The organism is Streptomyces sp. NPDC012835 (genome assembly GCF_042900885.1).
Classification (GTDB): domain Bacteria; phylum Actinomycetota; class Actinomycetes; order Streptomycetales; family Streptomycetaceae; genus Streptomyces.
This window is the reverse complement of record NZ_JBIBBW010000001.1, coordinates 1,754,023-1,811,693: the sequence shown is the minus strand read 5'-3', so window position 1 is coordinate 1,811,693 and position 57,671 is coordinate 1,754,023. Positions and strand designations below refer to the sequence as shown.

The 57,671-nt window shown below is 71.2% G+C and carries 50 protein-coding genes (1 of these 50 running past the window's edge); 34 read left to right on the top strand and 16 right to left on the bottom strand.

From position 1 onward, the window contains the following. The 8 genes from ACFY6S_RS07425 to ACFY6S_RS07390 form a co-directional block, all read left to right on the top strand. Positions 1–1,273: the 3' end of a DNA translocase FtsK gene (locus ACFY6S_RS07425; protein ID WP_388823831.1), read on the top strand. Its footprint begins 1,610 nt before the window's first position; the window shows 1,273 of its 2,883 coding nt (coding positions 1,611–2,883); its start codon lies off the left edge, out of view; its stop codon occupies positions 1,271–1,273. Between the two features lie 449 nt (positions 1,274–1,722). Beyond that, positions 1,723–2,484, top strand: a complete 762-nt coding sequence (locus ACFY6S_RS07420) for a helix-turn-helix domain-containing protein (RefSeq protein WP_388823906.1) — start codon at positions 1,723–1,725, stop codon at positions 2,482–2,484. A 48-nt stretch (positions 2,485–2,532) separates the two neighbouring features. Further along, positions 2,533–4,050: a 30S ribosomal protein S12 methylthiotransferase RimO gene (gene rimO, locus ACFY6S_RS07415; RefSeq protein WP_388823829.1), complete on the top strand. Its 1,518-nt coding sequence runs from the start codon at positions 2,533–2,535 to the stop codon at positions 4,048–4,050. After that, positions 4,047–4,763, top strand: a complete 717-nt coding sequence (gene pgsA / locus ACFY6S_RS07410) for a CDP-diacylglycerol--glycerol-3-phosphate 3-phosphatidyltransferase (protein ID WP_388823827.1) — start codon at positions 4,047–4,049, stop codon at positions 4,761–4,763. The genes rimO and pgsA overlap by 4 nt, the downstream gene beginning before the upstream one ends. Then, on the top strand, positions 4,760–5,293 hold the full coding sequence (locus ACFY6S_RS07405) for a CinA family protein (RefSeq protein ID WP_388823825.1): 534 nt from the start codon (positions 4,760–4,762) through the stop codon (positions 5,291–5,293). The genes pgsA and ACFY6S_RS07405 overlap by 4 nt, the downstream gene beginning before the upstream one ends. 109 nt (positions 5,294–5,402) lie before the next feature. Then, entirely contained in the window at positions 5,403–5,786 is a 384-nt protein-coding gene (locus ACFY6S_RS07400; RefSeq protein ID WP_114662598.1) for a helix-turn-helix domain-containing protein, read from the top strand. Positions 5,787–5,968: 182 nt separating this feature from the next. Next, positions 5,969–6,439, top strand: a complete 471-nt coding sequence (locus ACFY6S_RS07395) for a Dps family protein (RefSeq protein ID WP_388823823.1) — start codon at positions 5,969–5,971, stop codon at positions 6,437–6,439. 347 nt (positions 6,440–6,786) lie between these two features. Beyond that, positions 6,787–7,014 (top strand): hypothetical protein, encoded by a 228-nt coding sequence (locus tag ACFY6S_RS07390; protein WP_388823821.1) that lies wholly within the window; start codon positions 6,787–6,789, stop codon positions 7,012–7,014. On the opposite strand, the gene ACFY6S_RS07385 is transcribed toward ACFY6S_RS07390, so the two are convergent. The 3 genes from ACFY6S_RS07385 to ACFY6S_RS07375 form a co-directional block, all read right to left on the bottom strand. Continuing rightward, complete coding sequence (locus ACFY6S_RS07385; RefSeq protein ID WP_388823817.1) at positions 6,997–7,755, bottom strand: Fpg/Nei family DNA glycosylase; 759 nt, start codon at positions 7,753–7,755, stop codon at positions 6,997–6,999. The genes ACFY6S_RS07390 and ACFY6S_RS07385 overlap by 18 nt on opposite strands. Before the next feature lie 179 nt (positions 7,756–7,934). Continuing rightward, complete coding sequence (locus tag ACFY6S_RS07380; RefSeq protein ID WP_388823815.1) at positions 7,935–12,551, bottom strand: ATP-dependent helicase; 4,617 nt, start codon at positions 12,549–12,551, stop codon at positions 7,935–7,937. Between the two features lie 153 nt (positions 12,552–12,704). After that, positions 12,705–13,643: a hypothetical protein gene (locus tag ACFY6S_RS07375; RefSeq protein ID WP_388823813.1), complete on the bottom strand. Its 939-nt coding sequence runs from the start codon at positions 13,641–13,643 to the stop codon at positions 12,705–12,707. Positions 13,644–13,722: 79 nt separating this feature from the next. Between ACFY6S_RS07375 and ACFY6S_RS07370 the strand changes: the two genes are divergently transcribed. The 4 genes from ACFY6S_RS07370 to recX all read left to right on the top strand — a co-directional run bounded on the left by ACFY6S_RS07370 (position 13,723) and on the right by recX (position 17,175). Continuing rightward, complete coding sequence (locus tag ACFY6S_RS07370; protein WP_388823811.1) at positions 13,723–13,917, top strand: DUF3046 domain-containing protein; 195 nt, start codon at positions 13,723–13,725, stop codon at positions 13,915–13,917. A 224-nt stretch (positions 13,918–14,141) separates the two neighbouring features. Then, positions 14,142–15,257, top strand: coding sequence for an AI-2E family transporter (locus tag ACFY6S_RS07365; protein WP_388823809.1), 1,116 nt, complete (start codon positions 14,142–14,144; stop codon positions 15,255–15,257). A gap of 202 nt (positions 15,258–15,459) precedes the next feature. Next, on the top strand, positions 15,460–16,584 hold the full coding sequence (gene recA, locus ACFY6S_RS07360; protein WP_388823807.1) for a recombinase RecA: 1,125 nt from the start codon (positions 15,460–15,462) through the stop codon (positions 16,582–16,584). 81 nt (positions 16,585–16,665) lie between these two features. Beyond that, the gene (gene recX, locus ACFY6S_RS07355) at positions 16,666–17,175 is read left to right on the top strand and encodes a recombination regulator RecX (RefSeq protein WP_388823904.1); all 510 of its coding nucleotides are present in this window, start codon (positions 16,666–16,668) and stop codon (positions 17,173–17,175) included. 97 nt (positions 17,176–17,272) lie between these two features. On the opposite strand, the gene ACFY6S_RS07350 is transcribed toward recX, so the two are convergent. The 8 genes from ACFY6S_RS07350 to ACFY6S_RS07315 form a co-directional block, all read right to left on the bottom strand. Then, positions 17,273–17,662: a rhodanese-like domain-containing protein gene (locus tag ACFY6S_RS07350; RefSeq protein WP_388823805.1), complete on the bottom strand. Its 390-nt coding sequence runs from the start codon at positions 17,660–17,662 to the stop codon at positions 17,273–17,275. An 83-nt stretch (positions 17,663–17,745) separates the two neighbouring features. Then, positions 17,746–18,318: a cysteine dioxygenase gene (locus tag ACFY6S_RS07345; RefSeq protein ID WP_388823803.1), complete on the bottom strand. Its 573-nt coding sequence runs from the start codon at positions 18,316–18,318 to the stop codon at positions 17,746–17,748. Between the two features lie 78 nt (positions 18,319–18,396). Beyond that, positions 18,397–18,483, bottom strand: a complete 87-nt coding sequence (locus ACFY6S_RS07340; RefSeq protein ID WP_311307652.1) for a putative leader peptide — start codon at positions 18,481–18,483, stop codon at positions 18,397–18,399. 32 nt (positions 18,484–18,515) lie between these two features. Continuing rightward, positions 18,516–20,165 (bottom strand): FAD-dependent monooxygenase, encoded by a 1,650-nt coding sequence (locus ACFY6S_RS07335; RefSeq protein ID WP_388823801.1) that lies wholly within the window; start codon positions 20,163–20,165, stop codon positions 18,516–18,518. Positions 20,166–20,308: 143 nt separating this feature from the next. Further along, positions 20,309–21,214, bottom strand: coding sequence for an amino acid ABC transporter permease (locus tag ACFY6S_RS07330; RefSeq protein ID WP_388823800.1), 906 nt, complete (start codon positions 21,212–21,214; stop codon positions 20,309–20,311). Next, the gene (locus ACFY6S_RS07325) at positions 21,211–21,885 is read right to left on the bottom strand and encodes an amino acid ABC transporter permease (RefSeq protein WP_388823798.1); all 675 of its coding nucleotides are present in this window, start codon (positions 21,883–21,885) and stop codon (positions 21,211–21,213) included. Before ACFY6S_RS07325 ends, ACFY6S_RS07330 begins: the two co-directional genes overlap by 4 nt. A 75-nt stretch (positions 21,886–21,960) precedes the next feature. Continuing rightward, entirely contained in the window at positions 21,961–22,791 is an 831-nt protein-coding gene (locus ACFY6S_RS07320) for a glutamate ABC transporter substrate-binding protein (protein ID WP_388823796.1), read from the bottom strand. Between the two features lie 214 nt (positions 22,792–23,005). Beyond that, complete coding sequence (locus ACFY6S_RS07315; RefSeq protein WP_388823794.1) at positions 23,006–23,791, bottom strand: amino acid ABC transporter ATP-binding protein; 786 nt, start codon at positions 23,789–23,791, stop codon at positions 23,006–23,008. Positions 23,792–24,098: 307 nt separating this feature from the next. Between ACFY6S_RS07315 and ACFY6S_RS07310 the strand changes: the two genes are divergently transcribed. Then, positions 24,099–24,812 carry a response regulator transcription factor gene (locus tag ACFY6S_RS07310; protein ID WP_388823792.1) on the top strand — a complete coding sequence of 238 codons (714 nt, stop codon included), beginning with the start codon at positions 24,099–24,101 and terminating at the stop codon, positions 24,810–24,812. A gap of 6 nt (positions 24,813–24,818) precedes the next feature. Further along, on the top strand, positions 24,819–26,210 hold the full coding sequence (locus ACFY6S_RS07305) for an ATP-binding protein (protein ID WP_388823790.1): 1,392 nt from the start codon (positions 24,819–24,821) through the stop codon (positions 26,208–26,210). A 70-nt stretch (positions 26,211–26,280) separates the two neighbouring features. Here ACFY6S_RS07305 and ACFY6S_RS07300 read toward each other — a convergent pair whose 3' ends face one another. Continuing rightward, positions 26,281–27,282: a TAXI family TRAP transporter solute-binding subunit gene (locus tag ACFY6S_RS07300; protein WP_388823788.1), complete on the bottom strand. Its 1,002-nt coding sequence runs from the start codon at positions 27,280–27,282 to the stop codon at positions 26,281–26,283. A 117-nt stretch (positions 27,283–27,399) separates the two neighbouring features. Here ACFY6S_RS07300 and miaB point away from each other — a divergent pair, with 117 nt between their 5' ends. The 3 genes from miaB to ACFY6S_RS07285 are packed head-to-tail and all read left to right on the top strand — an operon-like array spanning position 27,400 to position 30,113. Next, the gene (gene miaB, locus ACFY6S_RS07295; protein ID WP_388823786.1) at positions 27,400–28,887 is read left to right on the top strand and encodes a tRNA (N6-isopentenyl adenosine(37)-C2)-methylthiotransferase MiaB; all 1,488 of its coding nucleotides are present in this window, start codon (positions 27,400–27,402) and stop codon (positions 28,885–28,887) included. After that, complete coding sequence (locus ACFY6S_RS07290; protein WP_388823784.1) at positions 28,884–29,333, top strand: hypothetical protein; 450 nt, start codon at positions 28,884–28,886, stop codon at positions 29,331–29,333. The genes miaB and ACFY6S_RS07290 overlap by 4 nt, the downstream gene beginning before the upstream one ends. Positions 29,334–29,384: 51 nt before the next feature. Then, positions 29,385–30,113: a class III extradiol dioxygenase subunit B-like domain-containing protein gene (locus ACFY6S_RS07285; RefSeq protein ID WP_388823782.1), complete on the top strand. Its 729-nt coding sequence runs from the start codon at positions 29,385–29,387 to the stop codon at positions 30,111–30,113. A 105-nt stretch (positions 30,114–30,218) separates the two neighbouring features. Here the strand turns inward: ACFY6S_RS07285 and ACFY6S_RS07280 are convergent, their stop codons facing one another. After that, a complete protein-coding gene (locus ACFY6S_RS07280; protein WP_388823780.1) occupies positions 30,219–30,461 on the bottom strand; it encodes an antitoxin in 243 nt (80 codons plus the stop codon). A 190-nt stretch (positions 30,462–30,651) separates the two neighbouring features. Here ACFY6S_RS07280 and miaA point away from each other — a divergent pair, with 190 nt between their 5' ends. The 5 genes from miaA to hflX all read left to right on the top strand — a co-directional run bounded on the left by miaA (position 30,652) and on the right by hflX (position 37,819). Beyond that, the gene (gene miaA, locus ACFY6S_RS07275; RefSeq protein ID WP_388823778.1) at positions 30,652–31,590 is read left to right on the top strand and encodes a tRNA (adenosine(37)-N6)-dimethylallyltransferase MiaA; all 939 of its coding nucleotides are present in this window, start codon (positions 30,652–30,654) and stop codon (positions 31,588–31,590) included. A gap of 125 nt (positions 31,591–31,715) precedes the next feature. Beyond that, positions 31,716–32,153 carry a hypothetical protein gene (locus tag ACFY6S_RS07270; RefSeq protein ID WP_388823902.1) on the top strand — a complete coding sequence of 146 codons (438 nt, stop codon included), beginning with the start codon at positions 31,716–31,718 and terminating at the stop codon, positions 32,151–32,153. A gap of 282 nt (positions 32,154–32,435) precedes the next feature. Beyond that, complete coding sequence (locus ACFY6S_RS07265) at positions 32,436–34,547, top strand: RelA/SpoT family protein (protein ID WP_388823776.1); 2,112 nt, start codon at positions 32,436–32,438, stop codon at positions 34,545–34,547. 162 nt (positions 34,548–34,709) lie between these two features. Continuing rightward, a complete protein-coding gene (locus ACFY6S_RS07260) occupies positions 34,710–36,212 on the top strand; it encodes a M1 family metallopeptidase (protein WP_388823774.1) in 1,503 nt (500 codons plus the stop codon). Positions 36,213–36,328: 116 nt separating this feature from the next. Then, complete coding sequence (gene hflX / locus ACFY6S_RS07255) at positions 36,329–37,819, top strand: GTPase HflX (protein WP_388823772.1); 1,491 nt, start codon at positions 36,329–36,331, stop codon at positions 37,817–37,819. A gap of 129 nt (positions 37,820–37,948) precedes the next feature. Here the strand turns inward: hflX and ACFY6S_RS07250 are convergent, their stop codons facing one another. After that, positions 37,949–39,163 (bottom strand): trypsin-like serine peptidase, encoded by a 1,215-nt coding sequence (locus ACFY6S_RS07250; RefSeq protein ID WP_388823770.1) that lies wholly within the window; start codon positions 39,161–39,163, stop codon positions 37,949–37,951. 337 nt (positions 39,164–39,500) lie between these two features. On the opposite strand from ACFY6S_RS07250, the gene ACFY6S_RS07245 reads away from it, so the two are divergent. From ACFY6S_RS07245 to ACFY6S_RS07225, 5 genes are all read left to right on the top strand, one after another. After that, positions 39,501–40,862 (top strand): diaminobutyrate--2-oxoglutarate transaminase family protein, encoded by a 1,362-nt coding sequence (locus ACFY6S_RS07245; protein WP_388823768.1) that lies wholly within the window; start codon positions 39,501–39,503, stop codon positions 40,860–40,862. Positions 40,863–40,892: 30 nt separating this feature from the next. Beyond that, positions 40,893–42,752: an IucA/IucC family protein gene (locus ACFY6S_RS07240; RefSeq protein WP_388823766.1), complete on the top strand. Its 1,860-nt coding sequence runs from the start codon at positions 40,893–40,895 to the stop codon at positions 42,750–42,752. A 122-nt stretch (positions 42,753–42,874) separates the two neighbouring features. After that, complete coding sequence (locus ACFY6S_RS07235; protein WP_388823764.1) at positions 42,875–43,642, top strand: GNAT family N-acetyltransferase; 768 nt, start codon at positions 42,875–42,877, stop codon at positions 43,640–43,642. 78 nt (positions 43,643–43,720) lie between these two features. Beyond that, entirely contained in the window at positions 43,721–45,586 is a 1,866-nt protein-coding gene (locus tag ACFY6S_RS07230; protein ID WP_388823762.1) for an IucA/IucC family protein, read from the top strand. Between the two features lie 38 nt (positions 45,587–45,624). Continuing rightward, on the top strand, positions 45,625–47,595 hold the full coding sequence (locus ACFY6S_RS07225) for an ATP-dependent DNA helicase (RefSeq protein ID WP_388823760.1): 1,971 nt from the start codon (positions 45,625–45,627) through the stop codon (positions 47,593–47,595). 119 nt (positions 47,596–47,714) lie between these two features. On the opposite strand, the gene lexA is transcribed toward ACFY6S_RS07225, so the two are convergent. Continuing rightward, on the bottom strand, positions 47,715–48,500 hold the full coding sequence (gene lexA / locus ACFY6S_RS07220; RefSeq protein ID WP_388823758.1) for a transcriptional repressor LexA: 786 nt from the start codon (positions 48,498–48,500) through the stop codon (positions 47,715–47,717). A 506-nt stretch (positions 48,501–49,006) separates the two neighbouring features. Here lexA and nrdR point away from each other — a divergent pair. Both nrdR and ACFY6S_RS07210 read left to right on the top strand, forming a co-directional pair. Beyond that, positions 49,007–49,516: a transcriptional regulator NrdR gene (gene nrdR / locus ACFY6S_RS07215; protein WP_388823756.1), complete on the top strand. Its 510-nt coding sequence runs from the start codon at positions 49,007–49,009 to the stop codon at positions 49,514–49,516. A 151-nt stretch (positions 49,517–49,667) separates the two neighbouring features. Continuing rightward, a complete protein-coding gene (locus ACFY6S_RS07210) occupies positions 49,668–52,547 on the top strand; it encodes a vitamin B12-dependent ribonucleotide reductase (RefSeq protein WP_388823754.1) in 2,880 nt (959 codons plus the stop codon). A gap of 228 nt (positions 52,548–52,775) precedes the next feature. On the opposite strand, the gene ACFY6S_RS07205 is transcribed toward ACFY6S_RS07210, so the two are convergent. After that, positions 52,776–53,294: a TerD family protein gene (locus ACFY6S_RS07205; RefSeq protein ID WP_388823752.1), complete on the bottom strand. Its 519-nt coding sequence runs from the start codon at positions 53,292–53,294 to the stop codon at positions 52,776–52,778. Positions 53,295–53,565: 271 nt separating this feature from the next. On the opposite strand from ACFY6S_RS07205, the gene ACFY6S_RS07200 reads away from it, so the two are divergent. From ACFY6S_RS07200 to ACFY6S_RS07180, 5 genes are all read left to right on the top strand, one after another. Continuing rightward, positions 53,566–54,171 (top strand): YdbC family protein, encoded by a 606-nt coding sequence (locus ACFY6S_RS07200; protein WP_388823750.1) that lies wholly within the window; start codon positions 53,566–53,568, stop codon positions 54,169–54,171. A 166-nt stretch (positions 54,172–54,337) separates the two neighbouring features. Beyond that, entirely contained in the window at positions 54,338–54,997 is a 660-nt protein-coding gene (locus ACFY6S_RS07195) for a histidine phosphatase family protein (RefSeq protein WP_388823748.1), read from the top strand. A 12-nt stretch (positions 54,998–55,009) separates the two neighbouring features. Continuing rightward, positions 55,010–55,975, top strand: a complete 966-nt coding sequence (locus ACFY6S_RS07190) for an ADP-ribosylglycohydrolase family protein (RefSeq protein ID WP_388823746.1) — start codon at positions 55,010–55,012, stop codon at positions 55,973–55,975. Between the two features lie 168 nt (positions 55,976–56,143). Beyond that, positions 56,144–56,854: a ribonuclease HII gene (locus ACFY6S_RS07185; protein WP_388823744.1), complete on the top strand. Its 711-nt coding sequence runs from the start codon at positions 56,144–56,146 to the stop codon at positions 56,852–56,854. 139 nt (positions 56,855–56,993) lie between these two features. Beyond that, positions 56,994–57,641, top strand: coding sequence for a hypothetical protein (locus ACFY6S_RS07180; RefSeq protein WP_388823742.1), 648 nt, complete (start codon positions 56,994–56,996; stop codon positions 57,639–57,641). Positions 57,642–57,671 lie beyond the last annotated feature (30 nt).

Here is a 57,671-nt window from a genome sequence, read left to right as displayed (position 1 = left end):
GCGGATCACCGCGCTCACCAAGAACATCGCCTACGCCGTCGCCAGCCCCGACGTACGGATCATCTCCCCGATCCCCGGCAAGTCCGCGGTCGGCATCGAGATCCCCAACACCGACCGGGAGATGGTCAACCTCGGCGATGTGCTGCGCCTCGCGGACGCCGCCGAGGACGACCACCCGATGCTGGTGGCGCTCGGCAAGGACGTCGAGGGCGGCTACGAGATGGCCAATCTCGCGAAGATGCCCCATCTGCTGGTGGCGGGAGCGACCGGCTCGGGAAAGTCGTCGTGCATCAACTGCCTGATCACCTCGGTGATGGTCCGGGCGACCCCGGAGGACGTCCGGATGGTCCTCGTGGACCCCAAGCGGGTCGAGCTGACCGCGTACGAGGGCATCCCGCACCTGATCACACCGATCATCACCAACCCCAAGCGGGCCGCCGAGGCGCTCCAGTGGGTCGTGCGCGAGATGGATCTGCGCTACGACGACCTGGCGGCCTACGGCTTCCGGCACATCGACGACTTCAACAAGGCCGTGCGCGACGGCAAGGTCAAGGTGCCGGAGGGCAGCGAGCGCGAGCTGTCCCCGTACCCGTATCTGCTGGTCATCGTGGACGAGCTGGCGGACCTGATGATGGTCGCACCGCGTGACGTCGAGGACGCCATCGTCCGTATCACCCAGCTGGCCCGAGCCGCCGGCATCCATCTGGTGCTCGCCACGCAGCGCCCCTCGGTCGACGTGGTCACCGGGCTGATCAAGGCGAACGTGCCCTCGCGGCTCGCCTTCGCGACGTCCTCGCTGGCGGACAGCCGGGTCATCCTCGACCAGCCGGGCGCGGAGAAGCTGATCGGCAAGGGCGACGGCCTGTTCCTCCCGATGGGAGCGAACAAACCGACCCGTATGCAGGGCGCCTTCGTCACCGAGGAGGAGATCCAGGCCGTCGTCCAGCACTGCAAGGACCAGATGGCGCCGGTCTTCCGGGACGACGTGGTGGTCGGTACGGCGAAGAAGAAGGAGATCGACGAGGACATCGGTGACGATCTCGATCTGCTCTGCCAGGCCGTCGAGCTGGTGGTCTCCACCCAGTTCGGCTCCACCTCGATGCTCCAGCGCAAGCTGCGGGTCGGATTCGCCAAGGCGGGCCGGCTGATGGATCTCATGGAATCGAGGAACATCGTGGGGCCGAGCGAGGGGTCCAAGGCCCGTGACGTTCTGGTCAAGGCGGATGAGCTGGACGGGGTGCTCGGCGTGATCCGGGGGGAGAACCCGGCCTGATCCGGACGGAAGACGCGGAACCCGGGGCCGTTCCACCCGGTCGGTCCCCGGACGGCGGCGGCCCCACCGGCGACTCGCCGGAAGGGGTGACGCCGTACGGGGGGAATCTTCCCGCCGTACGGGGGGAATCCTCGCGGATTTAACGGGAAGCCGGAGCGCAACCGTTTCCCTTGGACAGGCGTCAAGTTGGAGAGGGGAAAAGTATCGTCCTCCCCCTTCGCGCCGTCCGGCCCTTCTGATGGCGTACAAAGTGCATCCGCCCGGTTGCCCCACCCTTTCGTACCACCCATAGACTGAACGTCCAGCAGGTGGCTACACGCTCGAAAGGCGCCCCCGTGTCCATCGGCAATTCTTCCGACGGCAAATCCCCCGACGGCAACGCCCCCGACGACCAGGTTTCCGGGGGTCAGCAGCCCGACGGCAACCCTCCCGAAGACGATCGGCCCTCGATCGGCCGGGCGCTTCAGCAGGCGCGTATCGCAGCGAACCTGACGGTCGACGAGATCAGCGGCTCCACCCGGGTGCGCATTCCCATCGTGCACGCGATCGAACAGGACGACTTCTCGCGCTGCGGGGGCGACGTCTACGCCCGTGGGCACATCCGGATGCTCGCCCGTGAGGTGGGACTCGACCCCGAGCCCCTCATCGAGCAGTTCGACTCCGAGCGCGGAGGGCGTCCCGCGCCGACCCCGGCCGCGCCGATGTTCGAAGCGGAGCGGATCAGGCCCGAGCGGCGCCGCCCCAACTGGACCGCCGCCATGGTGGCCGCGATCGTCGCCGTGGTCGGGTTCGTCGGCTTCACCCTGTTCAACGGCGGCGGCGACACGGCGAAGAACAAAGAGGTCGCCGAGGGCCCCGAGCCCGGAAAGAGCGAGGTCGAGCCCAGCGCCAGCAAGAAGACCGAGCCCAAGCCCGACCCGTCCGACAGCGCGATCGCCGCGGCGCCGCGCGACAAGGTCACGGTGAAGCTGTCGGCCATGGACGACAAGAGCTGGATCTCCGCCAAGGCGCACAACGGCCGACTGCTGTTCGACGGAATCCTGCTCAAGGGTGATTCCAAGACGTTCCAGGACGACGAGCAGATCGATCTGATCCTCGGCAACGCCGGCGCGATCGAGCTGTACGTGAACGGCAAGAAGGTCCAGGACGAGTTCCAGTCCGGCCAGGTCGAGCGTCTTTCGTACACGCAGGGTGACCCCGAGGCGGGCTGAGCACCCTGCACGGCAGGGGCAGGGCCAGGACAAAGTAGTCTTGCGCCCATGCCCGAACGCCGTACCGTCGCCCTTGTCACTCTTGGCTGCGCCCGTAACGAGGTGGACTCGGAGGAGCTTGCAGGCCGCTTGGCAGCGGACGGCTGGGAGCTCGTCCAGGACGCCTCAGGGGCGGATGTCGCCGTCGTCAACACCTGCGGATTCGTCGAGGCCGCGAAGAAGGACTCCGTCGACGCCCTGCTGGAAGCCAACGATCTCAAGGATCAAGGCAGAACCCAGGCCGTGGTGGCCGTCGGCTGCATGGCCGAGCGTTACGGCAAGGAGCTGGCCGACGCGCTGCCCGAGGCGGACGGCGTGCTCGGCTTCGACGACTACGCCGATATCTCCGACCGCCTCCAGACCATCCTGAACGGCGGCATCCACGCCTCCCACACCCCCCGCGACCGGCGCAAGCTGCTGCCGCTCAGCCCGGTCGAGCGGCAGGGCGCCGATGTGGCGCTGCCCGGCCACGCCCAGACCCTCGACGAGGTGGCGCCGGCCCCCGCGGACCTGCCGGACGGGATCGCCCCGGCCTCCGGGCCCCGCGCGCCCCTGCGGCGGCGCCTCGACACCAGCCCCGTCGCCTCCGTGAAGCTCGCCTCCGGCTGCGACCGGCGCTGCTCCTTCTGCGCCATTCCCTCCTTCCGCGGCTCCTTCATCTCCCGGCGCCCCTCCGACGTGCTCGGCGAAACGCGCTGGCTGGCCGAGCAGGGCGTCAAGGAGGTCATGCTCGTCTCCGAGAACAACACGTCGTACGGCAAGGACCTCGGCGACATCCGGCTGCTGGAGACCCTGCTGCCCGAGCTGGCGGCCGTCGACGGGATCGAGCGGGTGCGCGTCAGCTACCTCCAGCCCGCCGAGATGCGGCCGGGACTCATCGACGTCCTGACCTCGACCCCGAAGGTCGCGCCCTACTTCGACCTGTCCTTCCAGCACTCCGCGCCGAACGTGCTGCGCGCGATGCGGCGCTTCGGCGACACCGACCGCTTCCTGGAACTGCTGGAGACCATCCGGGGCAAGGCCCCGCAGGCCGGTGTGCGCTCCAACTTCATCGTCGGGTTCCCCGGCGAGACCGAGGCGGACTTCGCCGAGCTGGAACGCTTCCTCACGGGCGCGCGGCTCGACGCCGTCGGAGTCTTCGGCTATTCGGACGAGGACGGTACCGAGGCCGCCACCTACGACGGCAAGCTGGACGAGGACGTCGTCTCCGAGCGGCTGGCGCATCTGTCGCGACTGGCCGAGGAACTGACCGCACAGCGGGCCGAGGAACGGCTCGGTGAGAGCCTTGAGGTGCTCGTCGAGTCCATCGACCCGGAGGGCGCCGACGGCGCGGCGGCGGTGGGCCGGGCCGCCCATCAGGCGCCCGAGACGGACGGCCAGGTGATCTTCACATCGCGCGAGGGGCTGCGTCCCGGCCGTATGGTCGGTGCGAAGGTGATCGGCACCGAGGGCGTGGACCTGGTGGCCGAGTGCTACGAGATTCCGGGGGACGAGCCGCGGACCCCGGGCGAGGAGGCGGCCAGATGACCGGAGTGCCGGCGTCCGCGGCGGGCGGCACCGGTGCGACGCCGGTGACCGGCGGCCCCGACGGCAACCCGGGGCCCGGCCGCAAACCGGCAGGCGGCAAGCTGGGGGCGGCGGCGGTCAATCAGGCCAGTCTGTGGAACATCGCCAACATCCTCACCATGCTGCGGCTGGTGCTCGTGCCGTGCTTCGTCCTGCTGCTGCTCCAGGACGGCGGTTTCGACCCCGTCTGGCGGGCCTGGGCCTGGGCGGCGTTCGCGGTCGCCATGATCACGGACATCTTCGACGGGCACCTGGCCCGTGCGTACAACCTGGTCACCGACTTCGGGAAGATCGCCGATCCGATCGCGGACAAGGCGATCATGGGGGCGGCGCTGGTCTGTCTGTCCGCGCTCGGTGATCTGCCGTGGTGGGTGACCGGGGTCATTCTCTTCCGTGAACTCGGCATCACCCTGTTGCGGTTCTGGGTGATCAGGCACGGAGTGATTCCCGCCAGCCGCGGCGGCAAGATGAAGACGCTGGCCCAGGGCACGGCCGTGGGCATGTACGTGCTCGCGCTGACCGGGCCGCTGGCGACGCTGCGCTTCTGGGTGATGGCCGTCGCCGTCCTCCTGACGGTCCTCACCGGGCTCGACTACGTGCGCCAGGCGATCGTGCTGCGGCGCCAGGGGCTCGCCGCCGAGCGGGCCGAGGCCGAGGCGGAGTCCGCGCGGTGAGCGGCGCGGAAGGTCCGGCCGCGCCGGTCGCGGCCGCCGTGCTGGCCGCACTGGACGAGCGCGGCGGGACACTGGCGGTCGCGGAATCCCTCACCGGCGGTCTGGTGGCCGCGGAGCTGACGGCCGTCCCCGGTGCCTCCCGGACGTTCCGCGGCTCCGTCACGGCGTACGCGACCGACCTCAAGCGGGACGTGCTCGGCGTCGACGGGGCCCTGCTCGCGGAGCGCGGTGCGGTGGACGCCGAGGTCGCGCGCCAGATGGCGGCCGGCGTGCGGCGGCTGCTCGACACCACCTGGGGCGTGGCGACCACCGGCGTGGCGGGCCCCGATCCGCAGGACGGACAGCCGGTCGGCACCGTGTACGTGGCGGTCGCCGGGCCGCTGGACACGGGGAAAGTGGTCGCGCTGCGGTTGAACGGCGAGCGGGCGGACATCCGTAAAGAGAGTGTGCGGAGCGTGCTCGGGCTGCTCCTCAGCGAACTGTCCGGTAACGGGCGGGCACAGGATACGGAAGAGAACGGGGGGATTTGATGTTTACAGCCCTGAGTGAACACGACATCACTCCCCGCACGGCCGCCGCGCGAGGCGGTACGGTGGGGCGTGAAGGATGCGGCTACGCGGTCCGAGGAGGGAGCCACCGATGATTCTGCTCCGTCGCCTGCTGGGTGACGTGCTGCGTCGGCAGCGCCAGCGTCAGGGCCGTACTCTGCGCGAAGTCTCCTCGTCCGCCCGGGTCTCGCTCGGCTATCTCTCCGAGGTGGAGCGGGGGCAGAAGGAGGCATCCTCCGAACTGCTCTCCGCGATCTGCGACGCGCTTGACGTACGGATGTCCGAGCTCATGCGTGAAGTGAGCGACGAACTGTCGTTGGCGGAGCTGGCCGCGTCGGCGGCGGCGAACGAGCCGCTGTCTGCGCCGGTACGCCCCATGCTCAATTCCGTCTCTGTGACGTCGGTGGCCGGAGTGCCGACGGAACGGGTGACCATCAAGGCGCCTGCGGAGGCGGTGGATGTCGTCGCCGCCTGACAGCGCTCCGTTCAAGAGGTTTGCCGAGAACCCCGGTTGGTGTCCTTACCGACCGGGGTTCTCGCTGTTCCACCACCGGGCTCCCGCCGCTTCTCCAGAAGACCACTTTGTCGCATTTATGCAATGGTGGGAACTGAGAGAAGTGAATCGAGACGGAAGAGACTGGAACAGGAGGATCTTGCATGTCTGTCGTGAAGAGTTCCCTGTCCGAGGAGAATCTGAAGCTGGTCGGTGAGGCGCTCCAAGGCGCGCTGGTCGACCTGGTCGATCTCTCGCTGGTGGCCAAGCAGGTCCACTGGAACATCGTCGGGCCGCGTTTCCGGTCCGTGCACCTCCAGCTCGACGACGTCGTGACCACGGCGCGCCAGCACTCGGACACGGTCGCGGAGCGGGCCTCCGCGATGGGCGTGACGCCGGACGGGCGGGCCGCCACCGTGGCGGCGACAAGCGCGATCGGCCCCGTGCCCAATGGCTGGATCAAGGACGTGGACGCCGTACGCATCCTGGTGGAGGCGCTCGGCGCGGTGATCACCCGGATGCGTGAGCGGGTCCAGGTGACGGACGCGCCGGATCCGGTGACGCAGGATGTGCTGATCCAGGTGGCCGCGGACCTGGAGAAGCATGCCTGGATGTTCCAGGCGGAGAGCGCGTAGTCCCGGTCCGCGCCGGTGGCGCCGACCGGTTCCGGAGCCGGGTCGGCCCTGGCGGTGGACCGGGCCGGTCCCGGCTTCGTACGGGCGGTCCCGGACCTCGGTGCGTACGGGGCCCGGGCCCGGTGTGAGGGCCCCGGAGCGGACGCCTCGCAACCGGGCGCTCAGCGGGGCGTGGGGCCCGTAGGGGGCGCCTGTCCCTGCGCGCACGCCGGGGCGTGCAACCGATGCGCCCTCCGGGTGTGCGATCGTGCGGGACCGGATGAGGAAGTCTGAAGTAGCGTCGGCCGGCCCCTCCCACAGGCGGGACCTCGGACTCACTCATCCGGCGTCGGCCGGAGGAGGCAGCCATGACACGGTGGTCGGGTCTTCTGCCCGCGCTCGCGCTGGGGGGCGTGTGGTGGTGGGCGGTGCTGCGGCTCACGCTGGCGCCCGAACACAGCGGGCTGGTCGAGGGAGCGGTGGCCGCCGGCGGCTGGGGGCTGAGCCTGCTGCCCGTCCACGCGGCGGCCTCGCGGCGACCGGCTCGGGCCCGTCGGCGGGGAGGCCCTGATGGGCCGTCAGGGGCTGGGCCCTGACTGGCAGACCGGGCACCAGTAGGTGGGTCGGCCGTTTTGCTCGGCGGTACGGATGGGGGTGCGGCACCGGGGGCAGGGGCGGTCGGCGCGGTCGTACACGTACAGGCGTCGGGCCCCGCCGGGCCGGGTCCGGTTGGCCTCCAGCGCGGTCTTCGCCGCGGCCACCAGACGCTCGGGCACGGGCAGCTCGCCGATGGGGAGCCACGGGGTCGCGCGGACCAGGTAGCAGATCTCGGACTTGAAGATGTTGCCGACTCCGGCGAGGTTGCGCTGATCGAGCAGTGCCTCCCCGAGCGGGCGGGACGGCTCCGCCAGCAGGTTGCGCAGGGCGATGGCCGGGTCCCAGTCGGGTCCGAGCAGATCGGGGCCGAGGTGGCCGACGATCCGGTCCTCCTCCCTGGTCGGCAGCAGCTCCAGGACGGGGAGGCGGTAGCCCACCGCGGTGCGTTCGGCCGTACCGAGAATGGCCCGGATCTGATGGGCCGCGCCGCCGCGCCAGCGCTCGCCGGGCCCGTACACCTTCCAGGACCCCTCCATGCGCAGGTGCGAGTGGAGCGTGAGACCGCCCTCGACGCGGGTGAGCAGGTGTTTTCCGCGCGGGGTGACGTCCAGAACGGTGCGGCCCGTGAGGTCGGCGGTGGCGAACCGGGGCACGCGAAGATCCGATCGGGTCAGACGCTGCCCGGCGAGGGCGGTGTGCAGGCGCCGGGCGGCCTGCCAGACGGTGTCTCCTTCGGGCATGTCTTCCATGATGCGTGACGGGCCCGGCCGGGGCGGTGTGCTCGTGCGGAGGGGCGGTGTGCTCGTGCGGCGGGCGCGAGACGCTCGGGGCTCGTGGGCGCGCGTGGTGGACGGCGGAGCCTCCGCGGCCGCTGCGCCGCCGGCGCTTGCGGGTGGTGCCGGGACTCCGCGCCGGGGGCTCAGGGGCGCAGACGCAGCCCCCTGGGGGTGGCGTGGAAGCCGGCCGTTTCGAGGGCGCGTCCCAGGGGGGCGGTCAGGGCGGGCACACCGTTGGCCCGCTCCACGGTGACGGTGCCGAGGGCGCCCGCGCGGGCCGCGCCCGCCAGGGCCTCGGCCGCGGCGCGCAGCGCGGGGTCCTCCGGGTCCGTGGGCCAGGCCAGCAGCGTCTTGCCGCCACGCTCCATGTAGAGCGTCAGTTCGCCGTCGACCAGGACGACCAGCGATCCGGCCTTGCGGCCCGGCTTGTGCCCGGCGCCGGTCGGAGCCTCCGGCCAGGGGAGCGCCGCCCCGTACGCGTTGGCGGGGTCGGCGGCGGCCAGGACCACGGCGCGCGGCGAGGGGGACGACGCCGCGCGGTCCCGGGCGGTGGCCGCGGCGCGCAGCCGGTCGACCGCTCCGTCCATCGCGAACTGGGCTGCGCCAAGGCCCTCCACGACGTAGCCGCGGCGGGCCTGTCCGCTGTCCTCGAACGCGGACAGCACCCGGTAGACCGCCGAGAAGCCGCCGGCCACTCCCTCGGCCGCGACGGCGCCCCGGGTCACCACGCCGTGCCGGTCGAGGAGCGTGCGGGCCAGCGCGTGGGCGCGGTGTGTGGGATCGGGCTCCGGGGCGGGGATCAGCGACCAGCGGCCGCTGACCGTGGGCGGGCCCGTGCGGGAGGCGGGTCTCGCCGCGGCCGTCAGGGTGCCGTAGCGCCCACGCGGCACCGTCCGCCGGGCGCGGTGGGCGGTGGAGCCCGCGGTGCGGCCCGAGCCGAGCAGGGAGCGCAGCGGAGCCAGCGTGTCATTGGTGAGCCGGCCCGACCAGGCGAGGTCCCAGAGGGCGTCGGCCAGCAGCGGGTCCGTCGCCTCGGGATGGGTGGTGGCGCGGACCTGATCGGCGATCTGCCGGAAGAACAGGCCGTAGCCGCCGGAGAGCGTGTCCAGAACGGACGCGTGGAGGGCGGTCTGCTCCAGGGGGTGCGCGGGCGGGAGCAGCAGGGGCGCCGCGTCCGCGAGATACAGCGACACCCAGCCGTCCTTGCCGGGCAGGGCGCCCGCGCCCGCCCACAGGACTTCGCCGGTGGTGGTCAGTTCGTCCAGCAGCGCGGGGGTGTATCCGGAGACGCGGGAAGCGAGGACCAGCTTCTCCAGCGCGGAGGCCGGGACGGGGGCGCCCTGCAACTGCTCGATCGCGCGGGCGAGTCCGTCGATGCCCCGCAGACTGTTGCCGCCCAGATGCTGCCACTGCGGGAGGAAGGCGGCGAGCGCGGCGGGCGGCACCGGCTCCAGCTCCTGACGGAGGGCCGCCAGGGAGCGCCTGCGCAGCCTGCGCAGCACCGTGGCGTCACACCACTCCTGGCCGATGCCGGAGGGATGGAATTCCCCCTGGACGACCCGGCCGCTCGCGGCGAGCCGCTGGAGGGTGCCGTCCGTGACGGCGGAGCCGAGCCCGAAGCGCTCAGCCGCGGCCGAGGAGGTGAAGGGGCCGTGCGTACGGGCGTAGCGGGCGAGGAGGTCGCCCAGGGGGTCCTTGACCGGCTCGGTGAAGGCTTCGGGCACTCCGACCGGCAGTGCTGTGCCCAGGGCGTCCCGCAGCCGTCCCGCGTCCTCGACGGCCGCCCAGTGATCCGCTCCGCCGATCCGCACTCTGATGGCGCGGCGGGCCGTGGCCAGGTCCTGAGCCCAGGAAGCCGACGCGCCGCGCTCGGCCAGTTCGGCGTCGGTGAGCGGGCCCAGCATCCGTAGCAGGTCAGCGACTCCTTCGAGGTCCTTGACCCGCCGGTCCTCGGTGCGCCACTGGAGCTCGCTCTCCAGCTCGGTGAGGACCTCCGGATCGAGCAGCTCCCGCAGCTCGGCCTGGCCGAGCAGCTCGGCCAGCAGCCGGGAGTCCAGCGACAGCGCTGCGGCCCGGCGCTCGGCGAGCGGGGAATCGCCCTCGTAGAGGAACTGGGCGACATAGCCGAAGAGCAGCGACCGGGCGAAGGGGGAAGGCTCCGCCGTCGTGACCTCGACCAGCCGGACCCGGCGGGACTCGATGTCCCCCATCAGCTCGGTGAGACCCGGTACGTCGAAGACGTCCTGGAGGCACTCGCGCACCGCCTCCAGCACGATGGGGAACGAGCCGAACTCGCTGGCCACCTGGAGGAGCTGGGCCGCGCGCTGACGCTGCTGCCACAGGGGCGTGCGCTTGCCCGGGCTGCGGCGCGGCAGCAGCAGCGCCCGCGCCGCGCACTCCCGGAACCGGGAGGCGAACAGCGCGGAGCCGCCCACCTGATCGGTGACGATCCCCCGGACGTCGCCTCCTTCGAACACCACATCCGCGGCGCCGACCGGAGCCTGCTCGCTGTCGAAGGCCGCGCTGCCGCCGTCCGGTTCGTCGTCGAGGCCGAACCCCATCAGATCCGCGTCGGGAAGGCGCAGCACGATGCCGTCGTCGGCGTGCATGACCTGAGCGTCCATGCCGTACCGCTCGGAGAGCCGGGCGCCGAGGGCCAGAGCCCACGGGGCGTGCACCTGGGCGCCGAACGGGGAGTGGATCACCACGCGCCAGTCGCCCAGCTCGTCGCGGAACCGCTCGACCAGGATCGTCCTGTCGTCGGGGATGTGACCGCAGGAGCGGCGCTGCTCATCGAGGTACGAGAGCAGATTGCCGGCCGCCAGGGCGTCCAGGCCCGCCGCCGTCAGCCGCAGTCGGGCGTCCTCCTCGGAGAGGGAGCCGACCTCGCGCAGGAAGGCGCCCACGGCCCGCCCCAGCTCCAAGGGGCGGCCCAGCTGGTCGCCTTTCCAGAACGGCAGCCGTCCGGGAGTGCCGGGGGCGGGGGAGACCAGCACGCGGTCGCGGGTGATGTCCTCGATCCGCCAGGACGAGGTGCCCAGGGTGAAGACGTCACCGACCCGGGATTCGTAGACCATCTCCTCGTCCAGCTCACCGACCCGGCCGCCGCCCTTCTTCGGGTCGGCCCCCGCGAGGAAGACTCCGAAGAGTCCCCGGTCGGGGATGGTGCCGCCCGAGGTGACGGCGAGCCGCTGGGCGCCCGGGCGGCCGGTGACCGTACCGGTGACGCGGTCCCACACCACGCGCGGACGCAGCTCGGCGAAGGCGTCCGAGGGATAGCGCCCGGCGAGCATGTCCAGCACGGCGGTGAAGGCGGACTCGGGCAGCGAGGCGAACGGGGCGGAGCGGCGGGCCAGGGCGAGCAGGTCGTCGGCCTGTCTGCTGTCGAGCGCGACCAGCGCCACCAGCTGCTGGGCCAGCACATCCAGGGGATTGGCCGGGACGCGCAGCGCTTCGATGGCCCCGCCGCGCATCCGTTCGGTGACCACGGCGGCCTGTACCAGATCGCCGCGGTACTTCGGGAAGACCACTCCGGTGGAGATCGCGCCCACCTGATGGCCGGCCCGGCCGACCCGCTGGAGGCCGGAGGCGACCGAGGGCGGCGACTCGACCTGGACGACCAGGTCCACAGCGCCCATGTCGATCCCCAGCTCAAGGCTGGAGGTGGCCACGACGGCGGGCAGCCGGCCCGCCTTGAGGTCCTCCTCCACCTGGGCGCGCTGCTCCTTGGAGACCGAGCCGTGGTGGGCGCGGGCGAGCAGGGGCGGCGCGCCTCTGGCCGCTCCCGACTGGGCCATGAGCTGGGCGGGGGAGTGTTCCTCCGGCATCGACTCGCCGGTCGCGCGTTCGTAGGCGATCTCATTGAGCCGGTTGCACAGGCGCTCGGCCAGTCTGCGGGAGTTCGCGAAGACGATCGTGGAGCGGTGCGCCTGGACGAGATCGACGATGCGCTCCTCCACGTGCGGCCAGATCGACGGCTTCTCCCCGCCGCCGGAGTTCGACGCCGGGGAGCCGCCCAGCTCGCCGAGGTCCTCGACCGGGACGACCACGGACAGGTCGAACTCCTTGCCCGAGGGTGGCTGGACGATCTCGACCCTGCGCTGCGGCGACAGATAGCGGGCCACCTCCTCCACCGGACGTACCGTCGCCGACAGCCCGATACGGCGGGCCGGGCGCGGCAGCAGCTCGTCCAGCCGCTCCAGGGACAGGGCCAGGTGCGCGCCGCGCTTCGTCCCCGCGACGGCGTGCACCTCGTCCAGGATCACCGTCTCGATCCCGGCGAGCGCGTCCCTGGCCGAGGACGTGAGCATCAGGAACAGCGACTCGGGCGTGGTGATCAGGATGTCCGGCGGCCGGACGGCCATCGAACGCCGCTCGGCGGCCGGGGTGTCGCCCGAGCGGATCCCCACGCGCACCTCCGGCTCGGGCAGCCCACGCCGCACCGACTCCTGCCGGATTCCGGTGAGCGGGCTGCGCAGATTGCGCTCCACATCGACGGCGAGAGCCTTGAGCGGCGATACGTACAGCACTCGGCAGCGCTTCTTCGTCTCGGCCGGCGGTGGCACCGAGGCGAGCCGGTCCAGGGCCGCGAGGAAGGCGGCCAGCGTCTTTCCCGAGCCGGTCGGAGCCACGACCAGCACGTCCGAACCCTCCTCGATGGCGCGCCAGGCCCCCTCCTGTGCCGGGGTCGGCGCGGAGAAGGCCCCCGTGAACCAGCCGCGGGTCGCGGGGGAGAAGGAATCGAGCGCGGTGCGTGCCATGTCCTCCATCGTGCACCCGGCCACTGACAATCGCCCGGACCTGGGGAAACGCACCTCGGCCGCGGGCGCGGTGTCCCCGGCGGGCGGCGCGGGGCCCCGCGTGGGCGTCCCGGAACCGATGCCGGGCCCCGCGTGGGCGCCCGCGGGACCCGATCAGCCGATGGCGCGGCCGTAGGCCCGCAGGGTCAGCAGCGCCTCGACGGTCACGATCGGACGCGACTCCAGCGCGGTACCGGGCGCCCACGCGCGCCGGTTCGCCGGCCAGCCGCCGTCCTCGCGCTGCCGGTCGGCGAGGAGGTCGAGCGACCGCTCCATCTCCTCGTCCGTGAACCAGCCCCGGGCCAGGGAATCCGGCACGCGCGCGTAGTCGTGCGGGAAGTGGTGCTCGCCCGGCGCGTACCCCGGGGAGACGGGGTGATCCGCCAGGCGCGCCGGATCGAGCACCACCAGCCCTCGCTCCCGGACCAGCCGGCCCAGCCGGTCGGCCGCAGTCTCGGCCCGCGCCCGGTCGGGGACCCCGTCCAGGAACGCGACGGCGGCCTCGACCTCGTACGGATGCGAGTCCTCCAGGGCCTCCACGGCGGCCCAGCAGAAGTCGGTGGCCCGGAAAAGCCAGGCGTGCCAGACCTCGTTGCGGTGCAGCAGCCCGACGACCGGGCCCGTCGCCAGCAGGGCGCCCGGCGGGTTGTCGCTGATCGGCAGGGAGGGCGCGTGCGGATAGCCGCGCAGCGAGGGGTGGAAGGCGGGGAGGGCGCCCTCGGGCGTGGACACCGAGGTGAGATAGCGGCAGATCCGCTCGGCCCGCAGTCCGTCGCAGCGGCCGATGGAGTCCAGGACGCGCAGCGCGTGTGCCGTGTGGAGGGGCTGGCTCACGGGGCCGCGCAGATCGGGTTCGAGCCCGTGCCCGTACCCCCCGTCCTCCTCGCGGTACGCGGTGAGCGCCGCCTCGACCGCGTCCCTCCCATGGCCCTCGCCCATTTCGTGGCCGAGGAAGTGGTAGGCGAATCGTCGCTGTTCGAGCACCCGCGCCGTCAGCCAGACGAAGTGTTCGGCGCGGGCGAGGGGGGACGGGGATCCTGCGGTGCCAGCCATGGTCCGACGGTAGGCCGGAAACCCAGGTGAGCAAGGGGGACGGGCCTGGCTGCACTCTCAGGGGCGTGATACTGGTGTCATGCGGTTGACGATTTTCTGGGAACGGATGGCGGACCACTTCGGTGCCGCCTACGCCGACTCGTTCGCCCGTGACCATGTGATGGCCGAGCTGGGCGGTCGTACGGTGCACGAGGCGCTCGACTCCGGCTGGGAGGCGAAGGACGTCTGGCGCGCGGTCTGCACGGCCATGGGAGTCCCCGCCGAGAGACGCTGACGCGCCCGACCGGCACCGGTGTCACAGGGGTAGGCGACACTGGGCCAGTGGCACCGACCGACAACACCGCATCGGGCGCGCGACCGCCCGTCCCCCCGCCGGCCTCCCCTGTGATCGCTCCGCAGGACACACCGTCCGGGACGCTTCCGTCGCCCGCCGGGGCACCTCCGGCGGCACGGCCGTCCCCGCCCGGGAGCGAGAGCCGCCACCGTGATCGTGGCCGTATGCCCGGCTGGCTGCCGCGTGCCATGGTCCTCGCGCTGGCGCTCCTCGCCTGTTTCCAGCTGGGCAGTTGGGCATTTCACCAGCTCATCGGATTGCTGATCAACATACTGATCGCTTTCTTTCTGGCGCTGGCGGTCGAGCCCGCTGTCAGCAGGATGGCGGATCGCGGTATGCGGCGCGGACTCGCCACTTTCCTCGTCTTCTTCGTGGTGCTGATCGCGAGCGTCGGCTTCGTCGTGATGCTCGGCTCGATACTGGCCGGTCAGATCGTCGACATGGTCGACTCCTTCCCCCAGTACCTCGACTCGGTGATCAACTGGATCAACGGGACCTTCCACACGGAGCTGTCCCGGGTCGCGGTCCAGGACAGCCTGCTGCACTCCGACTGGCTGCAGCGATACGTGCAGAACAGCGCGACCGGGGTCCTCGACGTCTCCACCACCGTCCTGGGCGGGCTGTTCCGGTTGCTGACGATCTTCCTGTTCTCGTTCTACTTCGCGGCGGACGGGCCCCGGCTGCGGCGGGCGCTCTGCTCCGTACTCCCGCCCGCCCGGCAGGCCGAGGTGCTGCGCGCCTGGGAGATCGCGGTCGACAAGACCGGCGGCTATCTCTACTCCCGCGGGCTGATGGCGCTCATCTCCGGAGTGGCGCACTACATCATGCTGGAGATCCTGGGAGTGCCCTACGCGCCGGCGCTCGCGGTGTGGGTGGGGCTGGTCTCCCAGTTCATCCCGACCATCGGTACGTATCTCGCGGGCGCCCTGCCGATGCTGATCGCGTTCACCGTGGACCCCTGGTACGCGCTGTGGGTGCTCGCGTTCGTCGTGATCTACCAGCAGTTCGAGAACTACATGCTCCAGCCGAAGCTGACCGCCAGGACCGTCGACATCCACCCCGCCGTGGCCTTCGGTTCGGTCATCGCGGGGACCGCGCTGCTGGGGGCGGTCGGCGCGCTGATCGCGATCCCGGCGGTCGCCACGCTCCAGGCGTTCCTCGGCGCCTATGTGAAGCGGTACGACGTGATGGACGACCCGAGGGTCGGGGGCCGCAGGTCACGCGCCGGCGGCGCGCCGCTGACGCGGCTGCGGCAGGCGCTGCGCCGCGAGCGCGCTTGACACCAAAATCGAACATCCATTCTCATGGGATGGCGGACGGTGTTTCCCGGGCCGGCCGGCGCGGTGGTGTGCTGCCGTGGTCCGGCCGGACGGACACGGCCCGGTTTTCCACAGGCCGGGAGGGCGTCGGGGCGCGTTGTCAGTGGCAGGGGATAGCGTCATCGACGTGAAGCGATCGACTCAAGCAAATCGGGTGGAAGCCATGGCAGGAACCGACCGCGAGAAGGCGCTGGACGCCGCTCTCGCACAGATTGAACGGCAATTCGGGAAGGGCGCGGTGATGCGCCTCGGTGACCGGCCCAACGAGCCCATCGAGGTCATTCCCACCGGCTCGACCGCGCTCGACGTCGCGCTCGGCGTCGGCGGCCTGCCGCGCGGCCGCGTGGTGGAGGTGTACGGCCCGGAGTCCTCCGGCAAGACGACGCTGACGCTGCACGCCGTGGCGAACGCGCAGCGGCTCGGCGGTTCGGTGGCCTTCGTGGACGCCGAGCACGCCCTCGACCCCGAGTACGCGAAGAAGCTCGGCGTCGACATCGACAACCTGCTCCTGTCCCAGCCGGACAACGGCGAGCAGGCGCTCGAAATCGTCGACATGCTGGTCCGCTCCGGGGCGCTCGACCTCATCGTCATCGACTCCGTGGCGGCCCTGGTGCCGCGCGCGGAGATCGAGGGCGAGATGGGCGACTCGCACGTCGGTCTCCAGGCGCGGCTGATGAGCCAGGCGCTCCGGAAGATCACCAGCGCGCTCAACCAGTCCAAGACCACCGCGATCTTCATCAACCAGCTCCGCGAGAAGATCGGTGTGATGTTCGGTTCGCCGGAGACCACGACCGGTGGCCGGGCGCTCAAGTTCTACGCCTCGGTGCGGCTCGACATCCGCCGTATCGAGACCCTGAAGGACGGCACCGACGCCGTCGGCAACCGCACCCGTGTGAAGGTCGTCAAGAACAAGGTCGCGCCGCCCTTCAAGCAGGCCGAGTTCGACATCCTGTACGGCCAGGGCATCAGCCGCGAGGGCGGCCTGATCGACATGGGCGTGGAGCACGGCTTCGTGCGCAAGGCCGGCGCCTGGTACACGTACGAGGGCGACCAGCTCGGTCAGGGCAAGGAGAACGCCCGGAACTTCCTCAAGGACAATCCCGATCTCGCCAATGAGATCGAGAAGAAGATCCTGGAGAAGCTGGGCATCGGCGTCAGGCCGGAGACTCCGGGAGAGCCCGGCCCGGACGCGGCAGGTGGCCCCGCCCCGGCCGACGACACGCCCAAGTCGGTGCCCGCCCCCGCCGCCAAGGCCAAGTCGGCCAAGGCGGCAGCGGCCAAGAGCTAGTCCGGCCCCGTGCCTTATGCGAAGAGGCGACGGACGGAAAAGCCGGGCGGCGGCTCCGACTCGTCGAGGGCCGAGCAGGAGCTGTCGCCCCAGGATCCGGCGGAGCGGGCGCGGGCGATCTGTCTGCGCCTGCTCACCGGCACCCCGCGCACCCGTAGACAACTGGCGGACGCGCTGGCGAAGCGGGAGATCCCCGAGGAGATCGCGGAGGAGGTGCTCTCCCGCTTCGAGGACGTGGGGCTGATCAACGACGCCGCGTTCGCGGACGCCTGGGTGGAGTCCCGGCACCACGGCCGGGGCCTTGCCCGCCGAGCCCTCGCGCGGGAGCTGCGGACGAAAGGCGTGGACGCCTCACTGATCGACGAGGCGGTCGGGCAGCTCGACGCCGACCAGGAGGAGGCGACCGCCCGCGAGCTGATCGCCCGCAAACTCCGCGCCACCCGTGGCCTGGAGCGTGACCGGCGGCTGCGCAGGCTCGCGGGCATGCTGGCCCGCAAGGGCTACTCGGAGGGAATGGCGCTGCGCGTGGTCAGGCAGGCGCTGGAGGAGGAGGGAGAGGACACCGAGGGGCTGGACGAGGAGTTCGGCTGACCGGCCGTCGGACCTGCCACCCGTCGGCCGATCCGCTGCCGTCGTGCCACCGAGGCCCCGCCGCCCAGCGGCAGCCGCGTGCCACACCGCCCACGGGCTAGCGGGAGACCGGCAGCCCCGCGGCCTTCCACGCCTGGAAGCCGCCCACCAGGTCGGTCGCGCGGTCGAGCCCCAGCTGACGCAGGGACGCCGCCGCGAGACTGGACGCGTACCCCTCGTTGCAGATCACGACCACCCGCAGTCCGTGACCGGTGGCTTCAGGGGCGCGATGGCTGCCCTGCGGATCGAGCCGCCACTCCAGCTCATTGCGCTCGACGACCAGGGCGCCCGGAATCAGTCCGTCCCGCTCGCGCAGCGCCGCGTAGCGGATGTCCACCAGCAGCGCACCGCCGGCGGCGGCGTCGAACGCCTCGCGCGGCCCTATCCGGTCCAGGCCCTCACGTACCCGTTCCAGCAGCTCGTCTATGCCCACCCGCTCGCTTCCCACGGGCGCCGTCCCCGGTCGGTTCGTCCCCGGTCGCTCCGATCCCGGTCGGTCCGATCCCGGCAGGTTCGTTTCCGCCCGCTCGCTCACTGCCACTCCTCGGGACGCTCGACCTGCTCAAGGCGGAGCACCGCGCCCGTCCGGCTGTAGCGCCGCATCAGCGGCAGCGGCGGGTAGTACGCGTGCACGGAGATCGCGTGCTCGGCCGTCGACTCGTTGCGGACCTCGTGCACATGGTGCCGTCCGAAGGCCCGCCCCTCGCCCGCCGACAACCGCCGCTCACGGTCGACGCCCTCCGCCAGCTCCAGGGTCTTCCACCCCTCGGTGGGCAGCCGGGCCGCCAGTGAGTCCTCCCGCAGCGAGCCCGACGCCGTGGCGAAGGCGCCGTGCGAGCCGCCGTGATCGTGCCAGCCGGTGCCCGTGCCGGGCGGCCAGCCGATCAGCCATGCCTCGCTGCCCCCGGGGCCCGTGAGCCGGACCCAGGTCCGGCCCTGCGGATCGAGGGGGAGGGAGTCGATCAGCGCGCCGTCCGCCACGGTCCTGCGGACGAAGTCCAGCAGCTCGGCGGGGGACGGTCCGGAGACCGGGGGCGGGGCGGCGGGACCCGCGCCGGCCGCCGGGGCAGCCGCGGGCGCGGAGGTACGTACGGGAACAGACATGGTGACCGTCCTGAGAAGTTCGCGAGGGTGCGCCCGCGACGCGCACGGCGCGGCGGGCACAGGGAGAAGAAGGGCGAATCAGCAGGACGGGCGACAGACGCAGCCCGCGTAGCGGAGGAGGTCCATATGGACCCTCCGCCACAGGCGTACATCGGTGTCGGTCACGATCCGGAGTACACCACGCGAGCCCGCGACGGTCAATTGATGTTCGCAGTGCGGTCGCGCGTCGGCCGGGCCTCCTCCCGTCCGGCCGCGTCCTCCGGCTGCTCCAGGGGCGTCTGCGCGGTCGCGGCCCCGCCGCGCGCCGCGTCCGCCGCCGCGTAGAGATCGGCGGGGCGCACTCCGCCGAAAGCCGCCACCAGATGTCCGTCCGGGCGCACCAGCAGCACGTTGTGCGCGGAAGCCCCCGGATACGCCTCGGCGACCAGCAGCTCCGCCCGTACCGGCAGGGCCGTCACCGCCGCGGCCAGCCGTGGCATCACCCCCGCCGTCAGCCAGTGCCGCCGGTCCCACACGCCGGTGCCCGGCGCGATCAGCACCACCAGCAGCCGTCCTTGCCCGAGCCGGTCCCCGAGCCGTACGGTCGCGCCGTCGGGCGCCGTCACCCGTACGTTCACGACCGGTGTGCCGGGGGGCGTGCCCACCTCTGTCCACGCCTCGGCGCGCGGGGGCGCGAGGGGGGAGTGCGGATAGGAGGGTGGTGCTCCCAGTGGTCCCTGCCCCAGATGCCCGTCGGAGAGCAGCGTGTCGTGCCCGCGAGCGGCTCCCGGCATGTACGTGCGCAGCCCGCCCCGGCCCCGCAGTATCGGCAACGACTGGTCCGCCGCCCGCAGCCGGGCCGCGACCGCGGTGCGCCGCTCGGCCTGATAGCTGTCGAGCAGCGTCTCCGACGCTCCGTGGTGCCAGTCCTCGGCCAGTTTCCAGGCCAGATTGCCGACGTCCCGCAGTCCTTCGTCCAGCCCCTGGGTGCCCACCGCGCCGAGCAGATGGGCGGCGTCCCCGGCCAGGAACGCCCGGCCCGCGCGCCAGCGCCTGGCGAGCCGGTGGTGCAGCGTGTAGACACCGGTGTCGAGCAGTTCGTACGGCGGAGTTTCCCCGCACCAGCCGGCCAGGGTGTCCCGCAGACGCGCCACCAGCGCGTCGGGTGTCACCAACTCGCCACGTGAGGGCAGCAGCCAGTCCAGCCGCCACAGGCCGTCCGCGAGCGGTCGCGCGGAGATCTCCTCGCCGCCCCCGCGCCAGGGCGGCTGCCGGTGCAGCAACGCCTCGCCCGGCCAGGGCAGATCGGTGCGGAGCGCGGCGACGGCGTGCCGCTCCACCGCCGTACGCCCCGGGAAGCGGATGCCGAGCAGCTTGCGGACGGTGGACCTCGCACCGTCGCAGCCGACCAGATGGGTCCCCTGCCAACCGGCCGCCCCGGCCCCACGGGTGTGTGCGGTGACCGAGCGGCCGTTCTGCTCCAGCGAGTCGAGCCGGCTTCCGGTGACCAGCCGCACCAGATCCTGTCCGGCGATGGCCTCGCGCAGCCCGCGCGACAGGGCGTGCTGCGGGATGTGCAGGGGCGACGGGGCGCTTTCGTCCTCGCCGAGAGGCAGTTCACGCATCAGCTGCTTGCGGCGCATCAGACGCCAGCCGGTCCAGTGGGTGCCTTCGTCGGCGAGGGTGGTGCAGCCGAGCCGGGCCACCAGGGCGGCGGTGTCGGGCCGCAGTATGGCCGTACGGGCCGGGCGGGGCTCGTCCGTACCGTCCCCCTCGTCCAGTACGACGGAGGGAACGTCCTGTGCGGCGAGGGCCAGCGCCAGCGCGAGGCCGACGGGGCCCGCGCCGACGACGATCACCGGGTCCACGGCACGACCCCTCCGGCCCGTGCGGTCATACGGTCAAGGGCCCTGGGAGCCCGGTGCGTGATCACAGAACGTATGCAACCGACTGGGGGTGCTCGCGTCAAGCGCTGCTCAGCGCGGCGCGTACACCCCCAGTCCCGTCCGCCTCAGACGTCGCTGGCGTTCGCCGGGGCGCCCGGCGCGTTGGCCAGATCCGCGTCATCGGCACCGAGCACAGCGCCCGTGCTCTTCTTGCCGCCGCGCAGCCGCTTCTCCAGCCACCCGGCGAAACTGGTGAGCGCGAAGTTCAGGGCGATGTAGATCAGCGCGATGACCACCAGGGTCGCGATCGTGTTCGCGCCGTAGTTGGCGGGGATCGTGTCCTTCTGCGAGAGCAGATCGGCGAATCCGAGGATCGCACCACCGAGGGCGGTGTCCTTGACGATCACGACCAGCTGGCTGACCAGGGCCGGCAGCATCGCCGTGACCGCCTGCGGCAGCAGGACGTACCCCATGGTCTGGCCCTTGCGCATGCCGATCGCCTTCGCGGCGTCGGTCTGGCCCCTCGGCAGCGTGAGGATCCCGGCGCGTACGACCTCGGCGATGACCGACGCGTTGTAGAGCACCAGGCCCGTCACCACCGCGTAGAGCGGACGCAGATCGGACGAGACATTGCTGAACTGCACGTACAGCTGAGCCGCGAAGATCATCATCAGCAGCACCGGGATGGATCGGAAGAACTCCACCAGCACGCCGACCGGTACCCGTACCCAGGCGTGGTCGGAGAGCCTGCCGATACCGAGCAGAGCACCGAGGGGCAGGGCGATCACGATGGCGAGAACGGCCGCCTTGAGCGTCTCGCCGAGGCCCGGCAGCAGATAGGTGGTCCACACCTTGGAGTCCTTGACGAAGGGACTCCACTTCTCGGCCGCCAGCTGGTTCTTGTCGGCCATGACCGACAGGATCCACCAGGCCGCCAGTACGAACAGGACCAGGAACACGACCGTATAGATCACATTGCGCTGCTTGGCGCGTTTCCCGGGGGCGTCGTACAGAACGGACGTCGCACTCATCGCTTCACCGCCACTCGCTTGCTGACCCAGCCCAGCAGCAGACCGGTGGGGAGGGTGAGAACGATGAATCCGAAGGCGAAGACCGCGAAGACCGCGAAGAGCGCGCTGGATTCGTTCTCGACCATGGTCTTCATCAACGCCGCCGCCTCCGCGACACCGATGGCCGCGGCCACCGTGGTGTTCTTGGTCAGCGCGATCAGTACGTTGGCGAGCGGTGCCACCACGGAACGGAACGCCTGCGGAAGAATGATCAGCGTCAGTACCTGACGGAAGCTCAGCCCGAGGGCGCGCGCCGCCTCCGCCTGGCCCACCGGCACGGTGTTGATACCGGAGCGGATCGACTCGCAGACGAAGGTGCTCGTGTAGGCGACCAGGCCCAGAACCGCGAGCCGGAATCCGGTGGACGTGAAGTCCCCGCCGCCGAGGGTGATCTGAAGTGTCTGGTTGAGCCCCAGCGAACAGCCGACCAGCACCAGGGTCAGCGGGGTATTACGGACCGTATTGACGTACCCGGTACCGAAGGTACGCAGAAGGGGTACGGGACTGACCCGCATCCCGGCGAGCAGGGTTCCCCATATGAGGGAGCCGGCTGCGGAGTAGAGGGTGAGCTGAACCGTCACCCAGAAGGCGCCGAGCAGGTCATACTGCCCGGAATCAAGAAAGTCGAACACGATGCCCCGCGCTCTCCCCTGGTTGGCTGGTCGGTACGCGCCGCCGGACCGGCCGACGGCGCGTCACTGCTTGTCTCAGTCGGCGATCTGCGGGGCGGGCTCGTTCTTGTAGTCGGCCGGGCCGAAGTTGGCCTTCACGGCCTTGTCCCAGGAGCCGTCCGACACCATCTTCTTGAGGGCGTCGTTGACCTTGGTCTTCAGCTCGGTGTCGCCCTTCTTGAGGCCGATGCCGTAGGGCTCGTCGCTGAGCTTGAGACCGACCAGCTTGAACTTGCCCTGCAGTTCCTTCTGCGCGGCGTAGCCGGCGAGAATGGAGTCGTCCGTGGTCAGGGCGTCCACGGCCTTGTTCTCCAGACCGGTCAGGCACTCGGAGTAGCCACCGACCGACAGGAGGTCGGCCTTCGGCGCGAGCTTGTCCTTGATGTTCTGCGCCGAGGTCGACCCCGCGACCGAACAGAGCTTCTTGGAGTTCAGGTCCTCGGCCTTGGTGATCGACTTGTCGCCCGCGCGGACCAGCAGGTCCTGGTGGGCGAGGAGGTACGGGCCGGCGAAGTCGACCTTCTTCTTGCGCTCGTCGTTGATCGTGTAGCTGGCGGCGATGAACTTGACGTCACCATTGGCGATCAGGTTCTCGCGGTCGGCGCTGGGGGCCTTTTTCCAGACGATGTCCTTGGCGTCGTAGCCGAGTTCCTTGGCCACGTACGTCGCGACGTCCACGTCGAAGCCGGCGTAGCTGCCGTCCGGCTTCTGGAGGCCGATACCGGGCTGGTCGAACTTGATACCGATGGTGATCTTGCCGCCACCACTGCCGCTGCTGTCGTCGCTGCTGTCGCCGCCGCAGGCGGTGGCGGTCAGGGCGATGACCAGGGCGGTGGCGGCCGCCGCGCTTGCCTTCTGAAGCTTCATGGGTGAACTTCCCTCGGTGAGACGTGAACGGAAAGGTTCTGCCGAACTCGGTAGAGCCGTTGCAAGAGCTGCGAAACAGCCGTGAGCGGAGCCCCGACCGCTGATGAGACGCCCGACGGCGCGGATACCGGCGGTACGGATACGGCCGTGCGGGAATCAGTGGGTGAGGACCGGCGGTCGGGGTCCGTGACGCGAAGTCAGCGGAGTCGGTGGATCAGTGGTGCAGGATCTTCGACAGGAAGTCCTTGGCGCGGTCGCTGCGCGGATTGCTGAAGAACTCGTCGGGTGACGCCTCTTCGACGATCCGGCCGTCCGCCATGAAGACCACCCGGTTCGCGGCGGAGCGGGCGAAGCCCATCTCGTGGGTGACGACGACCATCGTCATTCCGTCGCGCGCCAGTTGCTGCATGACTTCGAGCACTTCATTGATCATCTCGGGGTCGAGCGCCGAGGTCGGCTCGTCGAAGAGCATGACCTTGGGGTCCATCGCCAGCGCCCGCGCGATGGCGACGCGCTGCTGCTGACCACCCGAGAGCTGCGCCGGGTACTTGTCGGCCTGCGTGCCGACGCCCACCCGGTCGAGCAGCGCCCGCGCCTTCTCCTCGGCCGCCTTCTTGTCGGCCTTGCGGACCTTCAGCTGGCCCAATGTGACGTTCTCCAGCACGGTTTTGTGTGCGAAGAGATTGAACGACTGGAAGACCATGCCGACATCGGCGCGCAGCCTGGCCAGCTCCCTGCCCTCGTCCGGCAGCGGCTTCCCGTCGATCGTGATGGCGCCCGAATCGATTGTCTCCAGGCGGTTGATGGTGCGGCACAGTGTGGACTTGCCGGACCCGGAGGGCCCGATGACGACCACGACCTCGCCACGGGCGATGGTCAGGTCGATGTCCTGGAGCACATGCAGCGCGCCGAAGTGCTTGTTCACGTTGCTCAGTACGACCAGGTCGCCCGTCGCCGGCCCGGCGCCCTCGGTGTCCTTGGTCGCTGACACTCCGCTCATCGGCTTTTTGCTCCGTCCTCCTCGGTTGGGAGGACCTTAGTCACGCACTGCGATCAGCGTCATTACATCTGAGCTGAAATTGAGCATAACGATCCGGCCGCAACCGGACACTCCGCGTGAAGGGGGCGGCGTGGGGAGTACCGGGTGGGTAACGGAAACCTCGGCGTAACGGGAAGACACTTGACTGGCGCGGCACCATCGGCGTGGATGCCAGGTACGTACTTACTCGAGTACGTGCCGAAGCACGTACTCGTTCATGACCACGACCGCGGATGTTCATGAACCGCGACCGTGAAGAAGGGGGCCCGTGAGACTGCTGCTCGTGGAGGACGACAACCATGTCGCCGCCGCCCTGTCGGCCGTGCTCGCCAAGCATGGATTCCAGGTGACCCATGCCCGCAACGGTGAGGAGGCGCTCCAGGCGCTGCTCCCCGCCGCCAACGTCGGCAGGTCACCGTTCGGAGTGGTGCTGCTCGACCTCGGCCTGCCCGACCAGGACGGCTACCAGGTCTGCGGCAAGATCCGGAAGATCACCGCGACCCCGGTGATCATGGTGACGGCGCGCGCCGATGTCCGGTCCCGCATCCACGGCCTCAATCTGGGCGCCGACGACTATGTCGTCAAGCCCTACGACACCGGTGAACTGCTCGCCCGGATCCACGCCGTCAGCCGGCGCACGACCAGTGGGGACGAGCCGGGACCCGGGCCGGAGAGCGCCCAGCGCCTGGGCCGGCTCACCCTCGAACTGCCCACCAGACGCGTCAGCGTCGACGGCGAGGCGGTCCAGCTGACCCGCAAGGAGTTCGACCTGCTGGCGCTGCTCGCCCAGCGCCCCGGCGTGGTCTTCGGCCGGGAGCAGATCATCAGCGAGGTGTGGCGCACCAGTTGGGAAGGCACCGGCCGCACGCTCGAAGTCCATGTCGCCTCGCTGCGCGGCAAACTCGGCATGCCCGCGTTGATCGAGACCGTACGGGGAGTCGGCTACCGGCTTGTCGTCCCGGCCGCGCGCCCGGGGCCGTAGCCGCCCGTGAGCAGCCGCCTTTTCCCCCTGCTGATCGTTCTCATGGCGGGCGTACTCCTCGCGCTGGGGTTCCCGCTCGCCGTGCGGCTCGCCGCCGCGGAGCAGCAGAAGGTCGTCGTGGACCGGATCGACGACACGGCGCGTGTCGCCGCGCTCGCCCAGTTCGTCACCGAGGGCGCCTCGGGCACGGAGGAACGCCGTGAGCTGCTGGCGGAGGAACTCGACCGCTACTACGACGTCTACGGCATCCGGGTCGGCGTCTTCTACCGGGACGACGACGCCATGGCCAGCGCGCCGGAGAACTGGCGGGTGCCGGTGGACGGCCAGGGGCGCAAGTCCTTCCGGGAGGCCCTGCTGGGCCGGCGCAGCGGCGACCCCGAGCAGGTCTGGCCCTGGCAGACCGGCCGGCTCATCGTCGACTCGCCGGTGGTACGGGACGGAGACGTCGTCGCCGTCGTGGTGACCGACTCGCCGACCGATCAGATGCGGTCACGGATCATCCGGGGCTGGCTGTACATCGCCGCGGGCGAGGCGCTCGCCATGCTGGTCGCCGTGGGACTCGCCGTCCGGCTGACCGGCTGGGTGCTGCGTCCCGTACGGGTGCTGGACGCGGCCACCCACGACATCGCCACCGGCCGGATGAACTCCCGGGTCGCCGCGGCCGGCGGCCCACCCGAACTGCGCCGGCTGGCCGACTCGTTCAACGAGATGGCCGACAACGTCGAGGACGTGCTGGAACAGCAGCGCGCCTTTGTCGCGGACGCCTCCCATCAACTGCGCAATCCGCTGGCCGCGCTGCTGCTGCGCATCGAACTCCTCGGCCTCGAACTGCCGGACGGCAACGAGGAGATCGCCGCGGTACGGACCGAGGGCAAGCGGCTCGCCCAGGTCCTGGACGACCTGCTGGGGCTGGCGCTGGCCGAGCACAGCGCCGCTGATCTGCGGCTCACCGACATCGGCGAGGTGGCGGCCGAGCGGGTCGCCGCCTGGCGGGCCCTGGCCGAGGAGAAGGGGGTCGGGCTGACCGAGCACCGCGCGGCGGTCACCGCCTGGGTGGACCCCATCGCATTCTCCAGCGCGCTGGACGCCGTGATGGACAACGCCCTGAAGTTCACTCCGGCGGGCGCGGAGGTCACCGTCACCGTCGCGGCCGAGGGCGCGACCTCGAAGATCGTCGTCAGCGACGGCGGCCCGGGGCTCACGGACGACGAGATCGAGCGGATCGGGGACCGCTTCTGGCGCAGCGGTCGCCACCAGAACATCAAGGGCTCCGGACTCGGCCTGTCCATCACCAGGGCGCTGCTCACGGCGGGCGGCGGCTCCATCTCGTACGCCCACGGGGAACCGCGCGGTCTGCGGGTGACGCTCAGGGTGCCGCGCTCGGCGCCGTCACCGTGAGCCGCGGCCGGACACCGGCCGTGCTCGGGTGCGGCGGCGGCCCGCTCGCCCACTCATCGGAATCGGACCGTCAGGGCTTGACCGACCGGTAGTACCGCTGGGCGCCCTCGTGCAGGGGGAGCGGGTCCGTGTAGATCGCGGTCCGCAGGTCCACCAACTGCGCGGGATGCACCTCCTTGCCTATCCGGTCCCGGCTCTTGATCACGGTACGGGTGAAGCCCTTCACCAGCTCGGTGGAGACCCGGTCCGTGGTGACCAGGAGGTTGGCCACCGCGACGGTCGGCACCGCCTTGTTCCCCTGGGCCTCGCCGTAGGCGTCCGCGGGCATCGCGGCCGATCGGTAGTAGCGGGCGGCCGCCCCGCCCGAGGCGTGCAACTGCGTGATCAGGGAGGGCGTCAGCGGGACCAGGTCGATGGCGAAACGCTTGGACAGCTTCTGGATGGTGCTGGTCGGCAGCCCGCCCGACCAGAAGAAGGCGTCCAGCTCGCCCCGTTCGAGCTGGCCCGGCATGGTGTCTATACCGGAGGAGACCGGCGTGATCCCGCTCTTCGGGTCGAGCCCCGCGGCCGTCAGGATCCGGTCGGCTATCAGCCGGACCCCCGACTTCTCCTGTCCCACGCCCACGCGCCGGCCCGCCAGGTCGGCGACGGAGCCGATCTTCTTGTCCTTGGCGGCCACCAGCTGCACATAGTCGTCGTACAGCCGCGCACAGCCGCTCAGCCGGTCCGCGCCCGGTCTGCCGTCCATCCGGTACTTGGCCACGGCGTCGGCGGTGGCGATGGTGAACTGGGCGTCGCCGGAGGCCACGCGCGCGATGTTCTCCTGCGAGCCCTCGCTGCTCCGCAGCGCGACCGACACCTCGGGCAGATCGCGGGCGAGATCCTCCTTCAGCAGCTTTCCGTACCGCTCGTAGACCCCGCTGTTCACCCCGGTGCTGAAGACGACCGAGCCTCTCGGCGCCGCCTGCCCGATCGGCAGCAGCCACCACAGCAGCAGCCCGAGCACCACCAGGAACACGGCGATGCCCTGGAGAGCGCGGACCCTGCCGGGCCGGACCGGGAAAGTGACCATGCGCCGATCCTGTCAGGTCACTCCCCGTGATGACCAGGGCTTGGCTTGAGGTCGCCACCGGCTCCCGGGGAATCCCCGGACGGCGCTCGCGCGGGACCCCGTACCCTGGTGGGCGAGATGAGCGCGAAGACTTACGAGGTGCGCACCTACGGGTGCCAGATGAATGTCCACGACTCCGAGCGGCTGTCGGGCCTGCTGGAGGGAGCCGGATACGTCCGCGCGCCCGAAAGCGCCGACGGGGACGCCGATGTCGTCGTCTTCAACACCTGTGCGGTGCGGGAGAACGCCGACAACAAGCTGTACGGCAACCTCGGCCGGCTGGCCCCGATGAAGACCAAGCGGCCCGGTATGCAGATCGCCGTCGGCGGCTGCCTGGCGCAGAAGGACCGCGACACCATCGTGCGGCGCGCGCCCTGGGTCGATGTCGTCTTCGGCACCCACAACATCGGCAAGCTGCCGGTTCTCCTGGAGCGCGCCCGGGTCCAGGAGGAGGCGCAGATCGAGATCGCGGAGTCCTTGGAGGCGTTCCCCTCGACGCTGCCGACCCGCCGCGAGTCCGCCTACGCCGCGTGGGTCTCCATCTCCGTCGGCTGCAACAACACCTGCACCTTCTGCATCGTCCCCGCGCTGCGCGGCAAGGAGAAGGACCGCCGTCCCGGCGACATCCTGGCCGAGATCGAGGCGCTGGTCGCCGAAGGCGTCTCCGAGATCACGCTGCTCGGCCAGAACGTCAACGCGTACGGCTCCGACATGGGCGACCGCGAGGCGTTCTCCAAGCTGCTGCGAGCCTGCGGGGCGATCGAGGGGCTGGAGCGCGTCCGCTTCACCTCACCGCATCCGCGCGACTTCACGGACGACGTGATCGCGGCGATGGCCGAGACGCCGAACGTGATGCCCCAGCTCCATATGCCGCTCCAGTCGGGATCGGACCCGATCCTGAAGGCGATGCGCCGCTCGTACCGGCAGGACCGTTACCTCGGCATCATCGACAAGGTGCGCGCCGCGATCCCGCACGCGGCCATCTCCACCGACATCATCGTGGGCTTCCCCGGCGAGACCGAGGAGGACTTCGAGCAGACGATGAAGGTCGTGCGCGAGGCGCGCTTCGCGCAGGCGTTCACCTTCCAGTACTCCAAGCGCCCCGGCACCCCGGCCGCCGACATGGACGGCCAGATCCCCAAGGAGATCGTCCAGGAGCGCTACATGCGGCTGTCCGCCCTCCAGGAGGAGATCTCCTGGGAGGAGAACAAGAAGCAGGTCGGCCGGACGATCGAGGTCATGGTCGCCGAGGGCGAGGGCCGCAAGGACGGAGCCACCCACCGGCTGTCCGGCCGTGCCCCCGACAACCGCCTCGTGCACTTCACCAAGCCGGACGAGGAGGTGCGGCCCGGCGATGTGGTGACCGTGGAGGTCACCTACGCCGCCCCGCACCACCTGCTCGCCGAGGGACCGGCCCCGGCGGTGCGCCGGACCCGCGCCGGCGACGCCTGGGAGCGGCGTAACGCCACGACCGCCGCGAAGCCGGCCGGTGTGCTGCTGGGGCTGCCGACCGTGGGCGTCCCGGCCCCGCTGCCGGCGGTCACAGGGGGTTGCGCGGTCGAGTGACGGCGAAGAGGTGGGGGCTGATCGTCGAGCAGAACCTGGGCTTCGGCAGTCAGAAACGGGTGTGGGCGCCCCACGTCCTGGACCATGTGGACGGGACCAGGGAAGAAGCGATGGCCGAGTTGCTCGGCCGTGCCAGGCGCTTCTCGCCCATGCATCCGGCCAATCCCAAACGCACCAGGCTCTACGCGGACGGGGACGGCTGTCTGCTCGTCGTCGAGGGGGTGTGGCAGGAGTTCCACTGCCGGTTCACCGTGGCCGAGCTGCTGTACGACAGCGACCCGCCGCCCCCGGCGCCCGCCCCGCCGGCCGAACCGGCCCGGTCGGAGCCGGCCCCGCCCCCGCCCGCGCCTTCTCCGCCGCCGCCGGAACCGCCCCGCCCCTGGGACGCGGACGTACCGGAGGTGCCGACCTGGCTCGGCCGCGACGACCTGCCGGGCAGTCGATGACCGGAGCCACGCGGACACCGGCCGGCCGCCGCGCCGTTTAGGCTGCCGATCATGCTCGTATCCGCCGCCGTGTGCCCCAGTCCGCCCCTGCTCGTGCCCGCGCTCGCCGCCGGTGCCGCCCCCGAACTCGACTCCGTGCGCGCGGCGTGCGTGCGGGCGCTCGGGGCGCTGGCCGCGGCCCGCCCCGACCGGCTGGTCGTCGTCGGCCCCGCGGCCGAGGCGGGTCTCGGGATCCACCCGCAGGGCGCCGTCGGCTCGTTCCGGGATTTCGGCGTGGACGTCGACACCGTCCTCGGCGGAGTCCGCGACGGGGCAGGACCTGGGCCCGGGACCGCGCGCGAGCTCCCCGCCTCGCTCGCTGTCGCCGCCTGGCTGCTGGAGCACGCCCGCTGGAGAGCCGCCCCGGTGTCGGGGCTGGGCGTGGCGGAGTCGCTCGCACCCGAGGACTGTGCCCGGGCCGGGAGGGAACTCGCGACGGAAGCCGACCGGGTGGCCCTGCTCGTGATGGGGGACGGCAGCGCCTGCCGTTCGGTCAAGGCGCCGGGGTATCTCGATGAGCGGGCGCCCGCTTTCGACGCCGCAGCGGCACAGGCCCTCGCCGCGGTGGATGTCGCCGGACTGCTGGCCCTGGAGACGGAGCCGGCCCGCGCGCTCAAGGCGGCGGGCCGGGCGCCCTGGCAGGTGCTCGCGGGCGCCGCACAGGGCGGGGACCTGGCGGGCGAACTGCTCTACGAGGGAGCGCCCTACGGCGTCGGGTACTTCGTGGCCCTCTGGTCCTAGGGCCGCCACTCCGTGGCCGTCCGGCCCGGGGCCGTGCCGAACTCCGGGGTCCGGCGCGGACGCGTCCCCCGCCCCGGCGGCGGGACACGTCCGGTGTGGGGTGGATCAGGAGGCGGCCGGCGGCGGGGGAGTCCCCTCGTCCTTGTGGGCGAGCTTGCCCAAGGCGTCCTTCGCCTTGTCCGCGCCGGTCCCGATCTTGTCGCTGTACTTGCCCTTGGTCTTCTCGTCGACCGTACGGGCGGCCTTGTCCAGCCCCTGTTCGATCTTGTCCCCGTGCTGCTGCGCGAGGTCCGAGACCTTGTCCCGAGCCGGACCGATCTTGGCCTTCAGTGAATCCAGGAAGCCCATGGGCCACCTTCCCTCGGAGGAAACAACAGCCTATGTACCTCACAGATTACTCGCGACGCCGACATCGCGCGCCGTGCGCCGTGTGCGCCGGAGCGCGACCATCGGCGTACGTATCGGCGCGCGGTGGCGCGCCGTCCGTTCGGGCAGGAGCCCGCGCGTTCGCGGGACGCGGGTTTGCGAGACTGGGGCAGTGAGAAGCGCAGCTACCGCACCGCGGGTCATCGCCGTCGTCGGTCCCACCGCGGCCGGCAAGTCAGATCTCGGCGTCCACCTCGCCCGGCAACTCGGCGGTGAGGTCGTCAATGCCGACTCCATGCAGCTCTACCGGGGGATGGACATCGGCACGGCCAAGTTGACGGCCGAGGAGCGTGCCGGGGTCCCGCACCACCTCCTCGACATCTGGGACGTCACCGAGGCCGCCAGCGTCGCGGAGTACCAGAAGCGGGCACGGGCGGAGATCGACCGGCTGCTCGCGGCGGGCCGCACCCCCGTGCTGGTGGGAGGCTCCGGGCTGTACGTACGCGGCGCCATCGACGCGCTCGACTTCCCCGGCACCGACCCCGAGGTCCGGGCGCGGCTGGAGGCGGAGCTGACCCTGCGCGGCTCCGGCGCCCTGCACGCGCGGCTGGCCGCCGCCGACCCGCAGGCGGGCCGGGCGATCCTGCCCAGCAACGGCCGCCGGATCGTCCGGGCGCTGGAGGTGATCGAGATCACCGGCAAGCCCTTCACCGCCAATCTGCCCGGCCACGACTCGGTGTACGACACCGTGCAGATCGGCGTCGACGTCGCCCGCCCGGAGCTGGACGAGCGGATCGCGCGGCGCGTCGACCGGATGTGGGACGAAGGGCTCGTCGACGAAGTGCGCGCTCTGGAGACCCGGGGACTGCGCGAGGGCCGCACCGCCTCGCGTGCCCTCGGCTACCAACAGGTGCTCGCGGCGCTCGCGGGTGAATGCACCGACGAGGAGGCGCGCTTCGAGACCGTACGCGCCACCAAACGCTTCGCGCGCCGTCAGGATTCCTGGTTCCGCCGCGACTCACGCGTGCACTGGCTGAGTGGCGGAACCGAGCAGCGGTGGGAACTCCCCGACCGGGCGCTGGCGTTGGTCGAACGAGCGGTTACAGCCTGATCACGTGATGGCATCGGGACGCTCAGGTCGCACGTGCGGTACTCCGGGGCGTGCCATCATCGAGCATCGGTCGACCATCGGGCATCGATCGACCACTGGAGTCCGACCTGGGAGGGCGCGTGGCGATGGAGGCCGGCCCTCGCGACAGAGAACCCACGGCACCGAGAGCGGCGGACGACGCTCCGGGACTGAGCCCTGACGGGCCGGAAGAAGAGACCGTGACCCCCGAGGTCGAGGTCGAACTCCGCCCTCAGCGGCGGCTGCGGATCTGGCAGCTCGCCCCGATCGTGGCGCTCGCCGCCATCGGATCACTGATGTTCGCCTTCCCCCTCGCCTTCGGCACCGGGGACGGCGGGGCGGTCGTCGCCATGCTGGGGCTGCTGATCAGCTGCTGTGCGGCCGGCTGGGGCATGATGGCCGCCCGCCGCGTCGGCCACACCTGGCCGGGGCTGCCGCCCCGCTCCTCCGGCGAGCGTCCCGACTGGCGCGTCATCGCGCTGTACGTGACGATGGCCGCCGCCCTGGTGGCCCTCGCCGTCTGGCGCGTCGCCCGGCTGCGCTGACATCCACCGGACCGCGGCAGCGGGCGGCGCCCGGGGTCCGTGCCCGTGCCCGTGCGACCGTTCCCTCTGGGACGGCCGGGACCGATGCGACAGACGCCGAGGGCTGCGTCGATCTGGTTCGCCCCCAAACAGCCGTCGCCCTGAGCTTCGCTCGAATGGGTGATCCGTTTCACGCCGGGCGGGAGCGGGACTGCTCCACGTGGTGGGCTCGATAGCATCAAGCACCGGCCCGGAGGGCGCTCCCGCTCATCCACCGCCGGTCGATGCTGCCGGAGGCGCCCCATGAGTGCAGAGGCCACCACCCCTGGTGCCCACAGCCGCAGACGCGGCCTTCCCAGGATCGACCTCCGCAGACTCGGCAGGGCGGCGCTTCTCGGCCCCGCCTCCCGGGACCGGCTGCCCGACGCCATGGGCCATGTCGCCGACGCCCATCGCGCGCACCACCCGGACGCCGATCTCGCCGTACTGCGCCGGGCGTACGTGCTCGCCGAAGCCTCCCACCGGGGGCAGTTCCGCAAGAGCGGCGAGCCGTACATCACGCATCCGCTGGCCGTGACGCTGATCCTCGCCGAACTGGGCGCCGAGACAACGACCCTGACGGCCTCGCTCCTCCACGACACCGTCGAGGACACCGAGGTGACGCTCGACCAGGTCCGGGCGGAGTTCGGCGACGAGGTCTGCTATCTCGTCGACGGCGTGACCAAACTGGAGAAGGTCGACTACGGGGCCGCGGCCGAACCCGAGACCTTCCGCAAGATGCTCGTCGCCACCGGCAACGACGTCCGGGTGATGTCGATCAAGCTCGCGGACCGGCTGCACAACATGCGCACCCTCGGCGTGATGCGTCCCGAGAAACAGGCCCGTATCGCCAAGGTCACCCACGACGTCCTCATCCCGCTGGCCGAACGCCTCGGCGTCCAGGCGCTCAAGACGGAGCTGGAGGACCTGGTGTTCGCGATCCTCCATCCCGAGGAGTACGCGCACACCCGCGCCCTGATCGCGGACAACGCCACCGCCGGGGACGCGCTCGCCGCCATCTCCGAGGACGTCAGGCGCGTGCTGCGCGACGCGGGCATCGCGGCGGAGGTCCTGGTGCGGCCCCGGCACTTCGTCTCCGTACACCGGTCGGAACTCAAACGCGGCGAGCTGCGCGGCACGGACTTCGGCAGGCTGCTGGTGCTGGTGGGGGAGGACGCCGACTGTTACGCGGTCCTCGGCGAGCTGCACACCTGCTTCACCCCGGTGATCTCGGAGTTCAAGGACTTCGTCGCCGCGCCCAAGTTCAACCTGTACCAGTCGCTGCACACCGCCGTGGCGGGCCCGGACGGCGCGGTCGCCGAAGTCCTCATCCGCACCCACCGGATGCACAAGGTCGCCGAGGCCGGCGTCGTCGCGCTCGGCAATCCGTACACCGCCGCGGACAGCGGCACGGGCCCGGACGGTACGGATCCGCGGACCGCCGCTGAACCGGCGGACGGCGAGCGCGCCGACCCCACCCGGCCCGGCTGGCTCTCCCGGCTGCTGGAGTGGCAGCAGGCCGCCACCGACCCGGACACCTTCTGGACGACGCTCCGCGCCGACCTGGCCCAGGACGCGGAGATCACCGTCTTCCGCGCCGAGGGCGGCATGCTGGGGCTGCCGCCCGGCGCGACCTGCGTGGACGCCGCGTACGCCCAGCACGGCGAGGGCGCCCACGGCTGTCTCGGCGCGCGCGTCAACGGCCGCCTGGCGCCGCTGAGCACCGTCCTGCGGGACGGCGACACGGTCCAGCTGCTGCTGGACCGCGACGCCGCCTCGGGACCCGCGCCCGAGTGGCTCGACCACGCCCACACCCCCGCCGCGCGGATCGCGATCACCGGCTGGCTCGCGGCGCACCCCCGGACCGAGGGGCCGCCCGCCGCCGTGCCGCGCGCCCCCCAGCCCGTCAGCTCCGACCGGCGCGATGTCGCGGGAGCCGTGGTGGACCTGCCGGGCGCGACCGTACGGCTGGCCGGCTGCTGCACCCCCGTACCGCCCGACGCGGTCACCGCCTTCTCGGTGCGCGGCGGTGTGGTGACCGTCCACCGGCGCGAGTGCCGCGCGGTCGAGCGGATGCGCGCCCTCGACCGGACGCCGGTCGCGGTGAGCTGGCACGACGCACCGGAGTACCGGGTCACGCTGTACGCCGAGTCCTTCGGCCGGCCCCGACTGCTCGCCGACCTCACCGAGGCCATCGCGACGGCGGGCGCCGCGATCGTCGCGGCCAACGTCGAGCCGCCGAGCGAGCAGCGCGTACGCCACACCTACACGCTCGAACTCCCCGACGCCGCCGGCCTGCCCGCTCTGATCCGGGCGATGCGCGACGTACCGGGCGTGTATGACGTGAGCCGCGCCCAGAAGCCCGCCACGACCTGAACGCCCGCCCCTCCCGGGTCCCTTCCGGAGGGGCGGCCGCGGCACGCGTCAACCTGGCGCATCGCGCCATCCGGCGGCCCGCTCCCACCTGACCTGCCCCTTTCGGGTGTGCGCGGCGCGCGCCGTCGCCGCGCGCCCGGCGGGCGCTGGTAGCGATGGCGCATGCCGCTCACCTCCCGCCGACTGCGCGCCGCCCTGCTGGCCGCCGCCTCGGCCACCCTCGTCGCCGCCACCCTGCCCGCGCCCGCACCGCTGGGCATCGGCGATCCGCTCTTCCCCTATCTGGGCAACCCCGGCTACGACGTGCTGACCTACGACCTCGCCTTCACCTACAGCGGTGACAACACCAAGCCGCTGGACGCGGTCACCAAGATCGACGCGCTGGCGACCCGGCCCCTGGACCGCGTCAACCTCGACTTCACCCACGGCACCGTCCGCTCGGTCGAGGTCAACGGCGCCGAGGCGGAGTTCGCCACGGCGGGCGAGGATCTGGTGCTCACGCCGTCCGAACCCGTCGAGCCCGGCACCCGCCTGCGGATCACCGTCAACCACACCAGCGACCCCAACGGCCGGGGCGGCGGCTGGCTGCGCACCTCCGACGGACTGGCCATGGCCAATCAGGCGGACGCCGGCCACCGCGTCTTCCCCGGCAACGATCACCCCGCCGACAAGGCGTACTACACCTTCCGCGTCACCGCCCCCGAAAAGCTCACCGTCGTCGCCAACGGTCTCCCCGCCGGGAAGACCCGGCGCGGCCCGAACACGACCTGGACGTACCGCACCCATCACCCCATGGCCACCGAACTGGCACAGGTCTCCATCGGCACCTCGGCCGTCGTCCACCGCGCGGGGCCGCGCGGACTGCCCGTCCGGGACGTGGTGCCCGAGGCGGACCGCGAAAAGCTGGAGCCCTGGCTCCGCAAGACCCCGGAGCAGCTGCGGTGGATGGAGCGGCAGGTCGGGCCGTACCCCTTCGAGACGTACGGCCTGCTGATCGCGGGCGCCGACACCGGTTTCGAGCTGGAGACCCAGACACTCTCCCTCTTCGAACGCTCCCTGTTCACCCGCCCCGAGTACCCCGAGTGGTACGTCGACTCCGTCATGGTCCACGAGCTGGCCCACCAGTGGTTCGGCGACAGCGTCTCGCCGCACCGCTGGTCCGACCTGTGGCTCAACGAGGGGCACGCCACCTGGTACGAGGCGCGGTACGCGGAGGAGGAGACCCCGAAGCCGACATCGGGACCTGTTCGCAGGTCGCTGGAGGAGCGGATGCGCGCCGCGTACACGCGGTCCGACGGCTGGCGCGCGGCGGGCGGGCCCCCGGCCGCCCCCGAGCCCCCGACGGCGGGCCAGCAGATCAGCCTCTTCCGGCCGGTGGTGTACGACGGCAGCGCCCTGATCCTCTACGCCCTGCGCCAGGAGATCGGCGCCGACGCCTTCCAGCGCGTGGAGCGCCAGTGGGTGAACGGCCACCGGGACGGGACGGCGACGACGGCGGACTTCGTCTCCCTGGCCTCGCGGGTCGCCGGACGCGACCTCGCCGGCTTTTTCACCCCGTGGCTGTACGGCGCGAAGACCCCGCCCATGCCCGGCCACCCGGACTGGCGCAGCGAGGCACCGGCGGCCGGGCGCGGGGCCCGGGAACCACTGCCGAAACCGGAGTGACGGCGGGGCCGAAGCGTGTCACCATCGACGAGTCGGCGACGTGGCCGGGAATCAATCCCGGCCGTCACGCGTTGTGACGGGTGTAACGGACTTCTCTCTTTCGACGTAAGGATCCAATGACCTCCTCTTCTTCCCCTTCCCAGGCCGCGCAGAGCTTCGCGGACCCCCGCACGGACAGCCTTCGGGCCGATGCCCTGATGGAAGAGGACGTCGCCTGGAGCCACGAGATCGACGGAGAGCGGGACGGCGATCAGCTCGACCGCTCCGAGCGCGCCGCCCTGCGCCGGGTGGCCGGTCTCTCCACCGAGCTGGAGGACGTCACCGAGGTCGAGTACCGCCAGCTGCGGCTGGAGCGCGTGGTGCTGGTCGGTGTGTGGACCTCGGGCACGGTGCGGGACGCGGAGAACTCGCTGGCGGAGCTGGCGGCGCTCGCCGAGACCGCCGGTGCCGTGGTGCTGGACGGCGTGGTGCAGCGTCGTGACAAGCCGGACCCGGCCACGTACATCGGCTCGGGCAAGGCGCAGGAGCTGGCGGACCTGGTGCTGGAGAGCGGCGCCGACACGGTCGTCTGCGACGGTGAGCTGAGCCCCGGTCAGCTGATCCACCTGGAAGATGTCGTCAAGGTGAAGGTGGTCGACCGCACGGCCCTGATCCTGGACATCTTCGCCCAGCACGCCAAGTCCCGTGAGGGCAAGGCGCAGGTGGCCCTGGCCCAGATGCAGTACATGCTGCCGAGGCTGCGCGGCTGGGGTCAGTCGCTCTCCCGGCAGATGGGTGGCGGCGGCGGTGGCGGTATGGCCACCCGCGGCCCCGGTGAGACCAAGATCGAGACGGACCGGCGCCGGATCCGCGAGAAGATGGCGAAGATGCGCCGGGAGATCGCGGAGATGAAGACCGGCCGCGAGCTGAAGCGCCAGGAGCGCAGGCGCAACAAGGTGCCCTCCGTCGCGATCGCCGGCTACACCAACGCCGGCAAGTCCTCGCTGCTCAACCGGCTGACCGGCGCGGGTGTCCTGGTGGAGAACGCGCTGTTCGCCACCCTGGACCCGACCGTGCGCCGGGCCGAGACACCGAGCGGCCGTCTCTACACCCTGGCCGACACGGTCGGCTTCGTCCGGCACCTGCCGCACCACCTCGTGGAGGCGTTCCGGTCCACGATGGAGGAGGTCGGCGACTCCGACCTCATCGTCCATGTGGTGGACGGATCGCACCCCGCGCCGGAGGAGCAGCTGGCCGCCGTGCGCGAGGTCATCCGTGACGTGGGCGCGCTGGACGTCCGCGAGATCGTGGTGATCAACAAGGCCGACGCCGCCGACCCGCTGGTGCTCCAGCGGCTGCTGCGGGCCGAGCGGTACGCGATCGCGGTCTCGGCGCGTACGGGACAGGGAATCGCCGAGCTGCTGGCACTGATCGACGAGGAGCTGCCGCGCCCGGAGGTCGAGGTCGAGGTGCTCCTGCCGTACACCCAGGGCGCCCTGGTCTCACGGACACACGCCGAGGGCGAGGTGCTCTCGGAGGAACACACCCCGGAGGGCACGGTGCTCAAGGCGCGGGTCCACGAGGAACTGGCGGCGGCGCTGGCCCCGTACGTACCGGTGGCCGGCTGACCGGACCCGGCTACCGGGACCGGTCCCCTGCGCGGACGGGCCCGCCCCCTCATGACGAGGGGGCGGGCCCGTTCCGGTCAGGCGTGCCGCGCCGCGGCCGGCCGGTGAGGGCGGGGCGCGGCCGCCTCGTCACTGGTCCGCGAACTTTTTGCTGACACCGTTGTAGACGCCCTGCGCCACATCGCCGAGTCGCGGTCCGGCCAGCCAGCCCGCCGTGACCGGGCCGATGGACGTGTTGGACACCAGGGCGGGCTTGCCGTCCCGGCCGGTCGCGACCCAGCCGCCACCGGACGAACCACCGGTCATGGTGCAGCCGATGCGGTACATCGTCGGATCGTCGGCGTTCAACGACAGCCGGCCCGGGGCGTCGTCGCACTGAAAGAGCTTCTGCCCGTCGAACGGCGGTGCCGCCGGATAGCCGGTCGCCCGCAGATCCGTGATCCGCGCGGTGGCCGGAGCGTCGAAATCGACCGGCAGAGCCGAACCGACCGTCTCCTCCAGGGACTTGCGGGTGGAGCCCTTCTCCGGAGTGACGTGGATGACCGCGAAGTCGTACGGTGCGCCCTGACCGCCCGTCGCGGAGCCGTCGGAGATCCACTGCTCGGAGGTCTGCGCCCAGTCCGCCCACCACAAACCCTGGGGGGCGATCTGCTCCTTGGACGCCGTCTCCAGGTCCGCCGTCGACAGCGCCTGGTTGTTGTACGCGGGGACGAAGGCCAGGTTGCGGTACCAGCCCCCGCTCTTGCCCGCGTGTACGCAGTGACCGGCGGTCCACACCATATTGGACTTGCCGGGGTGGGCCGGGTCCTCGACCACCGTCGCCGAGCAGACCATCGAGCCGTCGGGGCCGTCGAAGAACAACTTCCCGGACTGCGGCGCGTTCTCGCCGTACGGCGCGCTCACCGGCTGCGCGGCGACCGGCTCCGGCTCCGGGTCGGTGACTCCCTCGTCGGCCGAGATGTCCTCGGCGCCCACGGGGTTCTCCGGCGGCTGCTCCGCGTCCCGCATCCGGTCCGGGTCCCAGAGGTCCTCGATGATGGGGTTGACGTAGTCCCTGGCCTCGCGCAGCCACGTGTCGCGGTCCCAGTTCTTCCACTCACCACCCCGCCACTTGTCCATGTCGATCCCGTGCTCCTTGAGCCGGTCCTTGAGATCGTCGGGGATGGTGATCGCGTCGGTCGCCGAGACCCCGGGCCGGTCCGCGGCGGTGTCCTCGTCGGCACCGCAGCCTGTCGCCGTGAGCACGAGGGCCGCGGCTATGGAGACACCCGCGAGAACGGGGGAGGTGCCGCGCCGTGCGCTCCCTCCACGGCGTGCGGCGAAGGTCGGGCGAATGGGTCGCATGGCGTAATCCCCCTGGGACTTCGGAACATTTCGGAACAACGAAACCAATGGCGCGTCCGCTCGCGATGGCCGTGGCGGGACGCGGCCACCACTATGCCGGTGCCGAGGGGAACAGCGCGCGGCAGGGCGGCGGTTCCCCGCCCCCGCACGCCTCCCGAGGGGCGTGCCACCGCTCCGCGAGGTCAAGGAGTCAAGGATCTCCCGACGGGCCGTGATCCCCGGCCCGCGCCGTCGTTGGTAGGTGCGGGACGGAGGCGGCACGCCTCCGTCGAACACCGGACGGGCGGGCCCCGTACTGACGGGGGACCGCACTGTGACCACGGGAGGACCGACAGCCGTGACCGTGACCGAACCGCCTCCGGCGGCCCCGACCGTCGCACACGCGGGCCTGCTCCGGCGTCAGTCCCCACGCGAACCGGCCGCCCGCACCTACGCGAGATCGCTCCCCGTCGTCCCTGTACGCGCCCGGGGGCTGACGATCGAGGGCGCCGACGGCCGACGGTATCTGGACTGCCTGTCCGGCGCGGGGACGCTGGCGCTGGGCCACAACCACCCGGTGGTCCTGGAGGCGATCAGGAAGGTGCTGGACTCCGGCGCCCCGCTGCACGCCCTGGACCTCGTGACGCCGGTCGAGGACGCCTTCACCACCGAGCTGTTCGCCACGCTGCCGCCCCGCTTCGCCCGCCACGCCCGCCTGCGGTTCTGCGGGCCCGCCGGCACCGACGCCGTCGAGGCGGCCCTGAAACTCGTCCGTACCGCCACCGGCCGCACCGGACTGCTCTCCTTCACGGGGGCGTGTCACGGGACGACCGGCGGAGCGCTCGCCGCCTCGGGCGGCGGCACGGATTCGGCGACGACCCGGCTGCCCTACCCGTACGACTACCGCTGTCCCTTCGGCACCGGCGGCCAACGCGGCGCCGAACTCGCCGCACGCTGGACCGAGAGCCTGCTGGACGACCCCGAGGGCGGACTGCCCGCCCCGGCGGGGATGATCATCGAACCGGTGCAGGGCGAGGGCGGAGTGATCCCCGCTCCCGACGGCTGGCTGCGCGCAATACGCCGGATCACGGCGGACCGTTCCATTCCGCTCATCGCCGACGAGGTGCAGACAGGCGTGGGACGGACCGGTACCTTGTGGGCTGTGGAGCACAGTGGGATCACCCCTGATGTGATGGTGATGTCCAAGGCGATCGGCGGCTCGCTCCCCCTGGCGGTGATCGTCCACCACGAGGACCTGGACAGCCGGCCCGGCGCCCACGCGGGCGCCTTCCGGGGCAATCAGCTCGCGATGGCGGCCGGCGCGGCCACCCTCGCGTACGTACGGGAGAACCGGCTCGCCGACCGCGCCGCCACGCTCGGCGCCCGCATGCTCGGCCGGCTCAGGTCCCTCGCCGCCGACCACCCCTGTGTCGGAGACGTGCGCGGACGTGGTCTCATGATCGGTGTGGAACTCGTCGCCCCGGCGGCAGGTGACCCTGCCCCGCCGGACCCCGCGCTCGCGGCAGCTGTCCGGCAGGAGTGCCTGAGCCGTGGCCTCATCGTCGAACTCGCCACCCTTCGCCCGGCAGTTGTGCGGCTGCTTCCCCCACTCACCCTCACCGACGAGCAGTCCGACGCCGTCCTCGACCGATTCGCCGACGCGCTGGCCGCCGCCGAGCGCACCGCGCCCCGCCGGGAAGAATCCGGCCCGTCCAACTGACCCCGGACACCTCACAAGAAAGCCCTCTTCGTGAATCCCACACCCTCACCCGATGTGCCCGAGTCCAACGGCCGCTCCACCGCCGAGGCGGCGACGGTGCCACGTCAACCGGCGGGTGGATTCGACCAACATCCCCTTCGCGCAGATGAGTTGGAGAGAGCAGTTCCGTCAGCGGATCACCTCGACCACTCCGACCCGCAGAAAGCGGCCGACGCCGCGGCCGTCGAGAATCTGCTGCGCTGCTGGGTCCGTGAGACCAATCTGCCCCGGCCGCCCGGCACGGTGCTGCGGATTCCCCTCGACCTCAGCGGCACCGCACTGCTCGTCCCCGTCCGCCACTGGTCGGCCACCGGCTGGCACCGCTTCGGCATGCCCTTCCTGGAGAACGCCCCCCGGGACGCCCCGGCCGCGGAAGCCGTCACCGTCGCGGCCCTCCTGGGGCGCGAGTCGGGGCGCTACCAGGGCGCCGATCTGGTGGGCCGGGTCGCCGACTCCCTGGTCCGCACCGCCGACTTCATCGCGGACCGTCGCAGCGCCCCCGCCGCGCCCGAGGACGCGGACCTCTTCCTCACGGCCGAACAGTCCCTGCTTCTCGGCCACCCCCTGCACCCCACGCCCAAGAGCCGGGAAGGGCTCACCGAGGCCGAAGTGCGCCGCTACTCACCCGAGTTGCGCGGCTCCTTCCCGCTCCACTGGATGGCCGTCGACCGATCCGTACTCGCCACCGACTCGGCCTGGACCGAGCAGGGGCGTGTGCTGCCCGCGGAGCGGCTCACGGCCCGGTTCCTCGGGGACGTGCCTCTTCCCGAGAACACCGTCGCGCTCCCTCTCCACCCGTGGCAGGCACGCGATGTGACGGACCGTCCGGCCGTCCGGCGACTGCTCGACGCGGGTCTTCTCCACGACCTGGGCCCTCACGGGGACTCCTGGCACCCGACCTCCTCCATCCGTACGGTGCACCGGCCCGGCGCCGCCGCCATGCTCAAGCTCTCACTCGGCGTACGCATCACCAACTCCCGTCGTGAGAACCTCCGCAAGGAACTCCACCGGGGCGTCGAGGTGCACCGGCTGCTGCGCAGCGGACTCGCCAAGGAATGGCAGGCCGCCCACCCCGGCTTCGACATCGTGCGCGACCCCGCCTGGCTGGCCGTGGACACCCCGGACGGGGAGCCGGTGACCGGCCTCGACGTGATGCTGCGGCACAACCCCTTCTCCCGGAGCGACGACGCCGTGTGCGTCGCCGGGCTGACCGCGCCCCGGCCCGTTCCCGGCCGGACGGGAATGTCCACGCGGCTGACCGAGGCCGTCACCGCACTCGCCGCCCGCACCGGCCGCTCCGTCGGAGCCGTCGCCGCCGAGTGGTTCCTGCGCTACCTCGACCACGTCGTACGCCCGGTGCTCTGGCTGGACGGCACGGCGGGCATCGCCCTGGAAGCCCATCAGCAGAACACCCTGGTGATCCTCGACGGCGAGGGCTGGCCCGTCGGCGGCCGGTACCGCGACAACCAGGGCTACTACTTCCGCGAGTCCCACCGTCCTTCCCTGGAGCGCAGGCTGCCCGGCATCGGCTCGGTCAGCGACACCTTCGTCCCGGACGATGTCACCGACGAGCGCTTCGCCTACTACCTCGGCATCAACAATGTCCTCGGACTGATCGGGGCGTTCGGCGCCCAGGGGCTCGCCGACGAACGCGTCCTCCTCGCCGCCTTCCGGCAGTTCCTCACCACCGCCACCGGGCTCGGCTCCCCGCTGCCCGGTCAGCTTCTGGAGAGCCCCACCCTGCGCTGCAAGGCCAACCTGCTCACCCGGCTGCACGGCCTCGACGAACTCGTCGGCCCCGTGGACACCCAGTCCGTCTATGTCACGATCACCAACCCCCTGCACCTCTGACCGAGCCCGCGCCCGACCGGCCGACCCACCGAAGACCGACCCACCGAAGACCGAACCGCCGAACACCGAACCGCCGAACACCGAACCGCCGAACAACCGAACCGCCGAGAGGAGAGCGCACCGTGCCCCCCAGCGACGCGAGCACCGGGACCGGCGCCGGGGCCGGCACGGGCGCCGGTCTCGGCCCCGGCTCGCCGCAGCCGTTCCGCGGCGCCGCCGAGGACACCCTCGATCTGCGGCTGTCCGAAGAACTCGTCGCCACGCTCGGCGAGAGCGACCCTGTGACCGCCGCACCATCGGCCACCGGCACCCTGGCCGATGACCTGCTCGACGCCCCCGCCGGCTGGGGGCCGGTCACCACCCCGGCCGGCGTCTTCCAACTCGTCCCCGTACGGATCGGGCGTGACCTGGAGCTGATCAGCCGCTGGATGAACGACCCCGCCGTGGCCGCTTTCTGGGAGCTGTCAGGACCGGACGAGGTCACCGCCGCCCATCTGCGCACTCAGCTCGACGGCGACGGGCGCAGCGTCCCGTTCCTCGGTGTGCTGGGCGGCACCCCGATGAGCTACTGGGAGCTGTACCGGGCCGATCTCGACCCGCTGGCACGCCATTACCCGGCCCGCCCGCACGACACCGGCATCCATCTGCTCCTCGGCGGCGTCACCGACCGGGGGCGTGGCGTGGGGACCATCCTGCTGCGAGCGGTCTCCGACCTCGTCCTCGACCACCGCCCACGCTGCGCGCGTGTGATCGCCGAACCCGATCTGCGCAACACCCCCTCCGTCGCGGCCTTTCTGAGCGCCGGCTTCCGCTTCTCCGCCGAGGTCGACCTTCCCGACAAGCGAGCCGCGCTCATGGTGCGCGAACGCGCCTTACGTGACCTGATGTGACGGACCGGGCACCCGCTCCCACCACACTCGTCATCCGCACCGCTCCACCCCGTTTCGATCTCCACCCGAGGAGTCCTCGTGTCAACGCCCCCTGCCACTCATGACTCCGCCGGTCCCACCGGCCCCATATCCGCCGACGCCTCGGCCGATCCGTCCGTTCTGTTCTCCCCACCCGAGCTGAACGCCCATGCCTGGAACCGGGCAAGTGGTCCACTTCTCGCCAAAATGATTGGGGAGTTCGCGTATGAGGAATTGGTCGAGCCCGTCCCCGTCCACTCCGCAACGGCCGAGGACCGCTACTCCCTGACGCTCGACGGCGGCGAGACGCTCACCTTCCGCGCCGCACGCGGCTCCTACGGCAGCTGGCGCGTCGATCCAGGCTCCCTGGAGTCCGGCGGCCGCGCCTTCACCGACCCGCTGCGCTTCCTGCTGCTCTCGCGCCGGCTGCTCGGCCTCGACGGCGGCACCCTGGGACACCTCGTACGGGAGCTGACCACCACCCTCGCCGCCGACGCCAGGCTCGCCCACACCGCGCTCACCGCCGCCGACCTCGCTGAGCTGGACTACGCGGAGCTGGAAGGACACCAGACCGGCCACCCCTGGATCGTCCTGAACAAGGGCAGGGTGGGCTTCTCCGCCACCGACACGGACCGCTGGGCACCCGAGGCCCGCACCCCGGCCAGGATCCCGTGGATCGCCGTCAGCACCTCCCTCGCCAGCTACCGGGGCGTTCCCGCGCTCCACGCCCCCGACCGGCTGTACGCCGTCGAACTCGACGACCCCGTGCGCGAGCGGTTCGACTCCGTCCTGCGCGACCGGGGACTGGACCCCGCCGGATATCTCTACCTGCCGGTGCACCCCTGGCAGTGGGACGAGGTCCTGGTCCAGCTCTACGCCCCCGCGATAGCCGAGGGAGCGATCGTCCCGCTCCCCACCGACGGTGATCTGCGCCTGCCGCAGCAGTCCATCCGTACGTTCCTCAACATCGACCGGCCCGGCCGGCACACGGTCAAACTGCCGCTGTCGATCCTCAACACCCTCGTCTGGCGCGGACTGCCCACCGAACGCACCCTGGCCGCCCCCGCCGTCACCGCGTGGATGCACGGCATCCGCGACAGCGATCCCTTCCTGCGGGACGGATGCGGGGTGATCCTGCTCGGCGAGGTCGCCTCCGTGACCGTGGAACACCCCCTCTACGACCGGCTCCCCGAAGTCCCCTACCAGTACAAGGAACTGCTCGGCGCCATCTGGCGCGAGCCCCTCCACAGCCGGCTCGCCCCGGGCGAACGCGCCCGTACCCTCGCCTCCCTCATCCATACGGATCCGACGGGCCGCGCGTTCACCGCCGAACTCGTCGAGCGCTCCGGTCTCGCTCCCCGCGTGTGGCTCCAGCGTCTCTTCGCCGCGCTCCTGCCGCCCCTGCTGCATTTCCTCTACCGGTACGGGACCGTCTTCTCCCCGCACGGTGAGAACGCCATCGTCGTCTTCGACGGCCAGGACGTGCCGGTACGGCTGGCGATCAAGGACTTCGTGGACGACGTGAACATCAGCGCCAGGCCACTGCCCGAGCACGACGGCATGCCCGACGACGTGAAGGAGACCCTCCTCACCGAGGAGCCCGCCTTTCTCACCCAGTTCATCCATTCCGGGCTTTTCATCGGTGTCTTCCGCTACCTGGCGCCGCTGTGCCAGGAACAGCTGGGCGTCCCCGAGGACGACTTCTGGTCCCTCGTACGGGCGGAGATTCTGCGCCACCAGGCCCGGTTCCCGGAGCTGAAGGAGCGCTTCGAGACATTCGACCTGCTCACGCCGCGCATCGAGCGGCTGTGCCTCAACCGGAACCGGCTGCTTCTCGACGGCTACCGGGACCGCTCGGAGCGGCCGCACGCCGCCGTGCGGGGCACCGTACCCAACCCGCTCGCCGCCCGGCTTCCGAGCGAGTGACCACCGTTGTCAGTGGCGCCCCGTAGGGTGGTCGGGCTATGACGAAGCCATCACTCCCCGAGCTCCTCCACGCCGCCGTCAGCTCGGTCGGCGGCGTGGAACGGCCTGGCCAGGTCGCGATGGCCGAGGCTGTCGCCGAGGCCATCGACACCCCGTCCCATCTGCTCGTCCAGGCGGGCACCGGCACCGGCAAGTCCCTGGGCTACCTGGTGCCCGCCCTGGCGCACGGCGAGCGGGTCGTGGTGGCCACGGCGACTCTCGCACTCCAGCGCCAGCTGGTGGAGCGCGACCTTCCGCGCACGGTCGACGCGCTCCATCCGCTGCTCCGCCGGCGGCCCGAGTACGCCATGCTCAAGGGGCGCTCCAACTACCTCTGTCTGCACCGGCTGCACGAGGGCATGCCGCAGGACGAGGAGGACGCCCTCTTCGACCAGTTCGAGGCCGCCGCACCGACCAGCAGGCTGGGCCAGGACCTGCTGCGGATGCGCGACTGGGCGGACGACACCGAGACGGGTGACCGTGACGCTCTGACGCCGGGGGTCTCCGACCGTGCCTGGTCCCAGGTGTCCGTCTCGTCCCGGGAGTGCCTGGGGGCGACGAAGTGTGCGTACGGCGCCGAGTGCTTCGCCGAGCTGGCGCGCGAGCGCGCCAAGCTGGCCGAGGTCGTGGTCACCAACCACGCGCTCCTCGCGATCGACGCGATCGAGGGCGCCCCCGTGCTGCCGCAGCACGAGGTGCTGATTGTCGACGAGGCCCATGAGCTGGTCTCCCGGGTCACCGGCGTCGCCACCGGAGAGCTGACTCCCGGGCAGGTGCAGCGGGCCGTACGACGCTCGGCGAAGCTGGTGAACGAGAAGGCGGCCGACGCGCTCCAGACGGCGGCCGAGACCTTCGAGCGGGTGATGGAACTGGCCCTGCCGGGACGGCTGGAGGAGATTCCCGAGGATCTCGGCTATGCCTTGATGGCGCTGCGTGACGCCGCCCGTACGGTCATCTCGGCGCTGGGCTCGACCCGGGACAAGTCCGTGCAGGACGAGGACGTCGTACGCAAACAGGCGCTCGCCTCCGTCGAGTCCATCCACGGGGTGGCCGAGCGGATCGCCAACGGTTCCGAGTGGGACGTCGTCTGGTACGAGCGGCACGACCGGTTCGGCGCGTCGCTGCGGGTGGCGCCGCTGTCCGTGTCGGGGCTGCTCAGGGAGAAGCTGTTCACGGACCGTTCCGTGGTCCTGACCTCGGCCACGCTGAAGCTCGGCGGGGATTTCAACGGGGTGGGCGCCTCGCTCGGCCTGGCGCCGGAAGGCACCGGGGGCGACGACGTTCCGCAGTGGAAGGGCATCGATGTCGGCTCGCCCTTCGACTACCGCAAGCAGGGGATCCTCTATGTCGCCCGCCATCTGGCCACGCCGGGGCGCGAGGGCTCGCGCGGCGACATGATGGACGAGCTGGCGGAGCTGGTGGAGGCGGCGGGCGGGCGTACGCTCGGTCTGTTCTCCTCCATGCGCGCCGCCCAGGCGGCGGCGGAGGAGCTGCGTGGGCGGCTGGACTCACCGATCCTGCTTCAGGGCGAGGAGACGCTGGGCGAACTGATCAAGGCGTTCGCCGCCGATCCGAAGACCTGTCTGTTCGGCACGCTCTCGCTCTGGCAGGGCGTCGATGTACCGGGGCCGAGTTCCCAGCTGGTCGTGATGGACCGGATTCCCTTCCCGCGTCCCGACGATCCGCTGATGAGCGCGCGCCAGAAGGCGGTCGAGGAGGCGGGCGGCAATGGCTTCATGTCGGTGGCCGCGACCCACGCCGCCCTGCTGATGGCGCAGGGCGCCGGACGGCTGGTACGGGCGAGCGGGGACCGGGGCGTCGTGGCCGTTCTCGATCCGAGGCTGGCCAACGCCCGCTACGGCAGCTTCCTGCGAGCCTCGCTGCCCGATTTCTGGTACACCACGGACCGCAGTACGGTACGCAAGTCACTCGCCGCGATCGACGCCTCGGCCGTGGCCGAAGGGCGGTAACCCGTAAGCGGGGGCCCGTACAGCGATGGCCCGCGGGCGGTGACCCGTAAAACGGAGTTGCGGTACACGAGAGGGAGCCGGCGTGTACCGCAACTGTGGCTGAAGGTGTGGCCGAGGTGTCACACCCTGCGGAGGACCGCCACCACCTTGCCGAGGATGGTCGCGTCGTCACCGGGGATCGGCTGGTAGGCGGCGTTGTGCGGGAGCAGCCAGACATGGCCCTCCTCGCGCCGGAAGCGCTTGACGGTGGCTTCGCCGTCCAGCATCGCCGCGACGATGTCGCCGTTCTCCGCGACCGGCTGGCGGCGGACCGTGACCCAGTCGCCGTCGCAGATCGCCGCTTCGATCATCGAGTCGCCGACGACCTTCAGCACGAACAGCTCTCCGTCGCCCACCAGTTGGCGGGGGAGCGGGAAGACGTCCTCGACGGACTCCTCCGCGAGGATCGGCCCTCCTGCCGCGATCCGGCCGACGAGAGGTACGTACGAGGCGGCCGGCTTCCCGGTCGTGTCCGTCTGCTGGGTGCTCGGCTGATCCGATCCGCGCACTTCGTACGCCCTCGGCCGGTGCGGATCGCGGCGCAGGAAGCCCTTGCGCTCCAGAGCCATCAGCTGATGCGCCACCGACGAGGTGCTGGAGAGGCCCACGGCCTGGCCGATCTCCCGCATGGAGGGCGGGTAGCCCCGCCTCTGCACGGAGTCGCGGATGACTTCGATGACCCTCCGCTGCCGGTCGGTGAGACCGGAGCTGTCCGCCCTGATTCCGGGAGGTCGGCCGGGCAGCGAGCGGGTGGGCTTGGAACCCTCCGGGTTCATGACTGCGTCATTCATGGCATGCACCGGCTCGAATCGGCCCTGGGAGCGGTCCTGGGCAGTGATGGTGGCACTGTCTGCGGTGGTGGTCACGTCGGCCCCTCTCGAAATGTTCTCCCTGGCTGGACAACGGTAGTAGCTTTCGAAAGGTTGCGCCAAACACACGTTCGAGTGAAAAATCGAAGAGTGCCTACTTTGAGTGGCCGAACGGGTGTATAGGCGTGTCGCCCGGCTGTCGCCGCGTCCCGGCCGTCACCGTACCGACCGGGTACGGCGCGGGCACGGTGCGGGGCGTGTCCGTCAGTCTTCCACCGGGTGGCCCGGAAGCCGGGGCGCCGCGCCCTTCCCGTACTCTCGTGGCCGGTCCCGACACCCCGCCCCCACCCCCGGCCCGCCCGCGCCGACGCGCGACACGCGCTGGGCCCCAGGGTGCAATAAAACCCCAGATCTAGTGGTTGGATTGTCGGAGCCGCCCAGAAGTTGTGGTGCCCCCGTCCTGAGTCGGAGATGGCATCACCTATGCTGGGGGTCGCTTCGAGGGGCTCGTTCCGGGCCCTGACGGGGCTATTCAGTCGCGCTGTGAAGGAGGGTTGGTAGCCATGCACTGTCCCTTCTGCAGGCATCCCGACAGCCGGGTCGTCGACAGCCGCACCACCGACGACGGGACGTCCATCCGGCGCCGCCGCCAGTGCCCCGACTGCTCCCGTCGTTTCACGACGGTCGAGACCGCCTCACTCATGGTGATCAAGCGCAGCGGCGTGACCGAACCCTTCAGCCGGACCAAGGTCATCTCCGGTGTGCGCAAGGCGTGCCAGGGGCGGCCGGTCACCGAGGACGCCCTCGCCAAGCTCGGCCAGCGGGTCGAGGAAGCCGTACGCGCCACCGGGAGCGCCGAGCTGACCACCCACGACGTGGGACTGGCCATACTCGGCCCGCTGCAGGAACTCGACCTGGTCGCCTATCTGCGCTTCGCGTCCGTGTACCGGGCGTTCGACTCGCTCGAAGACTTCGAGGCCGCCATCGCGGAACTGCGCGAGCGGCCTCCCTCGGAGAAATGCGGCGTCGACGGGGCCGGCGTGGTCCCCGTGGCCGCCACCACAGCGGACTGATCGGCCGGCTCGATCCCGGCCGCTCCGCGGTGAGGAAGAAAAGACCTGCCCCGGGTGTGCTCCGCGCATTCCCCCGGCATTGAAACAACACCCCGTGCCACGGGAAGAACATGGCACTTCAGGGCGTTTTTGTACGTATATGGGAGGCGGCATGACAGAGACGGCGAGCGGCCCGGCGCGAGGCACCCGATCCAAGGGGGCCAAGGGCGGCAAGGGTCTGCGTATCGAGCGGATCCACACGACCCCCGGCGTGCATCCGTACGACGAGGTGGTCTGGGAACGCCGTGACGTCGTCATGACCAATTGGCGCGACGGCTCGGTCAATTTCGAGCAGCGTGGCGTCGAGTTCCCCGACTTCTGGTCGCTGAACGCGGTCAACATCGTCACCAGTAAGTATTTCCGCGGGGCCGTCGGCACTCCGCAGCGGGAGACCGGGCTCAAGCAGCTCATCGACCGGATCGTGAAGACGTACCGGAAGGCCGGCGAGGAGCACCAGTACTTCGCCTCGTCCGCCGACGCCGAGATCTTCGAGCACGAGCTGGCCCACGCCCTCCTGCACCAGGTCTTCAGCTTCAACTCGCCGGTCTGGTTCAACGTCGGCACGCCGCAGCCGCAGCAGGTGTCCGCCTGCTTCATCCTGTCGGTCGACGACTCCATGGACTCGATCCTCGACTGGTACAAGGAAGAGGGGATGATCTTCAAGGGAGGCTCGGGCGCCGGTCTGAACCTCTCCCGGATCCGTTCCTCCAAGGAACTGCTCTCCTCCGGAGGCAACGCCTCGGGCCCCGTCTCCTTCATGCGCGGCGCCGACGCCTCCGCCGGAACCATCAAGTCCGGCGGCGCCACGCGCCGCGCGGCCAAGATGGTCATCCTCGACGTCGACCACCCCGACATCGAGGACTTCATCGAGACCAAGGTGAAGGAGGAGGAGAAGATCCGCGCCCTGCGCGACGCGGGCTTCGACATGGACCTGGGCGGCGACGACATCACGTCCGTCCAGTACCAGAACGCCAACAACTCGGTCCGTGTCAACGACGAGTTCATGAAGGCCGTCGAGGCCGGCTCCAAGTTCGGGCTGCGCGCCCGGATGACCGGGGACGTCATCGAAGAGGTCGAGGCCAAGTCCCTCTTCCGCAAGATGGCCGAGGCCGCGTGGGCCTGCGCCGACCCGGGTATCCAGTACGACGACACGATCAACCGCTGGCACACCTGCCCGGAGTCCGGCCGGATCAACGGCTCGAACCCGTGCAGCGAGTACATGCACCTGGACAACACCTCGTGCAACCTCGCCTCGCTGAACCTGATGAAGTTCCTCAAGGACGACGGCAAGGGCAACCAGTCCTTCGAGTCCGAGCGCTTCGCCAAGGTCGTCGAGCTGGTCATCACCGCGATGGACATCTCCATCTGCTTCGCCGACTTCCCGACCCGGAAGATCGGCGAGAACACCCGCGCCTTCCGCCAGCTCGGCATCGGCTACGCCAACCTCGGCGCCCTGCTGATGGCGACCGGCCACGCGTACGACTCCGACGGCGGCCGCGGCCTGGCCGGCGCCATCACCTCCCTGATGACGGGCACCTCCTACCGCCGCTCCGCCGAGTTGGCCGCGGTCGTCGGCCCGTACGACGGCTACGCCCGCAACGCCGAGCCGCACAAGCGCGTCATGAAGCAGCACTCCGACGCCAACGCCACCGCGGTCCGCGTCGACGACCTCGACAGCCCCGTCTGGGCCGCGGCCACCGAGGCATGGCAGGACGTGCTGCGCCTCGGTGAGAAGAACGGCTTCCGCAACGCCCAGGCGTCGGTGATCGCGCCCACCGGCACCATCGGTCTCGCGATGTCCTGCGACACCACCGGCCTGGAGCCCGACCTCGCCCTGGTCAAGTTCAAGAAGCTGGTCGGCGGCGGCTCGATGCAGATCGTCAACGGCACCGTGCCGCAGGCACTGCGCCGCCTCGGATACCAGCAGGAGCAGATCGAGGCGATCGTCGCGCACATCGCCGAGAACGGCGTGGTGGTCGACGCGCCCGGCCTGAAGACCGAGCACTACGAGGTCTTCGACTGCGCGATGGGTGAGCGCTCCATCTCCGCCATGGGCCATGTCCGCATGATGGCGGCCATCCAGCCGTGGATCAGCGGCGCGCTGTCCAAGACGGTCAACCTCCCGGAGACCGCCACCGTCGAGGACGTCGAAGAGGTCTACTTCGAGGCGTGGAAGATGGGCGTCAAGGCGCTCGCGATCTACCGCGACAACTGCAAGGTCGGCCAGCCCCTCTCCGCGAAGAAGAAGGAGGAGGAGAAGGTCACCGAGAAGGCCGAGGAGACCCTCCGCCAGGCGGTGGAGAAGGTCATCGAGTACCGCCCGGTCCGCAAGCGCCTGCCCAAGGGCCGCCCCGGTCTCACCACCTCCTTCACGGTGGGCGGCGCCGAGGGGTACATGACCGCCAACTCCTACCCCGACGACGGTCTCGGCGAGGTCTTCCTCAAGATGTCCAAGCAGGGTTCGACCCTCGCCGGGATGATGGACGCCTTCTCGATCGCCGTGTCGGTCGGCCTCCAGTACGGCGTTCCGCTGGAGACCTACGTCTCGAAGTTCACCAACATGCGCTTCGAGCCGGCCGGGATGACGGACGACCCGGACGTACGGATGGCGCAGTCGATCGTCGACTACATCTTCCGCCGTCTCGCGCTGGACTTCCTGCCCTTCGAGACCCGCTCGGCCCTCGGTATCCACTCCGCCGAGGAACGCCAGCGCCACCTGGACACCGGTTCGTACGAGCCGTCCCTGGACGACGCGGCGCTCGACGCGGAGAGCCTGCCGCGGCCGGCCGCGCAGGCCGCCCCGCAGCCGACGGCGCCCAAGCCCGCCGTCGTCCCGGCGCCCAAGGAGGCGCACACCTCGGCCGAGCTGGTCGAGATGCAGCTGGGCATCAGCGCCGACGCGCCGCTCTGCTTCTCCTGCGGTACGAAGATGCAGCGGGCGGGCTCCTGCTACATCTGCGAGGGCTGCGGCTCCACCAGCGGCTGCAGCTGATGGCGCCGCCGCGACCGGTGGTCGCGGCGGACGGCAGAACCGAGGGGCGGTGGGCCGAATGCGGCCGGCCGCCCCTCGGGGCGTACTGAGAGCCGGGCTCTTTCGTCAGGGTCGGGCCCCGGGAGCCCGGCCGCACGCAAGCGAGTGGCCCGGGCCGTCACCCGCGCGGCGGCCCGGTGCGGGCCGGGCGCACGTGGGGCTCGGGCACGCGCACAGCGCGGATCGGAGTCAGGCGCCCATCAGGGCGCCGAACGACTGCGGATCGGTGTCGAACCCACGGACGGATGTGCGGAACTCCCACGAGCCCGAGTCGGCACGGGCGAACTCGGCGACGGTGGCCGCGGTGGCCCCGTCGAGACCGGTGAAGTCGTGCCGCGCCAGCTCCGTGTAGCCCTCCATGACGCGGAGCTCCGGGTTGGCCACGTCGCCGAACGTCCGCCGCCCGTCGCGCTGCTGGATCGCCACCCCCACCACCACACGGACGTATTCCGTGGCCAGCCGGTCCAGCTCCAGCGTCATCTCCTCGTCGTCACCGAAGCCCTGGCCGTTGCGGCTCTCCCGGTCCAGGGTGATCGTGCCGTCCGGCGAGCGGCTCCCGAAGTGCACCAGATAGGCGGGCTCGCTCGGGGCGTCGGACGTGAAGGTGGCCGCGACGATGTCCAGATCGTGCGGTGGCTCGCCCCGCGCGCTCGGATCCCACTTGAGGGCGACCTCGACCTTGGAGACTCCTCTGTTGAGACTGCTCACCCATTCCCCCTCTGTCCTGACCGGGTGGTCTCGCCCGGCAGCGGTCCGGCCGAGGGAATCCCGGCCGTGATATGAACCGTGTACTCCAGGCTAGACCGTGGCACCGACAACGCGCCGTGGGATGTGGCGGGTTGACGTCAGCATGGCCAATACTCGCCGACGATCGCCGAGCCGGTGTGGGCAGACCGCCCGCCGGGCACAGCCGTACCGGAGGGGCATCGCCCGTTCCGCGGCGTGACGGGCGCCACCTTCCGCGCCGTACGATGGCGCCGTGCTGGTCAAGTGGACTCGCTGCACCGTGATCGACCGTCGAGGCTTCGAACGCGGACAGCGGAAATGGGCGGGGTTGCTCGGTGAGCCGGGTTTCCGGGGACAGAGCGGGGGATGGAGCCGGGCGCGGCCGGGCGTGGTCCATGTGTTCGCTTTCTGGGAGAGCCGCGCGTTCTACGACTCCTTCATGGCGCGCTCGCACGACCGGCTGGCCGCCGCCCAGTCCGGAACGTTCAGGGAGACGCAGGTCAAACTCTTCGACCACCGCTTCGACGTGAAGACCGGCTTCGAACCGAGGTTCACCGACGCGGACGTGGTCCGTGTCGCGCACTGCAAGGTGCACGAGGACCGGGTGGAGCATTTCGCCCTGATGCAGGAGAAGGTCTGGAACCCCGCGATGGCCGGGTCGCCCGGAATGGTGCGCGGACTGTTCGGGGAGGCACCCGGACACGAGTTCATCGTGCTCTCGATGTGGCAGTCCGCCGCCGAGCACGGAAAGTACCGGATCGAACGGGTCGAGCGGCTCACCCTGCGCGCGCAGACCGCCTCCGACGTGGCGGCGCTGGCGGGCGACATCATCGACCTCGAGGCGTCCTGGACGGTGTGACCGGCCGCCTGGCCGCCACCGAGGGGCGGGGGGACATCGAGGACAGAGCCCCAGGGCTCTCCCGGCAAGCTGTGCCCCACGCCGGACAACCGCCCCACCGGGGGCCCACGCCGGACACCGCCCCACCGGGGGCGGACATCGCCGGTCGCGGCACTAGGGTCGGGGCATGGCAAGACCGCGACGCATCGTCCTCGTACGGCACGGCGAGTCCCAGGGGAACGCGGACGACACGGTGTACGAACGTGAGCCCGACCATGCCCTGGGACTCACCGCCGCCGGCCGCGTCCAGGCCGAGGAGACCGGCGCGCGGCTGCGCGAGACGTTCGGCGACGAACGGGTGAGCGTCTTCGTCTCCCCGTACCGCAGGACCCATGAGACCTTCCAGGCGCTCGCCCTCGATCCGGGACTGGTGCGTATAAGAGAGGAACCCCGCTTGCGGGAGCAGGACTGGGGGAACTGGCAGGACCGCGAGGACGTGCGCCTCCAGAAGGCGTACCGGGACGCCTACGGTCATTTCTTCTACCGCTTCGCGCAGGGCGAGTCCGGCGCCGACGTCTACGACCGGGTCAGCGCCTTCCTGGAATCCCTCCACCGCAGCTTCGACGCGCCGGACGCCCCGCCGAACGTGCTGCTGGTGACCCACGGGCTGACCATGCGCCTCTTCTGTATGCGATGGTTCCACTGGTCGGTGGCCGAATTCGAGTCGCTGACCAACCCCGGCAACGCGGAGACCAGGACCCTGCTGCTGGGCCCGGACGGCACCTACACCCTGGACAGGCCCTTCGAACGCTGGCGCGTCCCCCAGCCGTACGGCCGTACCAGATAGAATGACAGTGCGATGAACGCTGATTCCACCCACGCCTGGACCTCCGGCCGACGCGTCGACCGCGCCCTCGCCAGCCTGCGGGGTCTGGCCGTGGGAGACGCCCTGGGCTCCCAGTTCTTCGTGCCCCGGAACCATCCGCTGCTGAAACGCCGCGAGCTGCCTCCCGGCACCTGGCAGTGGACCGACGACACGGAGATGGGCGCCTCCGTGCTGGCGGTGCTCGCCGGGCACGGCCGTATCGACCAGGACGCGCTCGCCCACTCCTTCGCACTCCACCACGACTTCGACCGCGGATACGGTCCAGCGGTCAATCGCATGCTGCGCCTCGTCCGCGAAGGCGGCGACTGGCGCCAACTCGCCGCCGGCCTCTTCAACGGCCAGGGCTCCTGGGGCAACGGGGCCGCGATGCGGATCGCTCCGCTCGGCGCCTGGTACGCGGACGATCCCGAGCAGGCCACGCACCAGGCAGAGGTCTCCGCCTACACCACGCATCAGCACCGCGAGGCCGTGGCCGGCGCGATGGCGGTGGCCGCCGCCGCCTCGCTCGCGGCGCACCCGGCCGGACCGCCCTCGCCGGAGGCGCTGCTCGACTCCGTGGTGGCCCTGGTGCCGCGCAGCGCCGTCGCGGCGGGGTTGCGCCGCGCCCGCGACATGCTGGACTACGGGGACGCGAGCACCGTGGCCGCGGTCCTCGGCTGCGGTCGCCGCACCACCGCGCACGACACCGTGCCCTTCGCCCTGTGGTCGGCGGCGCGGGCACTCGGCGACTACGAGCGCGGCTTCTGGACCACGGCCCAGGTGGGCGGCGACATCGACACGACCTGTGCCATCGCCGGGGGCGTGATCGCCTCGGCCCGGTCGGGCGCGCCACCGGCGCACTGGCTGTCACGGACCGAGCCGCTGCCGCACTGGCTGCCGCTCGACTCCGCGGCCGCGGTCGACTCCGCGGACACGGCGCCGGGTGACGCTCGCGGGTGACGGGTGACAGCCCCTGCGGCGTGGCCAGTTGGGCCGGGAAAGAGGTCCGCGGGCGGGCGCGACCGAGGTCCGCCGGGCGCCTTCGCGCCCCGTGCGTCCGCCTTCGCGTGAACCGGTCGGTACCCGGTCTGTCGCGCCGCCGTGCGGCGGCGTAGGCTGGCTAATGCCATGCCGTACGAACCACCCACGCACACCGTTGAGCGCTCGCTGCGCGCCACCACCGATGCCAGAATCATCGCGGGCGTCGACGAGGTCGGACGCGGCGCGTGGGCCGGGCCGGTCACCGTGTGCGCGGCTGTCACCGGACTGCGCAGGCCCCCGGCCGGTCTCACCGACTCCAAGCTGATCAGCCCCAAACGCCGTACGGAGCTGGCCGGTGAACTGGAGTCGTGGGTCACCTCGTACGCCCTCGGGCACTCCTCTCCGGAGGAGATCGACGCCCTCGGGATGACCGCCGCGCTCAGGCTCGCCGCCGTACGCGCCCTGGAGGCGCTGCCGGTACGGCCCGACGCGGTGATCCTCGACGGCAAGCACGACTATCTCGGAGGACCCTGGAAGGTGCGTACGGTCATCAAGGGCGACCAGTCCTGCATCTCGGTGGCGGCGGCATCGGTGCTCGCCAAGGTGCGCAGGGACGCCATGATGGCCGAACTCGGCGCCGGGTCCGAGGAGTACGCGCGCTTCGCCTTCGACGCCAACGCCGGATACCCCTCGCCGGTGCACAAGGCGGCGCTGGCGCAGTGGGGTCCGACCGCGCACCACCGGCTCTCCTGGTCCTATCTCGACGCGCTGCCGGAATGGCGGCATCTCAAGAAGGTCCGGGTCTCCGTGGAGGCCGCCGCCATCGAAAGCGGGGGCCAACTCGGCTTCGATTTCTGAACGTCCGGACGCGCTGGGACATCCCCGTCCCGGCACATCCGGGGTGCCCCCGCCCGTACGCCTTTCCGGCAGCGGGTACGGGCACGAATGTGCCCACCCGCCGATGCTCCTCGCACCGGCGTTTGATAGACATCCAGCCATGCCTCTCACCCCTCAGGAGCCTCAGATTCACGAGAGAGCCCAGGGTCCCAGCGCCACGCCGCCCGCCGGCCGTACCGCGCCGACCCCTCGTCCCGTACCCGGTCCGCGTCCCGTCCCCGGGCCGCGCTCCGCTACGACACCGCGTCCCGGACGTCCGGGTCCCGGTCCCGCGAGGCCCGCGCCGCCGGCGCAGCGCTCGCACAACCCCGCCGGCCAGCCCGAGGCGCCCGGCACCGCCGCTCCCACCGCTTCTGCCGTACCGCGGCTCCAGCTCGTCCCCGCCTCGGCCGACGGCGCGCTCGACGCCGCCGAGGAGGCGGTCGACCTGCTGCTCGACTCCGGCCGGGCACCGGGCGACATCCTGGTCCTCACCACCGGCGAACAGCACCCGTGGGCGGTCCACGAGCTGTCGTTCGGTGAAGCCGCGTACTGGGCGCAGCACGACGCGGGGGAAGACGTGTTCTTCGCCGGCGCCGCCGCTGCCGGCCGGGTAGGGCCCCGCCCCGTCGTGGTCGTCGCGGTCAACGGCGGCGGCGAAGAAACCCTCGTACGGCTGCTTCCGCTGGCCCGCGAGCGGGCCACCGAGCTGCTCGTCGTGTGCGGTGACCCGGATCGGACCAAGACCGTGCTCGGCGCGGGCGTCTGAGCCGGACGGCATCCCGCGTGCCCCCGGTGG

Bases quoted from the DNA above. Each gene is read 5' to 3' on its own strand.
- rimO (WP_388823829.1), top strand. From the start codon at position 2,533: ATGCCCGAACGCCGTACCGTCGCCCTTGTCACTCTTGGCTGCGCCCGT.
- pgsA (WP_388823827.1), top strand. From the start codon at position 4,047: ATGACCGGAGTGCCGGCGTCCGCGGCGGGCGGCACCGGTGCGACGCCG.
- ACFY6S_RS07400 (WP_114662598.1), top strand. From the start codon at position 5,403: ATGATTCTGCTCCGTCGCCTGCTGGGTGACGTGCTGCGTCGGCAGCGC.
- ACFY6S_RS07395 (WP_388823823.1), top strand. From the start codon at position 5,969: ATGTCTGTCGTGAAGAGTTCCCTGTCCGAGGAGAATCTGAAGCTGGTC.
- ACFY6S_RS07390 (WP_388823821.1), top strand. From the start codon at position 6,787: ATGACACGGTGGTCGGGTCTTCTGCCCGCGCTCGCGCTGGGGGGCGTG.
- ACFY6S_RS07385 (WP_388823817.1), bottom strand. From the start codon at position 7,755: ATGCCCGAAGGAGACACCGTCTGGCAGGCCGCCCGGCGCCTGCACACC.
- ACFY6S_RS07380 (WP_388823815.1), bottom strand. From the start codon at position 12,551: ATGGCACGCACCGCGCTCGATTCCTTCTCCCCCGCGACCCGCGGCTGG.
- ACFY6S_RS07375 (WP_388823813.1), bottom strand. From the start codon at position 13,643: ATGGCTGGCACCGCAGGATCCCCGTCCCCCCTCGCCCGCGCCGAACAC.
- ACFY6S_RS07370 (WP_388823811.1), top strand. From the start codon at position 13,723: ATGCGGTTGACGATTTTCTGGGAACGGATGGCGGACCACTTCGGTGCC.
- ACFY6S_RS07365 (WP_388823809.1), top strand. From the start codon at position 14,142: ATGCCCGGCTGGCTGCCGCGTGCCATGGTCCTCGCGCTGGCGCTCCTC.
- recA (WP_388823807.1), top strand. From the start codon at position 15,460: ATGGCAGGAACCGACCGCGAGAAGGCGCTGGACGCCGCTCTCGCACAG.
- ACFY6S_RS07345 (WP_388823803.1), bottom strand. From the start codon at position 18,318: ATGTCTGTTCCCGTACGTACCTCCGCGCCCGCGGCTGCCCCGGCGGCC.
- ACFY6S_RS07330 (WP_388823800.1), bottom strand. From the start codon at position 21,214: ATGAGTGCGACGTCCGTTCTGTACGACGCCCCCGGGAAACGCGCCAAG.
- ACFY6S_RS07320 (WP_388823796.1), bottom strand. From the start codon at position 22,791: ATGAAGCTTCAGAAGGCAAGCGCGGCGGCCGCCACCGCCCTGGTCATC.
- ACFY6S_RS07315 (WP_388823794.1), bottom strand. From the start codon at position 23,791: ATGAGCGGAGTGTCAGCGACCAAGGACACCGAGGGCGCCGGGCCGGCG.
- ACFY6S_RS07300 (WP_388823788.1), bottom strand. From the start codon at position 27,282: ATGGTCACTTTCCCGGTCCGGCCCGGCAGGGTCCGCGCTCTCCAGGGC.
- miaB (WP_388823786.1), top strand. From the start codon at position 27,400: ATGAGCGCGAAGACTTACGAGGTGCGCACCTACGGGTGCCAGATGAAT.
- ACFY6S_RS07285 (WP_388823782.1), top strand. From the start codon at position 29,385: ATGCTCGTATCCGCCGCCGTGTGCCCCAGTCCGCCCCTGCTCGTGCCC.
- ACFY6S_RS07280 (WP_388823780.1), bottom strand. From the start codon at position 30,461: ATGGGCTTCCTGGATTCACTGAAGGCCAAGATCGGTCCGGCTCGGGAC.
- ACFY6S_RS07270 (WP_388823902.1), top strand. From the start codon at position 31,716: ATGGAGGCCGGCCCTCGCGACAGAGAACCCACGGCACCGAGAGCGGCG.
- ACFY6S_RS07265 (WP_388823776.1), top strand. From the start codon at position 32,436: ATGAGTGCAGAGGCCACCACCCCTGGTGCCCACAGCCGCAGACGCGGC.
- ACFY6S_RS07260 (WP_388823774.1), top strand. From the start codon at position 34,710: ATGCCGCTCACCTCCCGCCGACTGCGCGCCGCCCTGCTGGCCGCCGCC.
- hflX (WP_388823772.1), top strand. From the start codon at position 36,329: ATGACCTCCTCTTCTTCCCCTTCCCAGGCCGCGCAGAGCTTCGCGGAC.
- ACFY6S_RS07250 (WP_388823770.1), bottom strand. From the start codon at position 39,163: ATGCGACCCATTCGCCCGACCTTCGCCGCACGCCGTGGAGGGAGCGCA.
- ACFY6S_RS07225 (WP_388823760.1), top strand. From the start codon at position 45,625: ATGACGAAGCCATCACTCCCCGAGCTCCTCCACGCCGCCGTCAGCTCG.
- nrdR (WP_388823756.1), top strand. From the start codon at position 49,007: ATGCACTGTCCCTTCTGCAGGCATCCCGACAGCCGGGTCGTCGACAGC.
- ACFY6S_RS07210 (WP_388823754.1), top strand. From the start codon at position 49,668: ATGACAGAGACGGCGAGCGGCCCGGCGCGAGGCACCCGATCCAAGGGG.
- ACFY6S_RS07195 (WP_388823748.1), top strand. From the start codon at position 54,338: ATGGCAAGACCGCGACGCATCGTCCTCGTACGGCACGGCGAGTCCCAG.
- ACFY6S_RS07190 (WP_388823746.1), top strand. From the start codon at position 55,010: ATGAACGCTGATTCCACCCACGCCTGGACCTCCGGCCGACGCGTCGAC.
- ACFY6S_RS07185 (WP_388823744.1), top strand. From the start codon at position 56,144: ATGCCGTACGAACCACCCACGCACACCGTTGAGCGCTCGCTGCGCGCC.
- ACFY6S_RS07180 (WP_388823742.1), top strand. From the start codon at position 56,994: ATGCCTCTCACCCCTCAGGAGCCTCAGATTCACGAGAGAGCCCAGGGT.